Source organism: Streptomyces sp. NPDC017056, assembly GCF_044332485.1.
Taxonomy (GTDB): domain Bacteria; phylum Actinomycetota; class Actinomycetes; order Streptomycetales; family Streptomycetaceae; genus Streptomyces.
The window spans coordinates 55036-112534 of the sequence record NZ_JBIRPD010000014.1 but is presented as its reverse complement, the minus strand read 5'-3'; the positions used below and the strand labels follow the sequence as shown (position 1 = coordinate 112534).

At 72.9% G+C, this 57499-nt stretch carries 50 protein-coding genes (2 of these 50 running past the window's edge); 28 read left to right on the top strand and 22 right to left on the bottom strand.

Features of this window, described 5'->3' with window-relative positions; genetic code table 11:
• The 3 genes from bioD to bioB all read right to left on the bottom strand — a co-directional run.
• A protein-coding gene (gene bioD, locus ACH4OW_RS25420) for a dethiobiotin synthase (protein WP_398030159.1) crosses the window boundary here: on the bottom strand, positions 1–285 show its beginning. The gene continues 402 nt to the left of window position 1, outside the view; the window shows 285 of its 687 coding nt (coding positions 1–285); the start codon lies at positions 283–285; its stop codon lies beyond the left edge, outside the window.
• 169 nt (positions 286–454) lie between these two features.
• On the bottom strand, positions 455–1765 hold the full coding sequence (locus ACH4OW_RS25415; protein ID WP_398030158.1) for an adenosylmethionine--8-amino-7-oxononanoate transaminase: 1311 nt from the start codon (positions 1763–1765) through the stop codon (positions 455–457).
• Positions 1758–2930, bottom strand: coding sequence for a biotin synthase BioB (bioB, locus tag ACH4OW_RS25410; RefSeq protein WP_398030157.1), 1173 nt, complete (start codon positions 2928–2930; stop codon positions 1758–1760). Before bioB ends, ACH4OW_RS25415 begins: the two co-directional genes overlap by 8 nt.
• 146 nt (positions 2931–3076) lie before the next feature.
• On the opposite strand from bioB, the gene ACH4OW_RS25405 reads away from it, so the two are divergent.
• Entirely contained in the window at positions 3077–4330 is a 1254-nt protein-coding gene (locus tag ACH4OW_RS25405) for an 8-amino-7-oxononanoate synthase (RefSeq protein WP_398030156.1), read from the top strand.
• Positions 4331–4357: 27 nt separating this feature from the next.
• On the opposite strand, the gene ACH4OW_RS25400 is transcribed toward ACH4OW_RS25405, so the two are convergent.
• Both ACH4OW_RS25400 and ACH4OW_RS25395 read right to left on the bottom strand, forming a co-directional pair.
• Entirely contained in the window at positions 4358–4594 is a 237-nt protein-coding gene (locus tag ACH4OW_RS25400; protein ID WP_360129021.1) for a DUF397 domain-containing protein, read from the bottom strand.
• A gap of 9 nt (positions 4595–4603) precedes the next feature.
• Positions 4604–5494 carry a helix-turn-helix transcriptional regulator gene (locus ACH4OW_RS25395; protein ID WP_360129024.1) on the bottom strand — a complete coding sequence of 297 codons (891 nt, stop codon included), beginning with the start codon at positions 5492–5494 and terminating at the stop codon, positions 4604–4606.
• 304 nt (positions 5495–5798) lie between these two features.
• Between ACH4OW_RS25395 and ACH4OW_RS25390 the strand changes: the two genes are divergently transcribed.
• A complete protein-coding gene (locus tag ACH4OW_RS25390; RefSeq protein ID WP_398030155.1) occupies positions 5799–6227 on the top strand; it encodes an ATP-binding protein in 429 nt (142 codons plus the stop codon).
• 49 nt (positions 6228–6276) lie between these two features.
• Here ACH4OW_RS25390 and ACH4OW_RS25385 read toward each other — a convergent pair whose 3' ends face one another.
• From ACH4OW_RS25385 to ACH4OW_RS25365, 5 genes are all read right to left on the bottom strand, one after another.
• Positions 6277–6927, bottom strand: coding sequence for a hypothetical protein (locus ACH4OW_RS25385; RefSeq protein ID WP_398030154.1), 651 nt, complete (start codon positions 6925–6927; stop codon positions 6277–6279).
• A gap of 150 nt (positions 6928–7077) precedes the next feature.
• Positions 7078–7650, bottom strand: a complete 573-nt coding sequence (locus ACH4OW_RS25380; protein ID WP_398030153.1) for a DUF6328 family protein — start codon at positions 7648–7650, stop codon at positions 7078–7080.
• A 97-nt stretch (positions 7651–7747) separates the two neighbouring features.
• The gene (locus ACH4OW_RS25375) at positions 7748–8221 is read right to left on the bottom strand and encodes an NlpC/P60 family protein (RefSeq protein ID WP_360129036.1); all 474 of its coding nucleotides are present in this window, start codon (positions 8219–8221) and stop codon (positions 7748–7750) included.
• A 568-nt stretch (positions 8222–8789) separates the two neighbouring features.
• Positions 8790–9095 carry a hypothetical protein gene (locus ACH4OW_RS25370; protein WP_398030152.1) on the bottom strand — a complete coding sequence of 102 codons (306 nt, stop codon included), beginning with the start codon at positions 9093–9095 and terminating at the stop codon, positions 8790–8792.
• Between the two features lie 6 nt (positions 9096–9101).
• The gene (locus ACH4OW_RS25365; protein ID WP_398030151.1) at positions 9102–9737 is read right to left on the bottom strand and encodes an ATP-dependent Clp protease proteolytic subunit; all 636 of its coding nucleotides are present in this window, start codon (positions 9735–9737) and stop codon (positions 9102–9104) included.
• 391 nt (positions 9738–10128) lie between these two features.
• Here ACH4OW_RS25365 and ACH4OW_RS25360 point away from each other — a divergent pair, with 391 nt between their 5' ends.
• The 7 genes from ACH4OW_RS25360 to ACH4OW_RS25330 all read left to right on the top strand — a co-directional run bounded on the left by ACH4OW_RS25360 (position 10129) and on the right by ACH4OW_RS25330 (position 14627).
• Positions 10129–10776, top strand: a complete 648-nt coding sequence (locus ACH4OW_RS25360; RefSeq protein WP_398030150.1) for a hypothetical protein — start codon at positions 10129–10131, stop codon at positions 10774–10776.
• Between the two features lie 139 nt (positions 10777–10915).
• Positions 10916–11572 (top strand): GntR family transcriptional regulator, encoded by a 657-nt coding sequence (locus ACH4OW_RS25355; protein ID WP_398030149.1) that lies wholly within the window; start codon positions 10916–10918, stop codon positions 11570–11572.
• Between the two features lie 63 nt (positions 11573–11635).
• Positions 11636–12013 (top strand): STAS domain-containing protein, encoded by a 378-nt coding sequence (locus ACH4OW_RS25350; protein ID WP_398030148.1) that lies wholly within the window; start codon positions 11636–11638, stop codon positions 12011–12013.
• Between the two features lie 282 nt (positions 12014–12295).
• A complete protein-coding gene (locus ACH4OW_RS25345) occupies positions 12296–12598 on the top strand; it encodes a hypothetical protein (protein ID WP_398030147.1) in 303 nt (100 codons plus the stop codon).
• 125 nt (positions 12599–12723) lie between these two features.
• The gene (locus ACH4OW_RS25340; protein ID WP_398030146.1) at positions 12724–13464 is read left to right on the top strand and encodes a GAF domain-containing protein; all 741 of its coding nucleotides are present in this window, start codon (positions 12724–12726) and stop codon (positions 13462–13464) included.
• Positions 13465–13469: 5 nt separating this feature from the next.
• Positions 13470–14237, top strand: coding sequence for an ANTAR domain-containing protein (locus ACH4OW_RS25335; RefSeq protein ID WP_398030145.1), 768 nt, complete (start codon positions 13470–13472; stop codon positions 14235–14237).
• A 54-nt stretch (positions 14238–14291) separates the two neighbouring features.
• Entirely contained in the window at positions 14292–14627 is a 336-nt protein-coding gene (locus tag ACH4OW_RS25330; RefSeq protein ID WP_360129063.1) for a type II toxin-antitoxin system Phd/YefM family antitoxin, read from the top strand.
• Between the two features lie 60 nt (positions 14628–14687).
• On the opposite strand, the gene ACH4OW_RS25325 is transcribed toward ACH4OW_RS25330, so the two are convergent.
• Entirely contained in the window at positions 14688–15677 is a 990-nt protein-coding gene (locus ACH4OW_RS25325; protein ID WP_398030144.1) for a M28 family metallopeptidase, read from the bottom strand.
• A 567-nt stretch (positions 15678–16244) separates the two neighbouring features.
• On the opposite strand from ACH4OW_RS25325, the gene ACH4OW_RS25320 reads away from it, so the two are divergent.
• The 6 genes from ACH4OW_RS25320 to ACH4OW_RS25295 are packed head-to-tail and all read left to right on the top strand — an operon-like array spanning position 16245 to position 20892.
• Positions 16245–16547 carry an urease subunit gamma gene (locus tag ACH4OW_RS25320; RefSeq protein ID WP_360129066.1) on the top strand — a complete coding sequence of 101 codons (303 nt, stop codon included), beginning with the start codon at positions 16245–16247 and terminating at the stop codon, positions 16545–16547.
• A 16-nt stretch (positions 16548–16563) separates the two neighbouring features.
• Positions 16564–16875 (top strand): urease subunit beta, encoded by a 312-nt coding sequence (locus tag ACH4OW_RS25315; RefSeq protein WP_360129069.1) that lies wholly within the window; start codon positions 16564–16566, stop codon positions 16873–16875.
• Positions 16868–18589 (top strand): urease subunit alpha, encoded by a 1722-nt coding sequence (locus ACH4OW_RS25310; protein WP_398030143.1) that lies wholly within the window; start codon positions 16868–16870, stop codon positions 18587–18589. The genes ACH4OW_RS25315 and ACH4OW_RS25310 overlap by 8 nt, the downstream gene beginning before the upstream one ends.
• A 43-nt stretch (positions 18590–18632) precedes the next feature.
• On the top strand, positions 18633–19307 hold the full coding sequence (locus ACH4OW_RS25305; protein ID WP_398030142.1) for an urease accessory protein UreF: 675 nt from the start codon (positions 18633–18635) through the stop codon (positions 19305–19307).
• 47 nt (positions 19308–19354) lie between these two features.
• Positions 19355–20056 carry an urease accessory protein UreG gene (gene ureG / locus ACH4OW_RS25300; RefSeq protein ID WP_360129078.1) on the top strand — a complete coding sequence of 234 codons (702 nt, stop codon included), beginning with the start codon at positions 19355–19357 and terminating at the stop codon, positions 20054–20056.
• Entirely contained in the window at positions 20053–20892 is an 840-nt protein-coding gene (locus tag ACH4OW_RS25295; RefSeq protein ID WP_398030141.1) for an urease accessory protein UreD, read from the top strand. The genes ureG and ACH4OW_RS25295 overlap by 4 nt, the downstream gene beginning before the upstream one ends.
• A gap of 112 nt (positions 20893–21004) precedes the next feature.
• Here the strand turns inward: ACH4OW_RS25295 and ACH4OW_RS25290 are convergent, their stop codons facing one another.
• From ACH4OW_RS25290 to ACH4OW_RS25255, 8 genes are all read right to left on the bottom strand, one after another.
• Positions 21005–23959, bottom strand: coding sequence for a condensation domain-containing protein (locus ACH4OW_RS25290; protein ID WP_398030140.1), 2955 nt, complete (start codon positions 23957–23959; stop codon positions 21005–21007).
• The gene (locus ACH4OW_RS25285; protein ID WP_398030139.1) at positions 23956–25803 is read right to left on the bottom strand and encodes an amino acid adenylation domain-containing protein; all 1848 of its coding nucleotides are present in this window, start codon (positions 25801–25803) and stop codon (positions 23956–23958) included. Before ACH4OW_RS25285 ends, ACH4OW_RS25290 begins: the two co-directional genes overlap by 4 nt.
• Position 25804: 1 nt before the next feature.
• Positions 25805–27700, bottom strand: coding sequence for an AMP-binding protein (locus tag ACH4OW_RS25280; RefSeq protein WP_398030138.1), 1896 nt, complete (start codon positions 27698–27700; stop codon positions 25805–25807).
• An 81-nt stretch (positions 27701–27781) separates the two neighbouring features.
• Positions 27782–28942, bottom strand: coding sequence for an acyl-CoA dehydrogenase family protein (locus ACH4OW_RS25275; protein ID WP_398030137.1), 1161 nt, complete (start codon positions 28940–28942; stop codon positions 27782–27784).
• Positions 28939–32121 carry an amino acid adenylation domain-containing protein gene (locus ACH4OW_RS25270; protein ID WP_398030136.1) on the bottom strand — a complete coding sequence of 1061 codons (3183 nt, stop codon included), beginning with the start codon at positions 32119–32121 and terminating at the stop codon, positions 28939–28941. The genes ACH4OW_RS25275 and ACH4OW_RS25270 overlap by 4 nt, the downstream gene beginning before the upstream one ends.
• Before the next feature lie 116 nt (positions 32122–32237).
• Complete coding sequence (locus ACH4OW_RS25265; RefSeq protein WP_398030135.1) at positions 32238–33728, bottom strand: non-ribosomal peptide synthetase; 1491 nt, start codon at positions 33726–33728, stop codon at positions 32238–32240.
• A 191-nt stretch (positions 33729–33919) separates the two neighbouring features.
• Entirely contained in the window at positions 33920–35236 is a 1317-nt protein-coding gene (locus tag ACH4OW_RS25260; RefSeq protein ID WP_360129101.1) for an MFS transporter, read from the bottom strand.
• A 206-nt stretch (positions 35237–35442) separates the two neighbouring features.
• Positions 35443–36081, bottom strand: a complete 639-nt coding sequence (locus ACH4OW_RS25255; protein WP_398030134.1) for a histone deacetylase — start codon at positions 36079–36081, stop codon at positions 35443–35445.
• 261 nt (positions 36082–36342) lie between these two features.
• On the opposite strand from ACH4OW_RS25255, the gene ACH4OW_RS25250 reads away from it, so the two are divergent.
• On the top strand, positions 36343–37932 hold the full coding sequence (locus ACH4OW_RS25250; protein ID WP_360129107.1) for an alpha/beta hydrolase: 1590 nt from the start codon (positions 36343–36345) through the stop codon (positions 37930–37932).
• A 97-nt stretch (positions 37933–38029) separates the two neighbouring features.
• Here ACH4OW_RS25250 and ACH4OW_RS25245 read toward each other — a convergent pair whose 3' ends face one another.
• Positions 38030–38872, bottom strand: a complete 843-nt coding sequence (locus ACH4OW_RS25245) for an alpha/beta fold hydrolase (RefSeq protein WP_360129110.1) — start codon at positions 38870–38872, stop codon at positions 38030–38032.
• A 126-nt stretch (positions 38873–38998) separates the two neighbouring features.
• On the opposite strand from ACH4OW_RS25245, the gene ACH4OW_RS25240 reads away from it, so the two are divergent.
• The 4 genes from ACH4OW_RS25240 (at position 38999) to ACH4OW_RS25225 (ending at position 43577) form a co-directional block, all read left to right on the top strand.
• The gene (locus tag ACH4OW_RS25240; RefSeq protein WP_398030133.1) at positions 38999–39889 is read left to right on the top strand and encodes a LysR substrate-binding domain-containing protein; all 891 of its coding nucleotides are present in this window, start codon (positions 38999–39001) and stop codon (positions 39887–39889) included.
• Positions 39890–40066: 177 nt separating this feature from the next.
• Positions 40067–41515: a rifampin monooxygenase gene (gene rox / locus ACH4OW_RS25235; protein WP_398030233.1), complete on the top strand. Its 1449-nt coding sequence runs from the start codon at positions 40067–40069 to the stop codon at positions 41513–41515.
• Between the two features lie 258 nt (positions 41516–41773).
• Complete coding sequence (locus ACH4OW_RS25230; protein WP_398030132.1) at positions 41774–43087, top strand: peptidase; 1314 nt, start codon at positions 41774–41776, stop codon at positions 43085–43087.
• A gap of 232 nt (positions 43088–43319) precedes the next feature.
• Positions 43320–43577 (top strand): hypothetical protein, encoded by a 258-nt coding sequence (locus ACH4OW_RS25225; RefSeq protein WP_398030131.1) that lies wholly within the window; start codon positions 43320–43322, stop codon positions 43575–43577.
• A 57-nt stretch (positions 43578–43634) separates the two neighbouring features.
• On the opposite strand, the gene ACH4OW_RS25220 is transcribed toward ACH4OW_RS25225, so the two are convergent.
• Positions 43635–44342 carry a lysophospholipid acyltransferase family protein gene (locus tag ACH4OW_RS25220; protein ID WP_360129122.1) on the bottom strand — a complete coding sequence of 236 codons (708 nt, stop codon included), beginning with the start codon at positions 44340–44342 and terminating at the stop codon, positions 43635–43637.
• A gap of 284 nt (positions 44343–44626) precedes the next feature.
• Here ACH4OW_RS25220 and ACH4OW_RS25215 point away from each other — a divergent pair, with 284 nt between their 5' ends.
• The 5 genes from ACH4OW_RS25215 (at position 44627) to ACH4OW_RS25195 (ending at position 52853) form a co-directional block, all read left to right on the top strand.
• Positions 44627–48397: a nitrate reductase subunit alpha gene (locus ACH4OW_RS25215; protein ID WP_398030130.1), complete on the top strand. Its 3771-nt coding sequence runs from the start codon at positions 44627–44629 to the stop codon at positions 48395–48397.
• A gap of 3 nt (positions 48398–48400) precedes the next feature.
• Positions 48401–49921, top strand: coding sequence for a nitrate reductase subunit beta (gene narH, locus ACH4OW_RS25210; protein WP_398030129.1), 1521 nt, complete (start codon positions 48401–48403; stop codon positions 49919–49921).
• Positions 49918–50601 (top strand): nitrate reductase molybdenum cofactor assembly chaperone, encoded by a 684-nt coding sequence (gene narJ / locus ACH4OW_RS25205; RefSeq protein ID WP_398030128.1) that lies wholly within the window; start codon positions 49918–49920, stop codon positions 50599–50601. The genes narH and narJ overlap by 4 nt, the downstream gene beginning before the upstream one ends.
• Before the next feature lie 13 nt (positions 50602–50614).
• Positions 50615–51313 (top strand): respiratory nitrate reductase subunit gamma, encoded by a 699-nt coding sequence (narI, locus tag ACH4OW_RS25200; protein WP_398030127.1) that lies wholly within the window; start codon positions 50615–50617, stop codon positions 51311–51313.
• Between the two features lie 103 nt (positions 51314–51416).
• Complete coding sequence (locus ACH4OW_RS25195) at positions 51417–52853, top strand: MFS transporter (protein WP_398030126.1); 1437 nt, start codon at positions 51417–51419, stop codon at positions 52851–52853.
• Here the strand turns inward: ACH4OW_RS25195 and ACH4OW_RS25190 are convergent.
• The gene (locus ACH4OW_RS25190) at positions 52820–53593 is read right to left on the bottom strand and encodes a sirohydrochlorin chelatase (protein ID WP_398030125.1); all 774 of its coding nucleotides are present in this window, start codon (positions 53591–53593) and stop codon (positions 52820–52822) included. The two genes, ACH4OW_RS25195 and ACH4OW_RS25190, sit on opposite strands and share 34 nt — an antisense overlap.
• Before the next feature lie 220 nt (positions 53594–53813).
• Between ACH4OW_RS25190 and nirB the strand changes: the two genes are divergently transcribed.
• The 3 genes from nirB to ACH4OW_RS25175 form a co-directional block, all read left to right on the top strand.
• A complete protein-coding gene (nirB, locus tag ACH4OW_RS25185) occupies positions 53814–56690 on the top strand; it encodes a nitrite reductase large subunit NirB (RefSeq protein WP_398030124.1) in 2877 nt (958 codons plus the stop codon).
• A gap of 153 nt (positions 56691–56843) precedes the next feature.
• Positions 56844–57272 carry a nuclear transport factor 2 family protein gene (locus ACH4OW_RS25180; protein WP_398030123.1) on the top strand — a complete coding sequence of 143 codons (429 nt, stop codon included), beginning with the start codon at positions 56844–56846 and terminating at the stop codon, positions 57270–57272.
• Between the two features lie 27 nt (positions 57273–57299).
• On the top strand, positions 57300–57499 hold the 5' portion of the coding sequence (locus ACH4OW_RS25175) for a DUF4345 domain-containing protein (protein WP_398030122.1). It continues 184 nt past the right edge of the window; 200 of the gene's 384 nt are visible here — the first part of the coding sequence; its start codon is at positions 57300–57302; its stop codon lies beyond the right edge, outside the window.

Here is a 57499-nt window from a genome sequence, read left to right as displayed (position 1 = left end):
CTCGGCGATCTCCTCGGGGCGCACCGGCGGCAGGCCGTCGCGGCGCGCGGCGGTGGCGGGCGCCAGCGGCTCGGGATAGCGGGCGAGTTCGGCGGTGCCGACCTGCGGCCCGGCGAGCCGTACGACCTCGGCCGTGTCGCCCGGTTCACCGGGGGCGACGCCGGTCTGGGCGGGCTTGAGCACCGCGACGGAGCGGCCTCGGGCGAGCGCCGTCGCGGCCAGGGCCGCCGTGGTGACGGTCTTTCCGATCTCTGTGCCCGTTCCGGTCACGAACAGCACCGACACGATGGGTTTCTCCTGACTTCGAGCGTGATGGGGCCGGGTTGTCTTCGAGCGTGATGGGGTTTGGTCGTCCCGGAGCGGGGCGGGGCCTGGTCGTCCCGGAGCGGGACGGGGCCTGGTTGCCGCCGCATTGGAGGTTTCGGGCCCCGGCTCCACCGCCGGGGCCCGGCCCTCACCCCGCGGCCGCCACCGCGCGCACCGCCGCGCAGATCCGGGCCACGTCCTCGTCCCCGGTGACGTACGGGGGCATCGTGTAGACGAGGTCGCGGAACGGGCGCAGCCACACGCCCTCCCGGGCCGCGGCCCGCGTGGCGGCCGCCATGTCCACCTCGTGGTCGAACTGGACGACACCGATGGCGCCCAGGACGCGGACGTCCCGTACGCCCTCGACGGCGCTGGCCCCGGCGAGCCCGTCCCGCAGCCCGGCCTCGATCCGCTTGACCTCGCGCGCCCAGTCCTGCGAGAGGAGCAGGTCGATCGAGGCGTTGGCGACCGCGGTGGCCAGCGGGTTGCCCATGAAGGTCGGCCCGTGCGCGAGCACCGGCACCTCGCCCCTGGAGATCCCGTCCGCCACGGCGGCCGTGCACAACGTCGCGGCCAGCGTGAGGTATCCGCCGGTCAGCGCCTTGCCGAGGCACATCACGTCCGGTGTGACCCCGGCGTGTCCGGCGGCGAAGAGGGAGCCCGTACGGCCGAAGCCGGTGGCGATCTCGTCGAAGACGAGCAGGACGCCGTGCTCGTCACACGCCTCGCGGAGCACCCGCAGGTACCCGGGGGAGTGGAAGGACATCCCGCCCGCCCCCTGGACCACCGGCTCCACGATGACCGCCGCCAGTTCGTCGGCGTGCCGCGCCACCAGGTCGCGCAGCTGCGCCGCGTACGCCGGGTCCGGCGGTGCGTCGAAGCCGGGTGGCGGCGCGTCGGCGAAGAGCTGGCGGGGCAGGGCGCCCTGCCACAGGTCGTGCATGCCGCCGTCCGGGTCGCACACCGACATCGGCTGCCAGGTGTCGCCGTGGTAGCCGCCGCGCCAGGTCATCAGCCGCTGTTTGCGCGGCCGGCCGACCGAGCGCCAGTACTGGAGGCACATCTTCACGGCGACCTCGACGGACACCGATCCGGAGTCGGCGAGGAAGACGTGTTCCAGGCCGTCCGGGGTGATCTCCACCAGCCGGGCGGCGAGGCGTACGGCGGGCTCGTGGGTGAGTCCGCCGAACATCACGTGACTCATCCGGTCCAGCTGGCAGCGGGCGGCGTCGTCGAGCACGGGGTGGCGGTAACCGTGCACCGCCGACCACCAGGAGGACATGCCGTCCACCAATTCGGTCCGGCCCTCGACCGGTTCGGCCAGCCTCAGCCGTACACCGGACGCCGACGCGACGACCAGCGGATCGACGCGGTTGGGCATCGGGCCGTACGGGTGCCAGACGTGCTGCCGGTCCAGCGCCAGCAGTTCGGCGGCGGTGAGCCGGGTGGCCTCAGGCATTCGGCGGCAGCTCCGTACCCGCGCCCCGGCGGCGTACCGCGACCAGGCCCGTACGGGACTCGCCGGCCGGTTCCGCCGCCGCCTCGGCTTCGCCGTCCCCGCACGGCCCGCAGCCGCCGCCCGCGCCGCCGTGGCCGCCGCAGCCGCCCGCGAGCGCGTCGGCGCGGTGCTCCGGCAGCGTGGTGGTCGCGGTGCCCTCCACCTCGAAGCCCGCATCGGCGATCATCGCCAGGTCGTCCTTGCCGGCCTGGCCCTCGCTGGTCAGGTAGTCGCCGAGGAAGATGGAGTTGGCCAGGTGCAGGGCCAGCGGCTGCATCGAGCGCAGGTGCACCTCGCGCCCGCCGGCCAGCCGTACCTCCACGTCGGGGCAGACGAAACGGACCATCGCCAGGATGCGCAGCGCGCGCTGGGGGGTGAGGTTCCACTCCTTGGCGAGCGGCGTCCCCTCGAAGGGGATGAGGAAGTTGACCGGAACCGAGTCGGGGTCCAGCTCGCGCAGCGCGAAGACCACGTCCACCAGGTCCGCGTCGCTCTCGCCCATGCCCGCGATCAGCCCGGAACAGGCGGACAGGCCCGCCGCCTGCGCCTGTTGGACCGTTTCGACCCGGTCCGCGTAGGTGTGCGTGGTGGTGATGTCCCCGTAGGTGGCCTCGGACGTATTGAGGTTGTGGTTGTAGGCGTCCGCGCCCGCCTCCCGCAGCCTGGCCGCCTGGCCGTCCGAGAGCAGACCGAGGCAGGCACACACCTCGACGCCCTCGTTCTGCTCCTTGATGGCGGCGATGGTCTGCGACACCCGGTCCACGTCCCGGTCCGTCGGCCCGCGGCCGCTGGCCACGATGCAGACCCGCTTGGCGCCGCCGGCCACCCCGGCCGCGGCCGCCTTGGAGGCGTCCTCCGGCTTGAGCCAGGTGTACTTGAGGATCTCGGCCTTGGAGCCGAGCCGCTGCGAGCAGTACGAGCAGTCCTCGGGGCACAGCCCGGACTTGAGGTTGACCAGGTAGTTGAGCTTCACCCGCCGCCCGAACCAACGGCGGCGCACCTTTCCGGCCGCGGCCACCACGTCGAGCAGGTCGTCGTCGGGCGTCGCCAGTACGGCGAGTGCCTCTTCGCGGGTCGGCAGTTCGCGCCGCAGCCCCTTGTCCACCAGCGTTGTCAGCAGATCCATGGCGACGATCCTGGCGTACGTCCGCCACGCGGGACCATGGAGGAACCCAACAAGGGCGCCAATCGGGGGTGTGTGCATTGCCACACCGTAGGAGCGAGTAACGACCGCTAACGTCTATCGACAGCCCACAAACGAGAAGGAAGCCGATGCATCAGGACGACCCAGCCCCGCCGCGGCCCCACGACGTGCCGGCCCTGCCTCGCGACGTGCCGGCGGCGCCGGGCGCCGACCGCGGGCCCGCCGGGCCCGGCGCCGGCGCGGGGGACGCCGCTTTCGGCTGGATCGATGCGGCCGGCGAACAGCGCCGCCGGGCCGGCCTCGTACGCACCCTGCGGCCGCGGCCGGTCGAGTCGCCGCTGCTGGACCTGGCCAGCAACGACTACCTCGGCCTGGCCCGGCACCCCGAGGTGACCCGCGGCGCGGCGCAGGCCGCGCACCGCTGGGGCGCCGGCGCCACCGGGTCGAGGCTGGTCTCCGGCAGCACCGAGCTGCACACCAGGCTGGAGGCCGAACTCGCCGAGTTCTGCGGCTTCGAGGCCGCCCTCGTGCTGTCCTCCGGTTACGCGGCCAACCTCGCCGCCGTCACCGCGCTCAGCGGCCACGGCGGCCTGATCGTCTCGGACGCGGGCAACCACGCCTCGCTCATCGACGGTTGCCGGCTCTCCCGCGCCCGCACCGACGTGGTGCCGCACGCCGACCCGGACGCGGTCGGCAAGGCGCTGGACGGGCACGGTGGCAGGGCGCTCGCGCTCACCGACTCCGTCTTCTCCGTGGACGGCGACGCCGCGCCGCTGCGCGCCCTCGCGGGCGCCTGCCGGACGCACGGCGCGGCCCTGCTCGTCGACGACGCACACGGGCTGGGCGTGCTCGGCGACGGGGGGCGCGGCGCGTTGCACGCGGCCGGGCTGGCCGGGGACGCGGACGTGGTCGCCACCGTCACCCTGTCGAAGTCGCTCGGCAGCCAGGGAGGCGCGGTCCTCGGCCCGGCCCGGGTCGTCGAGCACCTGGTCAACACCGCCCGTACGTTCATCTTCGACACCGGGCTGGCCCCCGCCGCGGTCGGCGGGGCACGCAAGGCGCTCCAGGTGCTGCGCCGCGAACCGGAGCGGGCGGCCCGGGTCCGCGAGGTGGCCGGCGAACTGCACCAGCGGCTGGGCGACGCCGGGCTGGCGGTCGTCCGCCCGGACGCCGCGGTGGTGTCGGTCCGGGCCCCCTCGCCGGAACTGGCCGTCCGGTGGGCCGCCGACTGCCGCACCGCCGGCCTGGCGGTCGGCTGCTTCCGGCCGCCGTCCGTGCCGGACGGCGTCTCCCGGCTCCGCCTCACCGCCCGCGCCGACCTGTCTCCCCGGCAGGTGCGGGAAGCGGTCCGCACGATCGTACGGACCGCGCCGCCGGGCTGAGGGTGGCGGGCGGCCGGGCGCGCCGGTTCAGCCCACCTTGGCGAAGCGGGCGTCGGTCAGCCCGTGGACGAAGGACGTCCAGGCGGTGGCGGTGAACAGCAGGGCCGGGCCCGCGGTGTTCTTGGAGTCGCGTACGGCGAGCAGGCCGCGGCTGATGCGGGCCGTCTCGACGCAGTTGTTCATGCCGGTGCTGTGACTGCTGCGCCGCCACCGCGTGTCATGGACCGCGGGGCCGCAGGGATCGTGCCGGAGCGGGACGGACATGGTGCCTCCTCAGGCGCCGGTGCCGGCCGGTCGGGCAGCGGCGATCCGGGCGATGAATTCCGATGACTTCTCGCATGAGAGGGCGTGCCCCCGCAGCATGTCGAACGCATCGCTGTACGCCCTGAGGTCTTCTTGCTGTTCGAGGTAGAGGCTACTCGTCAAATGGTCGAGAACAACCACATCTAGGTCAGCAATGAGCGGAAAGGAGAAGATAACGAAAGGACCCGTGATGCCAATGTGCACACCGGACGCAAAAGGCAGCACCTGTAGTCGCACGTGGGGCAATCGCCCCACGTCCAGAATGTGCCGCAGCTGCGCGGCCATCACCCCGGGCGGGCCCACCTCCCGCCGCAGCACCGCCTCGTCCAGCACCGCCCACAGCTCCAGCGGCCGCTCCCCGTGCAGCACCTTCTGGCGGGCGATGCGCACGTCCACCAACTTGTCGACCTGCTCCGCCGGCAGGCCCGACAGCGCCGCGCGGGTCACCGCTCGCGCGTAGTCCGGCGTCTGGAGCAGCCCGGGCACCACCGTCGTCTCCAGCGTGCGCGCCCGGCACGCCTCGTACTCCAGACTGATGAAGTCCCGGTACTCCGGCGGCAGCAGGTCGCGGTACGCCTGCCACCAGCCCTGCCGGCCGGCGCCGCCGCCCTGCCCTGAGCCGTCCCCGCACAGCGCCGCGAGCAGCGCGCGCGGTTCCGCTTCCCGGACGCCGTACGCGTCCAGCAGCCGTTCGACGTCGGCGGGCCTGACCCCGCTGCGCCCGGTCTCGATCCGGCTGATCTTGGACTGGTGCCACCCGAGCAGGCGGGCCGCCCCGCCACTGGTGAGTCCGGCCAGCATGCGCTGCCGCCGCAACTCGGCGCCCAGTTTGCGGCGGCGCACCGCGGGCCCGTACCGCATGCCGTGTCCTCCGTCCTGTGCGGCGAAGAACGCGCCGCGGGCGCGCCCTTCGGCCGATGGCCGATTCCGATCCGACAGTGTGCCGAGCAAATCCGGTCTCGCGTCGCAGAGTTCACTGCTTCGGGCGACAGATATATGCACACCTTGGTGGATGGCCCGTCACAGTTGCAGCATGAGTGGCACTCTGGCGCACAGAAGCAGTCCGAGGCCGGAGCCGAGGGGACCGAAAAGGCCGGACCGCGATGGCGGCTCCCTTCGGCGGAGGGCAGGATTCGAGCCTCGGTGGGAAAGGGACGGCATCGCGATGGCAGACCACCAGGAATCCTCACTCACCCTGTCCAGCGCACCGGCGTCGGTCGCCGAGGCCCGCAGGCACGTCATGGGCGTACTGGCCGAATGGGGCCTGCCGGACGGGACGGATACGGCCGACACCGTACGCCTGATCGTTTCCGAGCTCGCCACCAACGCCGTGCAGCACACCTTCGGACAGTCGCCGGCCTTCACCGTCGACGTCCGGCTCGACCGGCACGAGCGGCTGCGGATCGGCGTCACCGACGACCATCCGCGCTGGCCGAAGCGGCTGCCGGCCGCCGTCCAGCAGGACAACGGACGCGGCATGGTCATCGTCCGCTTCCTGACCGCCGAGTCCGGCGGCCGGCTGACGGTCGAGCCCACCGAGGCCGGGGGCAAGACCGTCTGGGTCGTCCTGCCCTGGAGGCTGTTCGTCCCGTAGCGGCCCTGCGGGCCCGCAGGGCGGCGCCCCGGGGGGACCCGGCGGCGCCTCAGGGCCTGGTGAGGAAACGTGACTTCCGACGCCGGCTCGCACCGCACGCGCAGTTCGCGCCCTCGTCCCGCACCTGCCGGTACGTGGGGCTGGACTCCCGGCCGCAGGAGGAACAGCGGCACGGCCAGGGCTCGTAGGCGCCGGGGCAGGGGACCAGCGGCGTGAGCCCGGCCGCGTACATGACCCGCTCGGCAACGGTGGCAGGGCCGGGGGCGACCGGCCCCGGCGGCGGCGGAATCCTCGGCGGCTCGGACGGTACGGCCGGAATGGGGACGACCGCGGCGGGCGCGGGGGCAGGGACGGCCGGGGCGGCGGGTGGCATGGGACCGGCCGGAGGCATCGGACCGGCCGGGACCGGCGGGACCGCAGGGACGACCGGTGCTACGGGAGCGGCCGGTGCTACGGGAGTGGCGGGGTTCGGGATACCGGCCGGTGTTACGGGAGCGGCGGGGCTCGGGATGCCGGCCGGTGCCGCGGGCGCGCCGGGAGCGAGGTCGCCGGGGTGCCACTGGTGCAGGCAGGAGGCGCACCACCACAGCAGTTCTCCGGCACCGTAGACGCCCTCGTCCTCCCACAGCACGTCCGTGCTGCCGCAGGCCGGGCAGGGGGTGGCGGGCGAGCGGCGGCGCAGCAGTCCGCGCAGGTTCACGAGTCGTTCCCGGTGGGCGTGGGCTGGGGCTTGAGCGTGTGCATGGGTCTCCTCACGTGCTAAGGAGACTTCATCGGTTCGCCGTCGCCAAAGCAAGGACGACCAGGTCACAAAACCGGGGCGCACAGGAGAACGAGCAGGTGGACCGGGTCAGGAGGAGGGGCCGCGCCCCACCGGCTTGACGTGGCCGTTGCGGTAACCCAGCACCCGCGGCAGCAGCGCCCACAGTCCGGCGCACGTCACCAGTGTCACCGAACCCGCCGTCACGCCCGCGCCCCGCCCCAGCACGACGTCGACGACGAGCAGTACGGCCCCGGCCAGCGCCAGTGCCAGCACCGCCATGCCGGCCGCCGTCAGCCGTGCCGAGACCTCCACGATCAGCGCCTTCGCGCGCCGCCTGAACAGCACCCGGTGCACCGCGGCGGGCGCCGTGAGCAGCAGGGTCGCCAGCACGGCGAGCAGCAAGGTGCCGACGTAGAAACCGCGTTGCGTGGCGTCCAGGGCGACGAAGCGCGGGGTGAAGGCCAGCGTCAGCAGGAACGCGAAGAGGATCTGCACACCGGTCTGCAGGACGCGGAGTTCCTGGAGCAGTTCGCCGAAGTTGCGGTCGTATCGCTCAAGAGGCGTCTCGTTGCGGTCCGCGCAGGTGGCGTACCGGGCAGACTTGGACGGCCGGGGCACTTCGGATGGTTCGGTGCGATCGTGGTCGGTGAAGGGGGCCATTGCGTACGGGTATCCGCCGACGCGCTGATCACTCCCCGTACGCGCGGGGCGGTACGCGAACCCGCACGCGTACCGCCCCGCGGACTCGCCCTACGGGTCAGCCGACCCGGCCGTAGGAGACGCCGCGTGACCAGATGCGCTCCAGGCGCACGACGGCCCCGGGCTTGGGCGCGTGCCAGATCCGGCCGTTCCCCGCGTAGATGCCCACGTGGTAGATGCCTCTGCGCGAGTGGAAAAAGACCAGGTCACCGAGGCGGCGCGAGGAGGCGGGGAGGTGCCGGGTGCGGTTGTACTGTGCCGATGCGGTGCGCGGCAGGCGCTTGCCGGCCCGCTTGAACGAGTACAGGGTCAGTCCCGAGCAGTCGAAACGGTAGGGACCGCTGGCTCCGTACTTGTAGGGCGCTCCCTTCTTGGAAGCGGCGATCCGCAGTGCTGCTGCCGAGGTCGTCGCGGCTTCGGCATCCGCGGCGGCTCCCGGTACGACCAGTGTCCCGCCGATCGTGGCGAGGGCGAGGAAGGAGGTGACTCCGGCTCGCGCCAGCATGGGGGAGATGGTGGTACGCGCAGTCATGCGCAACCCTTCGTCTGCCGCCTGCGAAGGAGTGCCTGTCGGGTTCGGGCAGGCGAAGATGCCCGGTCGCGGTCACGACTTCACCCCAAGGGCCCGTGCGGCCGTGGCGGCCGGCGGTCCCGTCGTGCTCGGGTCCTCCGCTCCTGCCGTCCAGGCGCATCGACCAGACGTCCGGAGCGGCGGCAGGATTGGGCGTCCGTCCGGACCGCCCCACCGCTGTGGCGGGGGCTTGTCGTCGAGGCGATCGTTACGCACCCGACGCCCGGATTCCGAGCGGAAACGGCATATGTGAGGTTGGTCACGTCTGCTCCGTTCGGGTGGACAGCGGCCGTTTCCCGAGAGGCGCGCGACGGGTGAGGACCCCCGCACCAGGCCCGGAACGCTGGGTTCCGGGTGGCACGTACACCCTTCGCGCAAGCCGTGTGGTGTGGTGCGTCGCGCGTGAATACGCCAATCGGGCGAGCCCGATCGGGCTTCGTGTCGGCACGCCGGGGCGCTGTGACAGGTGTGCCGGGCTTGAGGGGAGGGCGCCCGACCCCCGTACGGGCGCCCTCCGGCCGACGTGCCGTCAACCTCGTGGCGGCGGCACGGAAATGAGGCCGGCGCGGCGCTCGCCGTCCAGTACCCGCAGGGCCTGCGCCAGCGCCCCCGCGTGCAGTTCGCTCTCGCCCCGGTCGTGCATCAAGGCCAACGCGTCCCGCAGCGCGCGGGACTTGCCGACCAGTGCCTGCGCGGCGCGCAGGGCGCCGTAGGTGTCCGTACCGCGGGCCGGGTTGATCCGGCCCAGCAGGTCCAGCACCGCCAGGTAGCTGTCGACGACCTCACCCTCGGCGCGCGTCAGCGCGGGCAGCGGCGGCAGTTCGGGCGGAAACACCCCGGCTCACCTCGCACCGAGCGCCGTGGGGCGCTGCTTGCGGCTGCAGGTGAGCCCGTCGACGAGGCCGTACTCGACGGCTGCCTCGGCGCTGAACACCTTGTCGCGTTCGAGGTCCTGGGTGATCCGCTCGGGGGGCTGCCCTGTGTGCCGTACGAGCAGCTCCTCCAGCAGGGCGCGGGTGCGCAGCAGTTCGTCCGCCTGGATGCGGAGGTCGTCGGCCTGGCCCTGGACGGGTTCGCCGAACGCGGGCTGGTGGACGAGGATCCGGGCGCCGGGCAGGGCGAGGCGCTTGCCGGGCGCGCCGGCCGCGAGCAGCACCGCGGCGGCGGAGGCGGCCTGCCCCAGGCAGACGGTCTCGATGTCGCAGCCCACGAACTGCATCGTGTCGTAGATCGCGGACATCGCGGTGAAGGAGCCGCCCGGGGAGTTGATGTAGAGCGAGATGTCCCGGTCGGGAGCGTCGTGGTCCAGGTGCATGAGCTGCGCGATGACGTCGTTGGCGGTGGTGTCGTCGACCGGCGTGCCGAGGAAGACGATCCGCTCGCTGAGCAGCTTGGAGTACGGGTCCATGGTGCGGGCCCCGTAGGTGGTGCGTTCGGTGAACTCCGGGAGGACGTAGCGGGCCGCGGGGCGGTTCATGGAGGACTCCTCTTCCCTGTCCATCTGTAAAAAACGTACAGAACGTACGTAGAGCTAGATGGGAGCACGTTCTGCCGGTCGAAGCAATGTCCTGAACGGGAAAGGGGGCGGGTGATCGCTGAGGGCGAAATGCGCACGAGGCGTCAGGAGGTGGCGTATGGCGACGACTTGATGGGCCGTGAAGACTTGCCGACCTGGCGTGACGTCAGGTTGCGGAGGCGGGTGCGCCGGGCGCGCCAAGTCCTCCTGGCCGCCTCACGGATGCGACCGACTGCCACGAGTTACCGAGCGCATCCCCTGCGTCACGCAAATGCCCGATATGCCGTGCGCTGCGACCGTTCATCGGCTGCTCTGGAAGTACTTCGAACACCTCAGCAGGGAGAACCGCACCATGCGCATACGCGTCTTTCTGGGGGCCGCTGCCCTCACCGCGACCACGGTCCTCGGTGCCGCCGGCACCTCCGCCGCCGTGCCCGCCCCTCCGCCGGCCGGGCCGGCCGTCACCCACGAGGGCACCGAGCGGTACGACCACCAGGACCGGGCCGACGCCCTGTGGCGCCTCACGTACAGCCGGGCCACACACAAGGTGCGCGCCGTCTACCCCGGGGCACGGCTGGTGACGGCCTACGGGCACGCGCCGACGGGGCCCACCACGAACATGGCGAAGGTGACCCGCTGGCGGTTCATCTACGAGGTACCGCCGCGCGGGAACGGCCGGGCCAAGCCCGTGCTCGGCGCGTACGTCGACGCCGTGCTCGGCGGTGCCGTCGGCAGGCCGCAGCCGGGCCGGGGCGCCTGGCTGGACAACGCGCCGATCAGGGGGCCGCGACTGGCGCCGGCGCGTGCGTACGAGCACGTGAAGAACGTCGGGCACCGCGGCCACGGCTTCCAGTTCGTCGAGCTCGGCAACCCGCTGCACCCGCAGCTCAAGCAGCGTTGGATCTTCAGTAACCGGCGCGGTGTGTGCGACTCGTACTCCGTGAACGACGCCGACGGCAGGGTTCACAACCTGTGCAAGCGCGGCATGTCCGGCAGCTGAAACGTTTCGAGCGGGCCCCGGCTGCCGACGGCGGCCGGGGCCCGTCCGGCCGTCGGGCTCCGGCCTCTTGATCGGCTCGTTCGCCCGGCGTGCACAATGGCTGCCGTACGCCTGTGACGACCCGCAGAGGACGCCCCCGATGCCCGACCTGCCCCACCTCGCCCCCCTGCCGTCGGGGGCCGCCACCGACGACCGTCACGCACTGCGGGAGCGCATTCACGACGCGCTCGTCGGAGCACTCGTCAACGGCACCCTGGCGCCCGGCCAGGAGCACGGGGAGCCGTGGCTCGCCCAGCAGCTCGACGTCCCTCTGGCCCCGCTGCGCGAAGCACTGCTCCTCCTGGCCTCCCAGCGGCTTGTCGAGTACGCCGGGCCGGAGAACGTGCGGGTGACCTCGCCCGACGCCGCCTCCTGCCGGCACACTGCCGACGTTCTGCACGGCCTGTACCGCACCGCGCTCCTCGGCGCGCCGTGGCCGCTCACCGAAGACGACCTCGATGCCCTGCGCAACTGCGCGACCGCGTACGTCCGTGCCGCCGCACGCCGGAACGCCGTCGAAGCGGCCGCCGGCGAGCGTGCCCTGTGGAGCGTCTTCGTCCACGCCTGCCGCAACCCGCCCCTGTACGACGCCGTCACGCGCCTCGCCCCCGTGTGGCAGCGGGCCCAGCACCTCCGACTCGCCCTTCCCGCCGACTTCGAGAACGTCTGGGACGCCCTTCTGGACGCCTGCGCGGCAGGCGACCGGCAGCGGGCCCTGCGCTTCGTGGACGAGCACTGGCAGAGCCGGCTGCCCTGATTGCGCCGGCCCCTTCGCGGTCATATACCCGTGTGGTGAGAGCGGGGCGGAGGGAGCGGGCGAGTGGGCGACGAGCAGAGCATCCCGCTGCGGGTGGTCGTCACCCGGGTCGTCGCCACCGGTGCCGTGATCGTCGTCGCCGGCCAGCTCATCGACGATTCGCAGGTCGTGCTGCGCATGAAGGCCAAGGGACAGATCGCGCTGCGCCGCGACCATCTGATACTCGACCTCGCGGGACTGGAACGCTGCGACGTGGGCGGGCTGGGTGCCTTGATCTACGTACGCCGGCAGGCTCTCGCCCAAGGCGGCAGTGTCCGGCTGGTGGGCCTGAGCGGGTCGCCGCTGCGCAACTTCCTCCGGGCCGGTCTGTCCGTGATCTTCCCGCTCTACACGGAACTGAGCACGGCCAGCGCCAACTGGCCGCCGCAACCGGCGTCCTGACGGCGACGCCGGCGGAGCGCCGTGGTGCAGCGTTCCGGCCGAAGTCGCCCGCGCGCCCCGGCGCCTCCCCGGTGTGCGGCGTACCGGACTTCCTCCGGGGCCACACCGAGCCCGCACGGGAACCCGCAGGGCTGCACGAGGCGACTCCTGCCGCGCGGGCCCCTGGCCGGAGCGCGCCTTGTGGAACCTTCCCGTACGGATTCTGCCGTTCCGGCCGGGAGAGCCCGGGTACCCACCCGGCGGACCCGAGCCATCGGGCCGAGTCGAGTCCAGGAGGACGCGATGGCTACCGCTTCGTCAGCCGGATACCCGGAATCCGGCCGGTCCCAGGCCGCCCGTACCGAGCGGCGCATGAGCGCGGAGACCAAGCCCGCATTCAAGAGCACCGAGTTCTTCGTCTACCTCGCCGCCGTGGTGGCGGTCCTCGTCGCATCCGCCGTCGTCGGCAACGACTTCCGCGACGTGGACCGCTTCCCCGCCGACCAAGCGTGGCTCTACGTCACGCTGCTGACCGTGGGCTACATGCTCAGCCGCGGCCTGGCCAAGTGCGGCAGCCGCGAACCGACCGACCGCACCGGCGCCTGACCGCGGCCGGCGCGGGCGGCCCGGCATCCGCTGCCGGGCCGCCCGCACACGGCCGCTCCGCTAGGGTGACGGCGGGACCACCGTCAAGCGGTGCGGACGTCGGTCGCGGGAAGCCGGTGAGGGCGGTGAACGGCAGTGTGGACATGGCCACCGTCCTGGAGAGCCTTCGTCCCGTCAGTGGCAGCGGAGGGCTGGTCGGAGCCGACCCCGTGTTGTGCGCCCACGTGCTGGGAGTCGACGGCGTCGCTGTGTCCCTGACGGTCAACGGCGGGCTCGGCGAGCTCCTTTGGTGCACTCCGGACAGCGCGAGCGCGCGCCTGGAAGACCTGCAGTTCACCATGGGACAGGGCCCCGGCCCCGAGGCCGCGGCCTCGGGCCGCGTGGTGCTGGCGGCCGACCTGGCGCAGATCCCCGGCGACCGGTGGCCGGCCCTGCTACCCGAGGCCGAGGCGCTCGGCGTCCGCGCCGTCTTCTGCTTTCCGCTGCACGTCGGCGGGGCCTGCCTGGGGAGTCTGACGCTGCAACGCGCGGCGGCCGGCCTGCTGCCCGAGGCGGCCTTGGGCGACGCGCTGGTCCTGGCGACGGCGCTGACCGCGGTCGTCCTGGAGGGCGGGGAACCACGAGAGGCGTTCGCCGCGGCCGAGGACCACTCGGTGTTCTACCGGGCGGCGGTCCACCAGGCCACCGGCATGATCAGCGTGCAGGCCGGGGTGCCGCTCCCGCAGGCGCTGCTCCGCCTGCGGTCGCACGCCTACCGCTGCGGACGCTCCGTGGTGGAGGTCGCCGAGGACGTGGTGGCCCGGCGTGTGCACTTCCGAAACGACGGGGAAGAGCCGCCGGACGTGTCCGGACGGCGAAGGGGGTGAAGGCCGTGACCCGCGAGCAGCGGCTCCTGGAGGCCGTGGTGGAAGCCGTCGACACCCTGGTCGACGACTTCGACCTGATCGAATTCCTGCACCGGCTGTGCGACCGCTGTGTGAGGCTGCTCGACGTGTCGGCCGTCGGCGTCATGCTCGCCGACCCGGGCGGCGCGCTCCAGGTGATCGCCGCCTCCGACGAACACACCCGGCTTCTGGAACTGTTCGCCTTGCAGTACGAGCAAGGCCCGTGCGTCGAGTGCCACCGCGTCGGCGCCGCCCGGCTGAACGTCCGGCTGGACCTCCCCGAGCAGACGGCCGCCTTCCCGGTCTTCGCCACGCGGGCCAGGGAGGCGGGCTTCACCACCACCCACGCACTGCCGATGCGGCTGCGCCGGCAGGCCGTCGGGGCACTCAACCTCTTCCACCGCGACGCGCAGGACATCAGCGACGCCGAGGCGCGGGTGGCGCAGGCACTGGCGGACGTGGCCACCATCGCCATCCTGCAGCAGCGCGGCATCGAGCACGGAAACCTGGAACGGGCCCAGCTCCAGGCAGCCCTGTCCAGCCGCATCGTCATCGAGCAGGCCAAGGGCATCCTCGCCGAGCGCTGGCAGTGCGATCTCGACCACGCCTTCGACGCGCTGCGCCGGCACGCCCGTACGCACCGCGTCCGGCTGTCCGACGTGTGCCGTCAGCTGATCGACGGCGAACTGGAAGACCTGCCCCACCGGCCGGCCGATCCGGCGCCCGGCCCGTCCGGCACCGGCGAGCCGCCGTAGGAGCTCCGTGGACGACGGCGCCGGGGAGTGGACACGGGCTCTTAAGCTGGGTCCATGGCTTATGAGATTCCGGTGACCCAGGCCCGGGCAGAGTTGGCGGATCTGATCAACCGCGTCGTCTACGCCGGCGAGCGGGTGGTCGTCACGCGCCACGGCAAGCCTCTGGTAGGGCTGGTCTCCGCCGCCGACCTGGAGCGCCTGGAGGCGTACCGGGCGGCGGAGGAGGCAGCGGCGGAGGAACAGGTGATCAGTACGGTCTCCACGGTGCGGCCGTTCGCGGCACCGCCGGGTGAATGGCGCCGCTTCGGCATCGCGGCCGAGCACCGCGGTACGGCGGGCGACCGCGGTGCGACGGGCGAGCACGGCGGCCCGGGCGCGGGGGAGCGCTGACCGGGCCGCACGGCACGCGCGGTGGCCGCCGCCGGGTGGCGGGCCCGGCCGGGGCCGGTGTCAGGAGCCGAGCTGCCAGACCGCGTCGGCGATCGCGGCGGTGTTGTTGGCCAGCGCCGTGTCGTCGATGTTCTTCGTGGTGTCGCAGGACGCGTGGTAGCAGGCGTCGAACGCCTTGCCCGCCGTGCCGCCCCACTTCTTCGCCTGCTCCGCGGTCTTGATGTAGTCGGCGCCGGAGAACAGTCCGCCCACCGGGATGCCGGCGTCCTTGAACGGGGCATGGTCGGAGCGCCCGTCGCCCTCCGTCTCGATCTCGGTGGCGATGTTCTCGGCGGCGAAGTGGTCCTTGAAGACCTTCTCCAGACGCGGGTCGTCGTCGTAGACGAAGTAGCCCGGGTTCGGCGAGCCGATCATGTCGAAGTTCAGATACGCGTCGATCTTCGCGCGGTCGCCGGCGGCCAGCGTGTCCACGTAGTGGCGGGAGCCGGCCAAGCCGTACTCCTCGGCCCCCCACCAGGCGAACCGCAGGTGCTTGGCGGGCTTGAAGTGCGTGCGGGAGACGGCGAGCGCGACTTCCAGGATGCCCGCCGAGGCGGAACCGTTGTCGTTGATGCCGGGGCCTTCGGTCACCGAGTCCAGGTGGGCGCCGGCCATCACGGTCTGCTCCGCGCTGCCGCCCGGCCAGTCGGCGAGGAGGTTGTATCCCTTGGTGCCGTTACGGGTGAACTCCTGGACGGTGGTGGTGAATCCGGCCGCGTCCAGCTTGGCCTTGAGGTAGTCGACGGAGGCCCGGTAGCCGGCCGTGCCGTGGGCGCGGTTGCCGCCGTTGGTGTCCGCGATCGACTGCAGCCGGTCGAGGTGGGCCTTGACGCCGGCGACCGGGATCTCGGGGGCGGCGGCGGGTGCGGCCTCCGCCCCGGCCACCGGCCCCAGCAGCGCTGCGCCGAGGGCGGCGCACGCGCCCGCGGCGAGCGCGGTACGACGTATTCGCGCGGAACGCGCGGAACGAGGGGCGTGGGGGAGGGAAGAAGGCTGAGGCGTGGGGTGCACGCGGGTCACGGTGTGGCTCCGATGCTGGTGTGGGGGGAACGGCGCTGTGGGGGTGTTGTGGGGCATGCGCCGAGAGTTTTGATGTGGCCATGAGGATCGTGTCCGATCCGCGCCGAGTCAAGAGCGGATAACGGACTGCGGTGTTCGCGAAGAGGATGCGCGGGACGAAGGGGGCGTAAGCCGCCGACGCGCAGGGGGCACGCCCACAACGGTTCGCGGGACGTGTTCCGGACCGGCTCCGGCCGCACGTCGACCGCGTCGGCGAGCTTGCGCGACGGCTGGGCGAAGAGCCTGAGGAGGGCGGTGGCGCGGTGCCGGACGTCGACGAGTACGACATGTCGTTCGAGTGCGGCATGACGGGCTGACGCGCGTTCCGCGGTCGACCCGCCGATGTAACGCCGGTGAAATCGCGTCGAACTAGCCTGCGGACGGCGGGGCGTTGATGGAGCGGAGCTGGCGAGCAGTTTGCTCCGCCTTTAATCAGTGTGTGATACATCTGCTTTTGCGGGTGTATCCCACCCGTGACCTGGGCATTTGCGCCCAGCGTGAAGACGGTGAGGTGAAGGCATGCAACTGACCCCGCATGAGCAGGAACGCCTGATGATCCATGTGGCGGCGGACGTGGCCGAGAAGCGGCGGTCCCGCGGGGTACGGCTGAACCACCCGGAAGCCGTCGCACTCCTGACGGTCCACATCCTCGAAGGCGCGCGGGACGGCCGTACGGTCGCCGAGCTGATGTCGACCGGGCGCAAGGTCCTCACCCGTGACGAGGTCATGGAGGGCGTCCCGGAGATGATCCACGACGTACAGGTCGAGGCGACCTTCCCCGACGGCACCAAGCTGGTCACCGTCCACGAGCCGATCAACTGAAGCCGGGAGACCACCGATGATCCCGGGACAGATCCTCCACGCCGACGAGCCGGTGCACCTGAACCAGGGGCTCCCCGTCACCCGTATGACCGTGCTGAACGCCGCCGACCGCCCCGTGCAGGTCGGCTCCCACTACCACTTCGCCGAGGCCAACCCGGGCCTCGACTTCGACCGTGCGGCCGCGCACGGCAAGCGCCTCAACGTCCCCGCCGGCTCCGCCGTGCGCTTCGAGCCCGGCATTCCCACCGAGGTCGAACTCGTCCCCGTCGCGGGCAAGCGGATCGTCGCGGGCCTGCGCGGTGAGACCGGAGGCCCCCTCGATGGCTGACCTGACCCGTGCCGCCTACGCCGACCTGTACGGCCCGACCGCGGGCGACCGCGTGCGGCTGGCCGACACCGACCTGTTCGTCGAGATCACCGAGGACCGCTCGGGCGGTCCCGGCCACGCCGGTGACGAGGCGGTCTTCGGTGGCGGCAAGGTGATCCGCGAATCGATGGGCCAGTCCCGCGCCACCCGCGCCGAGGGCGCGCCCGACACCGTCATCACCGGCGCGATCGTGCTGGACCACTGGGGCGTCGTGAAGGCGGACGTCGGCATACGGGACGGGCGGATCGCCGCGCTCGGCAAGGCGGGCAACCCCGACACCATGGACGGGGTGCACCCCGACCTGGTGATCGGCCCGGAGACCGAGGTCATCGCGGGCAACGGCAAGATCCTCACCGCCGGGGCCATCGACACCCACGTGCACTTCATCTGCCCCCAGCAGGTCGACGAGGCCCTGGCCTCCGGTGTCACCACCCTGGTCGGCGGCGGTACGGGCCCGGCCGAGGGGAGCAAGGCCACCACCATCACGCCCGGTGCCTGGCACGTCGCCCGGATGTTCGAGTCGATGGACGGGCTGCCGGTCAACGTCGGGCTGCTGGGCAAGGGCAACACCATGTCCGCCGCCTCGATGCGCGACCAGTTGCGCGCGGGCGTGCTCGGCTTCAAGATCCACGAGGACTGGGGCGCCACCCCCGCCGTGCTCGACGCGTGTCTGCGCGTGTGCGAGGAGAGCGGCGCCCAGCTCGCCATCCACACGGACACCCTGAACGAGGCGGGCTTCCTCCAGGACACCCTGGCCGCCATCGCGGGGCGCGGCATCCACGCGTACCACGTCGAGGGGGCCGGCGGCGGCCACGCGCCCGACATGATCGCCATGGTCTCCGAGCCGAACGTGCTGCCCGCCTCCACCAACCCGACGCGCCCGCACACCGTCAACACTGTCGAGGAACACCTCGACATGCTGATGGTCTGCCACCACCTCAACTCCGCCGTGCCGGAGGACCTGGCCTTCGCCGAGTCCCGTATCCGGCCCTCCACCATCGCGGCCGAGGACATCCTGCACGACCTCGGCGCCATCTCGATCATGTCGTCCGACGCGCAGGCCATGGGGCGCATCGGCGAGGTCGTGCTGCGTACGTGGCAGACCGCGCACGTGATGAAGAAGCGGCGCGGCGCGCTGCCCGGCGACCTGCTCGCGGACAACGCCCGCGCCCGCCGTTACGTCGCCAAGTACACCATCAACCCGGCCGTCGCCCAGGGCATCGACCACGAGGTCGGCTCCGTCGAGGACGGCAAGCTGGCCGACCTGGTGCTGTGGGACCCGGCGTTCTTCGGCGTCAAGCCGCAGCTCGTCATCAAGGGCGGCCAGATCGCGTACGCGCAGATGGGCGACGCCAACGCCTCCATCCCCACCCCGCAGCCGGTGCTGCCCCGGCCGATGTTCGGCGCGTTCGGCAAGGCGCCGGGCGCCAACTCCGTCAACTTCGTCTCCGAGCAGGCCGTGGCGGACGGGCTGCCGGACCGGCTCGGGTTGGCCAAGTCCTTCCAGGCCATCCGCAGCACCCGCGGCGTGACCAAGGCGGACATGCGCAACAACGACGCGCTGCCGAGCGTCCACGTCGACCCGGACACCTTCACGGTGACCATCGACGGGGACGTGGTCGAGCCCGCGCCGGCCGCCGAACTGCCCATGGCCCAGCGTTACTTCCTCTTCTGAGCGGCCCGGACATGTACGAGAGGCCGAAGAAGGGGGTGCGGCGGTGAGCCGGGCGGCGCTGCTCGTCCTGGCGGACGGCCGGTTTCCGGCGGGCGGGCACGCGCACTCCGGAGGCGCCGAGGCGGCCGTGAAGGCGGGGCGGATCCGGGACGCGGCGAGTCTGGAGGCGTTTTGCCGGGGGCGGCTGCACACCGCCGGGCTGGTCGCCGCCGCCCTGGCCGCCGCGGCGGCCGCGGGGTGTGATCCGCTGGAGCTGGACGAGGCCGCCGACGCCCGTACGCCGGTGCCCGCGCTGCGGCTGACGGCGCGCAGGCTGGGGCGGCAGATGATGCGCGCGGCCCGCGCCACCTGGCCCTCGGCCGAGCTGGACGCGCTGGCCGCGGCCCGGCCGCGCGGCGCGCACCAGCCCGTCGTGCTGGGCCTGGCCGCCCGGTCGGCGGAGCTGGAGCCGCTGGACGCGGCCTACGCCGCCGCGTACGAGAACATCAGCGGCCCGGCCACCGCCGCCGTGCGTCTGCTGAGCCTGGACCCCTTCGACGCGACCGCGGTCCTCGCCCGCCTGGCCGCGCCGCTCGACCAGATCGCCGAGCAGGCCGTCGACGCGGCGCGACGCGTCCCGCTGGAAGGCACCGGCGCGCTGCCCGCCGCCTCCGCGCCGCTGCTCGACATCACCGCCGAGCAGCACGCCGCCTGGCCGGTACGGCTCTTCGCGTCGTAAGCCGTACCGCCCCCCGTACCCGCACCCGACACGATCACGGAGCCGTCATGCATCTCGATCACGACCTCGACGAGCGCTTCCCCCACCGCCACACCTACAGCGCCGCCGACCCGAAGCGCCCGGACGGCACCCGGCGCGCGCTGCGCATCGGACTCGGGGGCCCGGTCGGTACCGGCAAGACCGCCACCGTCGCCGCGCTGTGCCGCGCCCTGCGCGACGAGCTGTCCCTGGCGGTGGTCACCAACGACATCTACACCCGCGAGGACGCCGAGTTCCTGCTGCGCGAGGCGGTCCTGCCCGCCGAGCGCATCACCGCCGTCGAGACCGGCGCCTGCCCGCACACCGCCATCCGCGACGACATCTCCGCCAACCTCGAAGCCGTAGAGGACCTGGAGGACGCCGTCGGCCCCCTCGACCTGATCCTGGTCGAGTCCGGCGGCGACAACCTCACCGCCACCTTCTCCAAGGGCCTGGTGGATGCCCAGATCTTCGTCATCGACGTGGCCGGCGGCGACGACATCCCCCGCAAGGGCGGCCCCGGCGTCACCACCGCCGACCTCCTCGTCATCAACAAGACCGACCTGGCCCCCTACGTCGGCGTCGACCTGGAGGGCATGGCCCGCGACGCCAAGGCCCAGCGCGGCGACCTGCCCGTCGTCTTCACCTCCCTGAAGGCGGAGAACGGCGTACGGCCGGTCTCGGACTGGGTCCGCGAACGCCTCGCCGACTGGAGCGCAGGCCCCGCATGACCCTGGCGCCTCCCGAACGGACCCGGCCCGAGGACCCGGGTCCTGTACGGCTCCCGGACCACGTGCCGGTGCCGCACGGCCTGCGTGCCACGGCCCGCGTCACCGCACGGGCCGGCGCCGGCGGCGTCACCGGCCTGCCCGTCCTGGACGGCGAGGGCCCGCTCGCGCTGCGCCGTGTCCGTTCGCACGGGGCGCAGGCCCGGGTGTGTGTCGTCGGCGCCATGAGCGCCCCGCTCGGCGGCGACCGGCTGCGCGTCGAAGCCACCGTCGAGGACGGCGCCGACCTGTGCGTCACGGCGGCCGCCGCAACCGTCGCGCTGCCGGGTCACACCGCCGAACTCGCCACGTACGACGTGGAGTTGCACGTCGGCGACGGGGCCAGGCTGGCCTGGCTGCCGGAACCGCTCATCTCCGCCGAGGGCAGCGATCTGCGGATGGCGACGACCGTCCACCTCGCGCCCACCGCGCGCCTGGTCCTGCGCGAGGAACAGGTGCTGGGGCGCAGCGGCGAGCGGCCAGGGCGGCTGCGCAGCCGCCTGACGGTGCGCCGCGCGGGGCGGGTCCTGCTCGACCAGGAGACGGGGTACGGGCCCGGCGTTCCCGGTTGGGACACCGCCGCGGTCCTCGGCGGCAACCGCGCCACCGGCCAGCTCCTCGTGGTGGACCCGGCGTTCGACGACGACCCGCCCGGGGTGCGGATCCTGGGCACGGGGCCGGAGGAAGGGCAGGGGGTGCGCGGCCCGCTCGCCGGGCCCGCCGCGCTGGCCACCGCCGTCGCCCCGGACGGGCTACGGCTGCGCCGCCTCCTGGACGCGGCGGTTCCGGTTTCAGAGTGAGCGCGACGCCGCTCCGGGGGGAGGGAACGGCGCCGCGACCTACAAGACGGCGAACGCACGGGATCGGTGCCGCCGGGGCGAGGAAAAGCGGTAAAAAAACCGGGGAAGGCCGTCAGTGCTCCAGCATCGCGGCGAGCACCGACCGCCAGTCCTCGCCCGGCCGCCCGGCCAGTTCGGCGGCGAGCGCCCGCGAGGGGCGGTAGCGGCGGCGGTGGTGCAGGAGGAAGTCCGGTCCCGCGGGCCCGGTCTCCGCCGCCGGGCCCGCGCCCGCGTGCGTGGCGTGCACCTCGCCGGTGCCGCCGAGCAGGCGGATCAGCTCGGTGGCGAAGTCGCGCCAGTCGACATGGCCGCCGACCGCGTTCACCACGCCGCCGGAAGGCCGTTCGGCACAGCTGACCAGCGCACGGGCCAGCGCCCCTGCGTGCACCCAGGGCGCGCCGTACCAGCCGCGCTCCCGCGCGGGCAGCTCGATCGGTTCGCCACTCCGCGCGGCCTGGAAGAACTGGCCGGTGGCGCCCCAGCGCAGCTGGTCGCGCAGCCTGGCGTGCGGCCCCCACACGATCGGCACCCGCACCACGGCGGCCCCGCCGCGCCCCTCGGTCCCGGCGGCCGCCAGCAGCATCCGCTCGCAGTCCAGCTTGGCCCGCCCGTACGCGGTGAACGGCCCGGCCGGCGGCGTCTCCTCGGTCACGTCGGTGACCGGCGGCTGCCCGTAGGCGTCCACGCTGCTGACGAAGACGAAGGAGCCCTGCCGCCAGCCGTCCAGCACGGCCCGCATCGCCGCGAGGTCCACCTCGGGCGAGGTGAAGGTGCAGGCGGCGTGGATCACCGCGTCCGCGCCGGCGGCCGCCGCGCGCAGGCTGTCCGGGTCGCCGAGGTCGCCCTCGGCCACCTCGATGCCGTCCGCCGCGAGCAGGTGCGCCGACTCGGGGCGCACCAGCGCCCTTACCGGGCGGCCGCGGGCCGCCAGCTCGCGCAGTACGAAGGCGCCCACGCCCCCGGTGGCACCGGTGACCAGCACCGTTCCGGTGCGTGCCGGGGCGGGGCGGCCGCCGCGCGGGGCCGCGGCCCGCACCGCTGCCAGGGCCGTCGCGCGTTCCCGGTCACGGGCGTCGAGCAGGGCCGCGATCGCCCGCGGGCTGCGGTGCTCCATCACGTCCAGGCCCGTCAGCGGCAGCCCCAGCCGTTCGCGCAGCCGGTCGGCCAGCTGCACCGCCAGCAGCGAATGCCCGCCGAGCAGGAAGAAGTCGGCGTCCGGGGCGGGCCGCCGGCCCAGCAGTTCGGCGAACGCCGTCAGTACGGCGTGCTCGCGCGGACCGGCGGCCCCGGCCGGCGCGGCAGCCGCCGGGGCGCCCGGCAGCCGGGTCGGGTCCACGGCGCCGCCGGCCGTACGCGGCATCGCGTCCAGGACCGTCACCGCTGCCGGGACCAGCTCCGGCGCCAGTTGCGAGCGCAACGCGGCCCGCAGGCGCATCGGTTCGAGGGCGCCGGCGCCGCTCGGCACGACGTAGGCGAGCGGCTGCCCGCCGTCGGCCTCCACCAGCACGGCATCGGCCACTTCAGGCCGCGCCTTGAGGAACGACTCGGCCGGGTGGGCGGTTCCCTCCGGACGCCCGGTTCCCTCCGGGTGCCCGGTCCCGTGCGGCCGGTTCAGCGGGTGGCCGGGGTCGGCGGCCACCGCCGCCAGCAGGTCCGCGAACCCGCGCAGCAGCCGCCGGGCCGTCCGCTCGTCGAGCCGCGCCCGGTCGTACTGCACCAGGCAGCGTGGCGGCCCGTCGCCGCCCCGGCCCTCCTCCACATAGAAGCCGAGTCCGAACTTGGCGGTTCCCAGATCGACATCGACCGCTTCGCACGCCAGGCCGGGCAGGTCCAGGGCGGTGGGCGCGCGGAGCACGTCGGCCGTGACGTCCACCAGCGGCTGCCCGTCGGTGCCGCGCGCCGCCGCTCCCAGCCGCTCGACGATCAGGTCGAAGGGCACATCGCGATGCTGCTGCGCCTCCAGCAGCGCGTCCCTGGCCCGGTCCAGCAGGCTCCCGAAGTCCTCGGCGCCGCTCGCGTCCACCCGTACGGGAAGGGTGTTGACGCAGAGGCCGACCAGGTCGCGGACCTCCGCGCGGTCGCGGTGGCTGCTGGCGCAGCCGAGCACCAGGTCGGCATGGCCGGTCGCCTCCAGCAGTGTGGCGTACGCGGCGGCCAGCACCACGGTGAACAGCGTGCTCCGGTGCTCCCGGCCCACCGCCCGCAGCCCGTCGAGGACGGCGGCCGGCAGCGGTTCGGCGAGCAGTGCCGCCTCCCCGCGCCGGGCCGGTGCGCCGGAGCCGGCGGCCGGGGCGGGCAGCGGCACCGGCCGGGCGCCCGCCAGACGCCCGAGCCAGAACTCCAGCCCGTTTTCCAGGGCGTCCGCTGCGGCGTGCTCCCGGCGGGCGAAATCCGCGTACTGCGGAGCCGGGCCGGACAACGCTCCGGGCAGCTCGCCGGTCAGCGTGTCGGCACCGTCGAGTGCCGCCCCGTACAGCACGCCCAGTTCACGCGCCACGACGGCCAGCGAACCGCCGTCGATCGCGATGTGATGGAGCGTCAGCAAGACGGTGTGGTCCTCGGCGCCGTGCCGTACGACGAACGCGCGCAGCACCGGCCCGCCGGCCAGGTCGAAGGGGCGCGCCGCGGCCTGCCGCAGCATCCCGGTGAGGTCACCGTCCGCCGCCACCACCTCCACCGGCACCGGCGCGGCGGCCGCCACCTCCTGGTACGGCTCGCCGTCGCGCTGCCCGTACCGCGTGCGCAGCACCTCGTGACGGCGTACGAGCCCGGTCAGCGCCCGGCCGAGAGCCCGCGCGTCGAAGGGGCCGCGCACCCGGGTGGCGAACGGCACGTGGTACGCGGCGCCGCTGCCGCCGAGGCGGTCCATCAGCCACATCCGGCGCTGCGCGGCGGACAGGGGGGCCGGCCCGCCGGGTCCGGCCGCCGCCGTGGCCGTACGGCGCGCGCCCCCGCGGTTCGCGGCCTGCCGCTGCCGGGCGGTCCGGAGCAGCGCCGCCTGGCGGGCGGTGTCCGAAGCGGTGGTCATCGTCGGTCCTCCAAAGCGGCCGGAGCCGCCGGTTGGTCGTGGGGGGTCCCCGGGTCCTCGTGAATGTGCAGCAGTGCCTGTTCGACCAGGGCCGCCTGCGCGGCGACCGTGGGCGCGGCGAAGAAGTCGGCGAGCGAGATCTCCACGCCGAGGTCCTCGCGCAGGTCCTCCACGACGCACAGCGCCAGCAGCGAGTGCCCGCCGAGCGCGATGAAGTCCGCCCCGGCGTCGTCCACGGGCTGGTCGAGCGCCTGGCTCCACAGGTCGGCCACGACCTGCTGGAGGGGGGAGAGCGCGCCGGGCGCGGTGTCCTCGCCGGTCGCCGGCAGACCGCTGCCCTGCACCGGCCGCCCCGCCAGCGCCCGCCGGTCGACCTTGCCGACGCCGGTCAGCGGCAGCGCGTCCGTGAACGCCCACGCGTTGGGGACGAGGTGGGCCGGCAGGCGGCCCTCCAGGTGGGCGCGGAGCGCACCGGCTCCGGGCGCCGTGCCGCCGGCCGGCACGACGAAGGCCACCAGCCGGGCGTCGTCGGGCGCCGGCCGCTGCACGACGACGGCCGCGTCGGCGACCCCGGGGTGCTCGCGCAGCGCGTGCTCGATCTCGCCGGGCTCGATCCGGAAACCCCGGACCTTGACCTGGTCGTCGGTCCGGCCGTGGAAGTCCAGCGTGCCGTCGGGGCGCGCCGAGACCACGTCGCCGGTGCGGTACAGCCGCCCGGCCTCCGGATGGTCGACGAAGCGCTCTGCCGTCAGCGCGGGCTGCCCGACGTACCCGAGAGCGAGCCGCGGGCCGCCGAGCCACAGCTCGCCGCGGGTGCCGGAGGGCACCGGCGTGCCGTGCTCGTCCATGACGTGCGCGGTGGTCCCGGCGATCGGCAGGCCGATGGGCGGCGGCCCCTCGCAGTCGGCGTCCACGATCCGGTACGTGGTGGCGAAGGTGGTGGCCTCGGTGGGCCCGTAGCCGTTGACCAGCTCCAGCCAGGGGTGGGCGCGCAGCACGGTCCGCGCGTGCTGCGCCGACAGGGCCTCGCCGCCCACCAGTACGCCGCGCAGCACCCCGAAGACCGGGGACCGCCGGGCGGCCAGGTGGTGGAAGAGCGCGGTGGTCAGCACGGCCACGGTCGCGCCCAGGCGCTCCGCGTCCCGGGCCAGGCCCGCGGGCGAGAGCCGGTCGGCGGTGGACACCGCGACCGCGGCGCCGTTCGCCAGGGCGGCCCACACCTCGAAGGCGGAGGCGTCGAAGGTGACGGGGGAGTGGAACAGGACGCGGTCGCGCGGTGTGAGAGTCACGTACTGCGGCTGGTGCACGAGGCGCGCGATGCCCTGGTGGGTGACGGCCACGCCCTTGGGCCGCCCGGTCGAGCCGGAGGTGAACATGACGTAGGCGACGGCGTCCGGGGCGGGTTCGCAGTCGTCCTCCCGGCCGGGCACGCCGTCCCCGGCGTACTCCGCCCCGCCGGCGGGCGGCGGCAGGGCCCGGTCCCCGGGGATGCCCGCCGTCTCCAGCAGGTCCTTGCCGCCCACCGTCAGGCCGGCGCCGGCCGTGTCCAGCATGGCCGCGATGCGCGGCGCGGGGTGCTCGGGGTCGAGCGGTACGTAGTGCGCGCCCGCCCACCAGACGGCCAGCTGCGTGACCACGGTGGGCACCGAGTGCGGCAGCAGCACGCCGACCGCGTCACCGGGACGTACGCCCCGCTCCCGCAGGACCCCGGCGAAACCGCGGGCCGCTGCCGCCAGTTGCGCGTAGGTCAGGGAGGTTTCCCCGTCGGTGACGGCGAGGGCGTCGGGAGTGGTGCGGGCGAAGCGGGAGACGAGTCCGGGGACGCCGGTCGCGGTCGCGGTCATCTCACACCCCCGCCAGGTCGGCGGCGGCACGCCGCGTGTCCACCAGGGCCGCCACCGCCCGCAGGTCGGGCTGCCGCAGTACCTCGGGCGCCCGCAGGCGTATGCCGCAGTGCTCCTCGATCCCGGTGAGCAGCCGGGCGGTCGACAGCGAGTTGCCGCCGGAGGCGGCGAAGTTGTCGGCCGTGCCGAGCGCCGGAGTGCCGAGCAGGTCGCGGCACAGGCGCAGCACCAGTTCCTCGGTGGGCGTCCGGGGCGCGGCGCCGTCCGGGGCCTCGGCGGTCGCCGCCTCCTCGGCGGCCAGGAGGGCAGCGCGGTCGACCTTCCCGTTGGCGTCCAGCGGGAAGCTGCCGGGGAACCGTACGACGGCCGGGACCGCCTGTTCGGGCAGCCAGCCGCGGGCCTCGCCGATCAGCTCGTCCGCGGTCGGCACCGGCGCGCCGGGCACCGGCAGGACGAAGGCGACGAGCTGGTTGACGCCGCCCGCCGCCGAGCGGACCGCGACGGCGGCCCGCCGGACGCCGGGGTGGTGCTCGAAGGCGGCCTCCACCTCGGCGGGTTCGATGCGTACGCCGCTCACCTTGACCTGGTCGTCCAGGCGCCCGAGGAAGTCCAGCACCCCGTCGGCCCGCATCCGCACCCGGTCGCCGGTGCGGTAGACGCAGTCGGTGCCGGTGACGCCGGGCGGCGGCGGCACGAAGCGGGCCGCCGTCAGCTCCGCGTCCAGGTATCCCAGCGCCAGCACGCTGCCGCCGATGCGGAGTTCGCCGGGCTCGCCGCGCCGTACGACCCGGCCCGCCTCGTCGGTGACGCAGACGACGGCCCCGGTGATCGGCGCGCCGATCGGCGGGGGAGCGGCGGTGTCCGACGCGTGCGGGCCGAGGTGGTGCGCCGTGGTCGTCACGGTGGCCTCGGCGGGCCCGTACAGGTTGTGGACCCGGGCCGTGACCTCGGGGGCGGGCCGGCGGCGCAGCCGGTCGCCGCCCACCATGAGGTGGCGCAGCGCGGGGAGTTCGGGCCAGGGGCGTTCGAGGACCGCTTCGGCGAGCGGCGTCGGCAGGACGGCTACGGACACTCCGGCACGCCGCCACCAGCCGGTGAGGGCCTCGGGGTCCCAGCGGACCTCCTCGGGCGGCACGCTCAGCACGCCACCGGAGGTGAGGGCCGCCCACAGCTCCTTGACGTGCGGGTCGAAGGCGACGCCGACCAGGAGGCTGTGCCGGTCGCCCGGCACCGATCCGGTGTACGCGTGGTACCAGTCCAGCAGCGAGCCGAGCGACGCGCCGCCCACCGCGACGGCCTTCGGGGTGCCGGTGGACCCGGAGGTCAGCACGGCGTAGAAGGTGTCCGCCGGGGCGCTGTGCGGGGTGGTGCCGGACTCGGCGCGGAACGCGGCCACGACGCTCCCGGCCGCGTTGGCGCCCTCGGCGGGCAGTTGCAGCGATACCGCGTCCCCCGCCCGGTACGCCGCGGGCAGCAGCGCGGGGTCGCCGACGAGGCAGGGCACGCCCAGCCGCTCGGTGACCGTGGCCAGCCGGCGTTCGCCGGGGCGCGGCCCCAGCGGCAGGTAGACGGCGCCGAGCCGGGCCAGCCCGACCGCCACCGCGACCAGCGCCGCGGAGCGGTCCAGGCATACGCCGACCAGGTCGCCGGGGGAGACCCGGCCGCGCAGCGACTCCGTGACGACGTGCGACAGAGCGTCCAGCTCGGCGTAGGTCCACGCCAGCTCGCCGTCTTCGACGGCCGGCGCTTCGGGGGTGCTGCGCACCCAGTGTTCGTACCGGGCGAGGACGTCCGCCGGGCGGTCGGTGCGCGGTGTGCGCGGGTCGGTGCCGTACGCGATGCTGAGCTGCGCGTCCTGCGGGCTGTCGCCGGGACGCTCGTGCGCTGAAGTACTCATGATTCCTCTGCGGTTCGCAAGTTCACGCGTGCGTGGGGGCGGGGCCGGGGGAGTGGTCCGCCGGCCCCGGGGAGGGCAGCTCTAACCGAGCCCCATGGACCGGGCGACGATCACCTTCTGGATCTCCGAGGTCCCCTCGATGATCGTCATCATCCGGACATAGCGGTACAGGAACTCCAGCGGATGCCCGCGCACCCACCCCGTGGCGCCGTGCACCCGAAGGGCCCGGTCCACCACCCGCACCGCGGTCTCCGACGAGGTCAGCTTGGCCAGCGCGGCGTTCTCCGGCGCCTCCGTGCCGCCGTCCACCAGCCGCGCGCAGGCCAGCGTCAGCAGCTTGGCCGCCTCGATCTCCGCGCGGCTGCTCACCAGGTGCTCCTGCACGTGCTGGTACGCGCCGATGCGCTCGCCGAAGGCCCGCCGCTCACGGGCGTACGCGACGCCCTGCTCCAACGCGTACTCCGCGATGCCGTCGCACATCGCGGCGACGACCAGGCGGCCGCGCGACAGGCTGTCGATGCCGTTGCCGAGCGCCGAACCGACGCCGGCCGGGCCGCCGATCACCGCGTCGTCCGGCACCCGCGCGTCCTCCAGGAGCAGTTCGTACAGCGGCTCGCCCGACATGCCGTCGTAGCGCTGCCCGATCCGCAGGCCCGGGTTGCCCGCCTCGACGACGAAGGCGGTCGGCTCCCCCTCGGCGGCGGCGACGACGAGCGTGAAGTCCGCCCGGTCGGCGTTGCTGACGAAGGTCTTGCGGCCCTTGAGGACCCACTCGCCCGTCGCCTCGTCGCGCACGGCCGTGGTGGTGAGCTGGAACGCGTCCGACCCGGCGTGCGGCTCGGTCAGCGCCAGGCAGCGCACCGCCTCGCCGCGCACCAGCGGCTTGAGGTAGCGCTCGATCTGCTCCTCGGTGCCGTGCCGCAGCAGCGGGCTCGGGCCGTCCGAACCGGCGAGCGCGTACGGGGCGAGCGGGCAGCCGCTGCGGCCCGCCGCGTGGTGCAGCAGCACCACGGCCGTGAACGGCATGCCGGAGCCGCCCAGCTCCTCGGGGTAGTCGCCCGCGTAGAAGCCGAGGGCCGCCGAGCGGCGCCGTACGTAGTCGCGCAGGTCGGCCGGCGGCAGGTCGGCGTCCTCCGGCAGGTCGGCCGCCAGCGGGACCAGTTCCTTGCGGACGAACGACTCGAACGACGAGACCAGTTCGCGGTGGTCGGCCTCCAGGACCGACGAGGGGTAGGTGCTCACGCCGCGGCCTCCCCCACCGCACGGGCCTGGTCGGCCAGGACCGGGTTCTGGAAGAACAGCCGCAGCGGCGGCCGGGAGCCGAGCCGGGGCTCCAGCCACGCGGCCAGTTGCGCGGCCATCAGGGAGTGCCCGCCGACCTGGAAGAAGTGCGACGCCGGGGTGAAGTCGGCATGGCCCAGGACCTCGCGCCAGCCTTCGGCGAGCAGCGCCACCTGCGGATCGTCCGGCTCGCCTGCCGTCTCCGCGGCGCCGCTCGCGTCCGCGGCCTCCGGCAGCCCGGCCACCAGGCGGACCAGCGCCCCGCGGTCCGGCTTGCCGCCCGGCAGTGCCGGCATGGCGTCCAGGCGTATCCAGCGGGCCGGTACGAGCGCGGTGGGCAGCCGCAGGGAGAGCGCGGCGTGCAGCGCCTGCTCGTCGGGGCCTTCGCCGTCCTCCGCGCGGGCCTCCAGGAAACCGATCAGCCGCGGGCCCGCGGGGCCGCCGGGGTCGAGCACGACGGCACACGACCGCCCGCCCAGCTCGGCCGAGGCCGCGGCCTCCACCTCCTCCAGCTCGATGCGGTACCCGCGCAGCTTGACCTGGTTGTCGCGGCGGCCCAGGAAGCACAGCCGCCCCGCCCGGTCGCGGTAGCCGAGGTCGCCGGTGCGGTAGACCCGCTCGCCGCCCAGGGCGTCCGGCGCCACGAAGCGCTCGGCGGTGGCCTGCGCGTTGCCGAGGTAGCCGTCGGCCAGCCCGGCGCCCGCGACGGCCAGTTCGCCGACGGCGCCGGCGGGCAGCGGCCGCAGCCCGGTGTCGAGCACGTGCATCCGGGTGCCCGGCAGCTCCGTGCCGAGCGGCACCTCGGCGCCGTCCCGCAGGTCCTCGCGGGTCACCTCGTGGACGGTGCTGGTGATCGCGGCCTCGGTCACGCCGTAGGCGTTCAGCACGGTGACGGGGGAGGACCCCGTGGCGTCCGCGGCGTCGAACAGCTCGCGCAGCGCGCCGACGGGCAGCCGCTCACCGCCCAGGACGACCAGCCGCGGCGCCCAGCGCCCGTCCCGCAGGGCCTCGCCCAGCTCCTCGCGTACGGCCAGGAAGTAGCTGGTCGGCAGGTTGGCGACGGTGACGCGGCGGGCCGCCAGCACCGCGGTCAGCTCGTCGGGGGTGGGCACCTCGCGCTGCGGCAGCACCAGGCAGGCCCCGGCCAGCAGCGACGGCAGCACCTCCTCCAGCGCCACGTCGAACGAGGGCTGGGCGAAGAGCAGCACCCGGTCCTGCTCCGTCAGGCCGTACCGCTCCGCCGTCGCGCGGGCGTGCTGCGCCAGCGCCGCGCGGCTCACCACGACCGGCTTGGGCAGGCCCGTGGAGCCGGAGGTGTGGATCACGTATGCCGCGTCCTTGAGGGCGTCGTGGCCCGTCTCCTGGCCGAGCGGTGCCGCGGCGGGGAAGGCGGGCCCGTCCAGCAGCCCGACCGGCAGCCCTTCGGCGGGGAGGGACAGCGCGCTCTCCCGGGTGGCCAGGACCAGGGCGGGGTCCAGGCGGTCCAGCAGCGTCTTCAGGCGTGCGGCCGGGTCGTTGGGGGAGAGCGGGCAGTAGACGGCGCCGGTCCGCAGACAGGCGAGCAGCGTGACGACGGAGTCCGTGCCGCGCGGGAGCACGGCGGCCACCGCCCGGCCCTCCGTCACACCGGCCGCGCGCAGCCGGCGCGCCAGGTCGTCCACGAGGGCGCCGAGCTGACCGTACGTCAGGCGTTGCGTGCCGCTGACGAGGGCGGCGCGCGCCGGGTCCTGGCGTACGGCCGGGTCGAGCACCTCGTCCGTCGCGGGGACCGGGGCGGCGTCCGCCTCGTCCTGGCCGGTGTGCGCGGTGTCGGCGCCCGGGGAGCCCAGGGAGGCGAGCGGCGCGTCCGGCGTCTCCAGGTACGCGCGCAGCACACCGAGGAAACGTTCCGCCAGCAGCTGGACCACGTCCTCGGCGAACAGGTCACGGTCGTAGTCCCACACCAGCGTCATCCCGGCGGCGCCCTGCCGCGGGCCGACCACCCGCCGGTCGTCCGGCATCAGCACCAGGTCCAGGTCGAACCGCGTGGTGCCGGTGTTGAACCCCTCGTACAGCGACACCTCCAGCTCCGGGACCCCGATCTCCGGCAGCGGCGCGTCGTGCGCGCTGAACATCACGCTGAACAGCGGGTTGTCCGCGCCGGTGGTGTGCCGCCCGAGCGCCCGCGTCAGCTCCTGGACCGGCACCTCCTGGTGCGGCAGCGCCCGGATCAGCGTGTCGGTGACCTCGTCCACCGTCTCCACGGCGCCGGCCGCCGGGTCGAGCCGCAGCCGCAGCGGGATGGTGTTGACGAACATGCCCACGGTCTCCTCGAACCCCGCGGGACGGTTGCCCACCGCGGTGCCGACAACGATGTCGGCCCGGCCGCTGTGGCGTCGCAGCAGCTCCGCGAACAGGCTCAGCAGCGTGGAGAAGGGCGTGTGCCCCTGAGTGCGGCTGCACTCCCGCAGCCGCTCGGCGAGATCGGCGCCGATGGCCTGGCGGAACTGGCCGCCCGCGTGCCGGCGCTGCGCGCCCGCCCGCGCCAGACCGGGCAGCGGCAGGTCGAAGGCGGCATCGGACAGCTCGGCCGACCAGTACTCCAGGCTCGCCTGCCGGTCGGCGCCCGCCGCGGCCCGCGCGTGCTCCTCGTACGAGCGCGCCGGGGACAGCTCCACGGCCTCGCCCAGCACCTGCGCGCGGTAGGCGCCGAACACGTCACGCAGCAGGATCGCGAACGAGTGCCCGTCGTGGATCAGGTGGTGCTCGACGTGCACGACACGGTGGTGCCGCTCGCCCAGCCGGGCCAGGCACCAGCGCAGCAGCGGCGCGTCGGAGGTGTCGAGCGGGGTCTCGGCCTCGGTCCGCAGCAGCTCCTGGAAGGCGGCTTCCGGATCGGCCTCCTGCGAGAGGTCCACCGTCCGCATCCGCGGGCTACATCGCTCGCGCACCCGCTGCTTGGGTACGCCGCCCGGCTGCTCGACGAGTTCGAGGCGCAGGCCGGGGTGCCGGCCGAGGGACGCGGCCAGCCCGGCGCGCAGCGCTTCCTCGTCGAGCGGGCCCCAAAGGTCGATGGCGGCCGTGAAGTTGTAGGCGCGGCTGCCCGGCAGCATCTGCTCGTGCAGCCAGACGACGTCCTGGGACGGCGACAGTCCGAACATGGTCCATCCTTCTGGTGGTGGATGTGAGGTGGTGCTCGGCCCGGCGCCCGCAGTCGGTCGGACGCGGGGGCCGGGAGGGAGTGGTGCGTGGGGCCGGTGCCGGCCCGGGGTGTGGGTCAGGCCACCGGCGTGGCGGCGCCGGTACGGGCGTGCCCGTCGCCGGCGGTGGTTCCGGCGGGTTCGCCGGCCAGTTCGGCGGTGAGCGCGGCGAAGGCGTCGCGGGCGAGGCCGTCGGGGAACGCGTCCCGGTCCCACGCCATCCGCACGAGAAGATCGTTCCCGTACGAGACGGAGACCGCGAACGGCGCCTGGAGCGGCCGCCCGTCGACGTGCACCTCGCGTCCCGCGACGCCGCCCAGCCGCAGCGGCGGCCGGCGGTGCAGGTCCTCGAAGGTCAGCAGGCCGTCCAGGTTCCCGGTCCAGGGGGCGGCGGCCGACCGGGCCGCGCGGACCACCTCGTCGAACGGGGTGTCGGCGTGGTCGAGGTCGTCCCACCAGGTGGTGGTCAGATCGTCGGTGCCGCACGCGGTGGCCGGGTGGACGACGGTGTTGAGGAAGCAGCCGAGGACCGGCGCGGCCGCCGCGGGCCGGCCGCCCCAGGGGTAGCCGAGCAGCGGCGCACGGCCCGCGAGGCGGGTTCCGCCCAGGGTGCGTGCGAGGTTGCCGCAGGCGCCGAGCAGGACGGGGAAGGCGGTGGCCCGCCCGTCGTCGGTACGGATCGGCAGGCGCCGTTGCAGGGCGCCGGTGGGGCGCGGCGGCCGGGCCGGGTGCGCGGCCTGCCCGGCGGGCGCCTGCGCGCCGCCGACCGGCCGTTCCGGCGCCAGCCGGCGCGCCCAGTAGGCGAGCGATTCCGGCTTGGACGCACGCTGCTCGGCGGCGAGTTGCAGGCGTACGGCCTCGTGGTACCCGGCCGCCTGCGCCGCTGCGTGGTCCGGCGGCACGTCGCCGGGGCCGAGCCCCCGCTCGTACGCGTCGCCGAGATCCGCCGAGATCAGGCCGAGGGACTGCTCGTCGCACACGGCGTGGTCCAGGGCGAGCGCGAGGATCTCCGCGGGGCCCCCGGCACCGGCGACGCCGGCGTCCGTGCCGTCGCCCGCCGGGGCGTCGGCGAGGAACAGCCGCAGCGGCGGGCCCTCGGCCGACCAGTCCAGCAATGCCCGGCGCAGGGCCGCCGCCGCGTCCTCACCGGGGCGTGCCACCACGCGGCTCACCTGGGCGGCAGGGGCGCCCAACCGCTGTACGGGCGCGCCGCGCAGCACGTCGGGCCGGGTGCGGAGCGCGGGGTGCGCGGCAGCCAGGTAACCTGCCGCCGCGCGCAGCCGGTCCACGTCGACCGTGCCGCGCGGGAAGGCGAAGAACAGCGGCACGACGTCGGGCCGGCCGCCGGGCGCCAGCCGCCGGGCGAGCAGGAACCGCCGCTGCGCACCGGTGACGGGCAGCAGCCCGGCCGGGTCGGCCGCACCGGCGGCCGCCTTCTCGTAGCGGGCGAGGTACTGCTGCGTGATGCTGACGCCGGTGCCGGCCCGGACACCGGTGCCGAAGCGGGTACGGATGCCGGTGCCGGCCGGTGTGCCGGTGCTGATGCCGAGCGTGGTGCTGGGGTCCACGATGACCTCCCTTGTGCCGCCGCGGACGGGGCGTTGCCAATGAGACGTTCGAACGGTGGTGCTGCGTACGGTGGAGCGCGCTTACGGACACGGACCCGGCTCACCGATTACGGGACGACCTGCCGGAGGGCAGGGGGCAGCGCTTACGGCCGCGAAGTGCGAGGGCGCGCGGATCCGGGCGGGGGCCTGGATCAGCCGGCCGCGCCGGGCGCATCAACTGCCTCGGAAGCGGGCCCGGCGCCCGCCTCGGCTCCGGTGGCAGGCAGGTCGCGCAGCTTCCGCAGCGGCGACAGCAGCAACGGAACCGGCACGAGCAGGAACCCGGCCGCGCAGACCCACACGGCCGCCCGCGCGCCGGCCGCCCCCGCGATGGTGCCGCCGGCCAGCGCGCCGAGCGGCATGGTCCCCCAGACCATGAACCGCAAGGTGGCGTTCATCCGGCCCAACAGGGCGTCGGGGCACAGTAGTTGGCGGAAGCTGACCTGCGCCACGTTGTAGACGACGGCGCCGAAGAAGACGGCGCCCGAGCCCAGCGCGAACCACGCCGCGGCCGCCCCGTGCCCGGCCAGCGGCCACAGCAGGGCGAACGGCCCGGTGGCCACCGGAGCGAGCCAGATGATGCGGGCCTGCCCCAGCCTTCGCGCGACCGGCCCGGCGCACAGCGCCCCGGCCAGTCCGCCGACGGCGGCGGCGGACAGCATCAGGCCGAGCACTCCCGGCGGCAACTCCAGCTCCCGCGTCAGGAAGACGGTCTGTACGGCGACGAGCATCGCCGAGAAGAAGTTCGCCACCCCGGTCGTCAGGGCGATCACGCGCAGGACGGGGTGCCGCAGCACGAAGGCCAGGCCCTCCTTGACCTGTGCGCGCAGCGAGACGCCCGGCGTCACCTCGGGTTCCGGTTCGCGGACGCGAATCGCGCGCAGGAACAGCGCCGAGGCGAGGTATCCGGCGGCGTTGGCCAGGACGGCCACCGGCGGCCCCAGGAGCTGGACGATGCCGCCGCCCAGTCCGGGCCCGGCCACCTGCGCGGCCGAACGCGCCGTCTCCAGCGCCCCGTTGCCCGCGACCAGTTGCGCGCCGGGCAGCACCCGCGGCAGATAGCTCTGGTGGGCGACGTCGAAGAACACGGTCGCGACTCCGGTGACGAAGGCCACCACGTACAGCTGCGCCATCGTCAGGGCGTGGCACACCGCGGCGAGCGGCACGCTGCCCATGGCCACCGCGCGCACCACGTCCGTCCGGATCAGCAGCGGCAGCCGCTTGACCCGGTCCACCCAGGCCCCCGCCGGCAGGCCGATGAGCAGGAAGGCCGCGGTCTCGGCCGCCGTGAGCAGGCCCACTTCGAAGGCCGAGGCGTGCAGCCCGACGACGGCCACCAAGGGCAGGGCCACGAGGGCGACTTGAGTGCCTGCCTGGCTGGCCGCGGCCCCGGCGAGCAGCAGCCGGAAGTCGCGATGGCGGAGGAGCCCGTCGCCGGCGCGGCGGCCGGGGGCTCGTGTGGTGGTCACATGGCTGACATTTGGTGATGAAGAGGGGGCGGGTCAAAACGACCGGAGGTTTTCCGGACAGTCTGATCCGCATACCGGACGCCGGATGAATGTTTTGTCGTAAACCGTCCGTTCGATCCGGTCCATCCGCTCCTGGGGTGACCTGCTACGCACTCACCAAACGTTCACCATGCGACGGTATTTTCGGCCGTCGAGTGAATGTCTGATTAGTGCGGTTCTTTGCGTTCGGAATTCACATGCGTCACGTAGGGTGCCCGGCTCGCTCCGGTGCGCACCGGCACTCCGAGCCGGCACTTCTCCAGGTACCCCGCGATCTGCTCGTCGTCCCACCCGCCCGCCTCGCGCAGCCCCGACGCCAGGTGCGCCAGATAGGTGTCGGTCGGCCGGTTGTGCGCGACCTCGTCCGCGCTCCACGGCGCCGTGAACGTGAGCAGCGGCAGCCCGTCCAGGGTGCCGGGGTGCACCAGCGTCTCGTAGCGCCCGGGGCCGAGCTGCACCCGGCCCCGGGCCAGCACCTCCGCCAGGTCCAGATCCGCCACCGGCGCCCGGTACATCTCCTGCGCCGCGATGTCGGAGAACTGGCCGCCCGTCACCAGATGGGCGCGCCCCCACACCTCGCCGGGCCCGTCCGGGTCGTAGAACGCCACACCCCCTGTCCAGTTCCGCGACTCCAGCGCGAAGTACATGCTCCCCGGCAGTACGACGGGTACGGAGCGGGCCGGCGGCCGGGGATCACGGCACCCCGGACAAGTGCGCGCGCCGCCCGGCGGCCGCCCGCCCGCCAGGTAGTGGCGCAGCCGCGCGGCATGCATGTTGGAGCCGTACGACACGTACCAGACGTACACCGCTTCATCCCCTCTTCCGCGTGTGCGGGACAAGCGGCGCAACCTTCCTGATCCGCATGCAAAGCCGCACGTCAGGCAAAATGCCGACCCGTACGCCATGGTGCCCCCGCCGATACCGCAAAACGTTCATCGAATCCTGCGGTTTGGTAAAGAAAAGGCAGTGAGCCCTGTTCAGAGTGGGGTGGCAGAAGACAGGATCCCCCGTACAGCTCTGTGATCACCGCCGCCGCGCGCGGCGCATTATGCAGGGGGAACCACCTCGTGAGACGAACAGCAGCGCTCGGCGCTGCCGGCACCCTGGTGACCGGCACGCTCATAGCCGGAGCAATAGCCGCCACGCCCGCCACCGCGGGCCAGCAGCACCAGCGCGGACCGGCCGAGGCCCGCGGCGTGCAGGTCGCCGCCGCCCGTGCCGCCAAAACGGGTATCGACTGGCAGGACTGCCCTGCCGACTGGGGCCTGAAGGCCCCCATCCAGTGCGGCTACGTGACCGTCCCGGTCGACTACGCCAAGCCCGACGGCCGCACCATCAAGATCGCCGTGGACCGTATCGGCAACACCGGCGGCAAGAAGGAGCGACAGGGCTCGCTCCTCTACAACCCCGGCGGCCCCGGCGGCTCGGGCATGAAGTTCCCGAACCGCGTCACCGGCAAGAACGCCGTGTGGGCCAAGACCGCCAAGGCGTACGACTTCGTGGGCTTCGACCCGCGCGGCGTCGGCCACTCCGCGCCGATCTCCTGCGCCGACCCGCAGGAGTTCGTCAAGGCGCCCAAGGCCGACCCGGTGCCGGGCAGCGAGGCGGACAAGCGCGCCCAGCGCAAGCTGGCCAAGGAGTACGCGCAGGGCTGCAAGGAGCGCAGCGGCGCCCTGCTCCCGCACATGACGACGCCGAACACGGCCCGTGACCTGGACGTGATCCGCGCCGCCCTGGGCGAGAAGAAGCTCAACTACCTCGGCGTCTCCTACGGCACCTACCTCGGCGCCGTGTACGCGACGCTCTTCCCCGACCACGTCCGCCGGATGCTCGTCGACTCCGTCGTCGACCCGTCGCGCGAGAAGGTCTGGTACCAGGCCAACCTCGACCAGGACCTCGCGTTCGAGACGCGCTGGGGCGACTGGAAGAAGTGGGTCGCCAAGCACGACGCCGTGTACCACATCGGCAACACCGAGGCCAAGGTCCAGGCGAAGTGGGAGCAGCTGCGGGCCACCGCCAAGAAGAACCCGATCGGCGGCGTCGTCGGCCCGGCCGAGCTCACCAGCTTCTTCCAGAACGCGCCCTACTACGACTCCGCGTGGGCCTCGACCGCCCAGGTGTGGAGCGCGTACCTGGCCGGTGACGAGAAGCAGCTGATCCAGAACGCGGGCCCGGACATGAAGGACACCGCGGGCAACATCGCCTCCGAGAACAGCAACGCGGTCTACACGGCCGTCGAGTGCAACGACGCCAAGTGGCCCACCAGCTGGCGCAAGTGGGACCGGGACAACACCCGTGTCCACCAGAAGGCACCGTTCATGACCTGGGCCAACGCCTGGATGAACCTGCCCTGCGCCACCTGGCCGGAGAAGCAGCAGACCCCGGTGGACGTCACGTCCGGCAAGGGCCTGCCCAGCGTGCTGATCGTCCAGAGCACCCGTGACGCGGCCACCCCGTACGGCGGCGCCGTCGAGCTGCACAAGCGGCTCAAGGGCTCGCGCCTGATCACCGAGCAGGGCGCCGGCTCGCACGGCGTGACCAGCCTGGTCAACCCCTGCATCAACGACCGGGTCGACACCTACTTCCTGACCGGGAAGACCGACTCCAAGGACGTGACGTGCGCCCCGCACGCCACCCCGGAGCCGAGCAAGGCGTAGTCCGCAGCCACGGCGCCGAGCCCCGTGCTCCTGGGAAGTCCTGCCAGGAGCACGGGGCTCGTCGCTGTCCGTACGTGAGCGGCCCCGCGACCGGCGGTCACCCGGCCGCTGCCGGGGCGGCCCGGCCGGCGGTCCGCTGCTCGTCGAGGAACCCGGCGAGCACGGACACGAACCCGGCCGGGTCCTCGGCCGGCGCCCCGTGCCCCGCGTCGAGCTCCGCGTACCGGGCGCCTGCGACACCGGAGAGCAGGGCCTGTTGCTGGTGCGCGCCCATGACGCGGTCGTGGGCGCTGGCCAGCACCAGCGTCGGCGCGGTGATCAGGCCGAGCACCGGCCGCAGGTCCACGCCGAGGTTGACCTCCGTCTGGCGGACGGCACCGGGCGTGATCATCCCGGCGAGGGCGCCGACCAGCTCGTCGTTGGCCTCGGACGTGACGCTCTCCCAGTACCGGGGCCCGTGCGCCATCAGCGGCAGCATCCGCGCGAACAGCGACGTACCGTGCTCGGCGTCGGCCCGCAGCAGCTCCAGCCAGTACCGGAACTCGGCGGCCAACCGCACGTCGGTGTACGCCCAGCCGGCGTGCAGCGCGAGCGAGCGGACCCGGCCGGGGCGGGTGGCGGCGAGCTGCGCCGCCACCGCGGCGCCGAGCGAGTGCCCCACCAGGTGGAAGGTGCCGAGGCCGGCGTCCTCGGCCGCCGCCAGCACCTCGTCGGCCAGATCGGCCAGGGTGAGCGGCCCCCCGTGATCGGTGGTGGCGCCCGACCCGGAGCAGTCGGGCGCCACCACGGTGAACCGGTCGGCGACCGCCTCGGTCAGCGGCCGCCACTGCTCGCGGGTGGCCGCCGTACCGTGCACGAGCACCAGGCCGGGCCCGCTCCCCGTGACGTCGTACTCGACGTCGGCCTCGCCACCGCTGATCCGCAGCGTCGTCCTGGGCATGTCTTCTCCTTCGTCCCGCGCCGGTCCGTTGCGGCACCAGCCAACCGCGGCCAAGGGCGCCGGCCAACGGCCGAAGCGCGCTTACACTGATCACCGAAGGTGATCAATGGGAGCCGTTCGGACGGGGTGAGGACGACGGAGATCAGGCAACTGCGCTACTTCCTGACGGTGGCGGAGGAACTGCACTTCGGACGCGCGGCCGAGCGGCTGCACATCGTGCAGTCGGCCGTCAGCCAGCAACTGCGCCGCCTGGAACGCGAACTGGCCGTCACCCTCTTCGAGCGCACCACGCGCACCGTCCGGCTGACCGAGGCGGGCCGCCGTCTCCTGCCGCACGCCAGGGAAGTGCTCGCCGCGGAATCCCGCGCCCGGGCGGCCGTCGCCGACCTGCGCGCCGGACAGGACACCACCCTGCGGCTCGGTACCAGCGACGGGCTGGGGGCGCGGCTCGAAACCGTCCTCGCCGCCTTCACGCGCACCGCCCCAGCGGGGGCCCAGATCGAACTGGTCACCGGCAGCACCACCGACCGGCTCCACCGCGTACGCTCCGGCGAACTGGACGCGACGCTGCTGCGCGGCGACCGCAGCGAACCCGGCCTCGAACTGCTGCCGCTGTGGCAGGACGAGCTGCGGGCGGCCCTCCCCGCCGGCCACGAACTCGCCGTACGCGAGGTGATCGACATGGCGGACCTCGCCCCGCTGCCGCTCCGCCTGGCCTCCCGCGCCCGCAACTCCGCGCTCCACGACCTGGTGATCCGCTCCTGCCGCGAAGCGGGCTTCGAGCCGGTCCTGGGCGCGGAGTTCACCACCGCCCAGGACACCCTGGCCGCCGTCGGATACGGCAGGCCCTCCTGGACGGTCTTCTACGAGCCGCACGCCCTGCAACTGCCCGTACCGGGCGTCGTGTTCCGCCCGCTGCGCAACCCGGCCCCCACGATGCGGGCCTACCTCGCGGTACGCCCCGACCCGCCACGTCCCGCACTGCGCGCGCTCATCGAGGCGTGCCACGTCGCGTAGCGGTAGCGCCGCGCCCCCAAGCGCGTCACGGCCGGCCGGACAGCACAAAGGCAAGGAGTCCGCATACATACTCCTTGCCACTCTTAACTTATAGCGCACAGGGGGGCTTGCGGCAAGGCCCCGGTCGTCCCGCACAATCGGCGCCTGAAGCCAGGACCTGCGGAAATGGATGTAGTGATGATCGACGTGATCGTGGTCGGCGGCGGACCGACCGGCCTGATGCTGGCCGCCGAATTGCGGCTGGCCGGAGTGGACGTGGTCGTACTGGAGAAGCTGGCCGAGCCGACCGAGCAGTCCCGCGGGCAGGGCCTGCACGCACGCAGCATCGAGATCATGGACCAGCGCGGCCTGCTGGACCGGTTCCTCGCGGTCGGCAAGAAGTTCCAGATCGGCGGCTTCTTCGGCGGCATACACAAGCCGTGGCCCGACCGGATGGACACGGCCCACCCGTACAGCCTCGCCGTCCCCCAGCCGGTCACCGAGCGGCTGCTCAACGAGCGCGCCCTCGAACTCGGCGCCGACATCCGGCGCGGCTGCGAGGTGGTCGGGCTGAGCCAGGACGAGGGCGGGGTGACCGTCGAGCTGTCCCCCGCGGCAGGGGGAGAAACGCGCCTGCGCGCACGCTACCTCGTCGGGTGTGACGGTGGCCGCAGCATGGTGCGCAAGTGGGCCGGCATCGGTTTCCCTGGCGAGCCCGCCACGGTCGAGACGCTGCTCGGCGAGATGGAGGCGACCGAGGACCCGGCGACGATCACCGCCGTCGTCGAGGAGGTACGCAAGACCGAGCTGAGGTTCGGCCTCCACCCCGTCGGAGAGGGGGACGGCAGGAGGTACCGCGTCATCGTGCCGGCCGACGGCGTGGCCGAGGACCGGGCGACCGCGCCGACCCTGGAGGAGTTCAAGCAGCGGCTGCGCGCGTTCGCGGGCACCGACTTCGGCGTGCACTCGCCGCGCTGGCTGTCCCGGTTCGGCGACGCCACCCGGCAGGCCGAGCGCTACCGGGCCGGCCGGGTGCTGCTGGCCGGCGACGCGGCGCACATCCACCCGCCGACCGGCGGGCAGGGCCTCAACCTCGGCGTACAGGACGCGTTCAACCTCGGCTGGAAGCTGGCCGCCACGGTCGGCGGCTGGGCACCGGAAGGACTGCTGGACAGCTACCACGCGGAACGGCACCCGGTGGGGGCCGCCGTGCTGGACAACACCCGCGCGCAGATCACGCTGCTGGGGTCGGGCCCTGGGCCGACCGCGCTGCGGGGACTGTTCTCGAAGCTGATGGACTTCGAGGAGGTGAACCGGTACGTCACCGAGATGATCTTCGCGGTCGGGGTCCGCTACGACTTCGGCGAGGGGCACGAACTGCTCGGCCTGCGGATGCGGGACGTACAGCTGAAGCAGGGCCGCCTCTACGAGCTGATGCACGGCGGCCGCGGACTGCTGCTCGACCAGACCGGCCGGCTCTCGGTGGAGGGCTGGGCGGACCGGGTCGACCACGTCGTCGACGTCAGCGAGGAACTGGACGTGCCCGCGGTGCTGCTGCGGCCGGACGGCCACGTGGCATGGGCCGGCGAAGACCGGCAGGAACTGCTCGCCCGGCTGCCGCAGTGGTTCGGCGCCCCCGTCGGCTGAGCGAGCCCCACGGCCGGGGTCCTGACACGCCGCTGGGAACAGCCGCCCGCCGCCGGGCGGCTGTTCGGCTGTCAGCCGCCACCGCCGAGCCTGCCACGTGAGCCCGGCCGGTCCGCCGCCGACCCGGAATGATCGAACGTAGGTTCCTTTACTGCTATATGCTCCCGCTGACACCTCCCGACCGTTTTCGTCCCGCCGTGACACAGCACGGCGCCGGGCTGCGAAGCGCGTCGGCCACGCTCACGAACTGGGGGGCCAGTGAAGAGATCCACGACGACCGCTTTCGGGCTCGGTACGGCCGGTCTTGTCCTGCTCGCGGTGACGGCGCCCGGCGCCCAGGCCGCGCCGGCGCCCGCGCGTTACACCGAGGCGCAGATAGCGGCCATGGGCCCGGAGGAGCAGGGCAAGCTGCTCACGCCCCTGCGCAACATAGCCAACGCGGTCGACCGCGTCGGCTCGGGCGCTCAGGCGGGCATCTACGCGGGAGTGCGCATCGACGCTCCCCGCGGGACCGTATACGTCTACCTGACGGACACCTCCCGCGCGGCGGCATTCGTCAAGGCCGTCTCGGCGGCCGACCGCGGCATCGACACCCGCAAAATCACCACGGTGAAGGCCGCGCACACGCGGCGGGCCATGCACGACGCCCGCGACCGGCTGTTCGCGCAGGAAGCCGCGCGCAAACTGCCCTACGCGATTCATTCGGTGTCGATCGCCGCCGACGCGTCGGCCCTGGAAGTAGCCGTGGACAAGCCCGGCGTGGCCGCCAAGGCGGCCGGGGCGCACCGTCAGCCCAGCGCGCGGAGCCTCAGCCCGGCGCAGGACGTCCCCCTCGTCTTCAAGCAGGGGCAGCGTGTCTCCTCCGCCAGGTCCTGGGCGGACGTGCGGTGGAAGGACGGCACGCCGTTCATAGCCGGCGACGTCCTCACCGACGGCTCGGAATACTGCACGGCCGGACTGCCCGCCGTGCGCAAGAGCGACAACAAGCCGGTCATGGTGACGGCGGCGCACTGTTTCGCCAACGGCGCGAAGATATACACCGGGTCGGGCACCACGCCCGCCTTCGGCAAGTTCTACGACGGACTGAACGGCCTGACCGGCAATTACGTCGGTACGGTGAACGGCGTCTCCACGGCCTGGGACGCGGAACAGCTCATCGGCGCCGACAACAACGCCGACGTGAGCGAGACGGCCGGCTACAAGCCCGTCACCAGCGTCGCGTACTCGCACAACGGCGACTTCGTGTGCCAGAACGGCGCCGCGTCCTTCTTCATGAACCAGGGCACCGTCTGCGGCATCAAGGTGACCAACGAAGACATCACCTACAGGCTCGACACGGGCTGGAAGGTCCGCGGCGTCGAGGGAACGCGGCTGCCGAACAACCCGTGGACCGTCGCGCACGGCGACAGCGGCGCCATGGTGTACACGGCGAACGGTTCGGCACGCCAGGCGCGCGGACTCGTCTCGGCGCTGTCGGGTACGTACCAGACCAACGCCGGCAACTACATGTACTGGACCGAGGCGACGGACATCTTCAACCACTTCGGTCTGAAGCTCAATCCCAAGACCTGAGAAACGGCGTCCCTTCGGGTTCCGTGACCACCGAATGCGGCAATCACCGGAACCCGAAGGGCCCCGCATACGTCCCATCCACATGAAACACCCCAAGAGCCGCACTCTCGCAGCCGCCGCCGTCACTCTTTCCGCCGGGTTTCTGCTCACCGCGTGCGGCCAGGAATCCCCGGGAGACGGAAAACCCGGCCCGTCCGCCCCGCCCGCGAATTCCCGTCCCCTCAGCAGGCCGGTGACCGCCGACGCGGACGGCCGGAAGCTCACCACGGTGGTGCCGGTCGGCGGCTGCCAGCACGCCGACTTCACCGCGTCCGAAACGGAGCAGGCCGTGACCCTCACCCTGACCCTGACGCGGCGCCAGCAAAAGGGAGAGGTGTGCACCGCGAACGTGAAACTGGAACACGTGCACACGGATCTCCGCACGCCGCTGGGACAGCGCAAAGCCATCGACGCGGCAACGGGTAAACCCGTCGCGGTGACAAAGGGCTGAACGAAGACACCGCTTCGCGGGGCCCGGTCGAACCCGCGCCGACCGCCCTTTGCCGCACTACCGGAAGCGCCGGGCAATACCTCGCTGCGACTGCTGCCGCGCCTTCGCCTCGTTCGCGTACATGTCCACGTATTCCTGCCCGGAGAGCCGCAGGATCTCGTACATGATTTCGTCGGTGACGGCGCGCAGCGCGGCGTGCTCGCCGTCCAGCCCCGCGAACCGCTCGAATTCCAGGGGCTTGCCGAAGCGGATCGTGATCCGCATGGCACGCGGCAGCCGCCGCCCGGTGGGCTGCGCCTCGAACGTCCCGATCATGGCGCACGGCACCACCGGCACCTGCGCCTTGATCGCCATTGCCGCCACGCCCGTACGCCCCTTGTAGAGGCGCCCGTCGTGCGACCGCGTCCCCTCCGGGTAGATCCCCAGGACCCGTCCCTTGCGCAACACCGCCAGCCCGGACCGCAACGCGGCCTGCGCCGCCTTGCCGCCGGACCGGTCCACCGGAATCTGCCCGATGCCCCGGAAGAACGCCGCGGTCAGCCGCCCGCGCAGCCCGGGCCCTGTGAAGTACTCGGCCTTCGCCAGAAACGTCACCCGTCTCGGCACGATCACCGGCATCACGAAGTGATCCGAGAACGACAGATGATTGCCCGCGATGATCGCCGCCCCCTCCGGCGGTACATGCTCCAGGCCCTCCACCCGAGGCCGGAAGACCAGTCTCAGCAGCGGCCCCAGGATGACGTACTTGAGCACTTGGTAGAACACAGCGGTTCTCCTCACTCTCCGGAACCGGCTCAACGGCGGTGTTTTCGCAGGTCATATGAGGTGTAGAGGGGAAACAGTGTAGGTGCAGGCGCCGTCTTGCGTCATCACTCGCGGGAGGGCCGGTGCCGGGCGGTCTCTCCGTCCGGGAGCATCCGGCCGGTGGCCGGTGAACGGCCCGCCCCGTGGTCCCTCCAGCACAGGACTTTGGGCCTGGTCAATCGGGCCGTTCGCCGCCGGTTTCCGTGAGATCAAGAAATAGGGTTTCGAAGTGACGGCCGAAGCCAATGGGATGTCGCGGGACTTCATGCATTCCCCTGTCGTCGCGAGAGCTTCGGGTTGCTCGAAGCGCAGGAGGTACGCTGGTGCGGGGCGAACATGGCAGTACCACGGCGGGGGATTTGCTGTTGCGCGCCGGACGGTATTTCACTCCCGGTGAGGTGTCCCCGGATTTGCACAGCGTGGAGCGGACCGGCGGCCGGGAGGCCGATGTTTTCTACCGGAAACGCTGGGCGCACGACAAGGTGGTGCGCTCCACACACGGCGTGAACTGCACCGGTTCCTGTTCCTGGTGGGTGTATGTCAAGGACGGCATCATCACCTGGGAGACGCAGGCCACCGACTACCCCTCCACGGGACCCGACCGGCCCGAGTACGAACCCCGCGGCTGTCCGCGCGGCGCCGCGTTCTCCTGGTACACCTATTCGCCGACCCGGGTGCGTTACCCGTATGTCCGCGGCGCGTTGCTGGAGCTGTACCGGGAGGCGAAGCGCCGCCTGGGCGACCCCGTCGAGGCGTGGGCCGACATCCAGCACGACCCCGAGCGCCGCCGACGCTACCAGCGGCAACGCGGCAAGGGCGGCCTGGTGCGGGCGGACTGGGACGAGGCCCTGGAGATCGCGGCGGCCGCCCATGTGCACACCATCGCCACCCGGGGGCCCGACCGGATCGCGGGCTTCTCGCCGATTCCCGCGATGTCGATGGCCTCGCACGCGGCGGGCGCGCGTTTCCACTCGCTGATCGGGGCGCCGATGCTGTCGTTCTACGACTGGTACGCGGACCTTCCGGTCGCCTCGCCGCAGGTGTTCGGCGACCAGACCGACGTGCCCGAATCGGGCGACTGGTGGGACGCGGCGTATCTCATCATGTGGGGCTCGAACGTTCCGGTGACCCGGACCCCGGACGCGCACTGGCTGGCCGAGGCCCGCTATCGCGGCCAGAAGGTCGTCGCGGTCTCCCCGGATTTCGCCGACAACACCAAGCTCGCCGACGAATGGCTGCACCCCCACCCGGGTACCGATGCGGCGCTCGCGATATCCATGGGGCAGGTGATTCTCAAAGAATTCTTCGTCGACCGGCAGGTCCCGTTCTTCGAGGATTACGTACGCCGCTACACCGACCTGCCCTTTCTCGTCACCCTGAAAGAGCGCGACGGCGCGTACGTTCCGGGGAAATTCGTCACCGCCGCCGACCTCGGCCACGAGACGGAGAACGCCGCGTTCAAGACCGTCCTCATCGACGACACCACCGACGCGCCGTTCGTTCCCCGCGGTACGCTCGGCCACCGCTGGGGCACCGGCGAGGGTGACTGGAACCTCGACCTCGGCGACGTGGTGCCGCGCCTGTCGCTGTACGGGTCCGGGACCGGCGCCGAAGTGCTCCTGCCCCGCTTCGACCTCGACGGCGGCAACGGTACCGGCACCGTGGCACGCGGCGTCCCGGTGCGGCGCCTGGCCGACGACGGCCCGCTGGTCACCACGGTCTTCGACCTCGTGCTCGCGCAGTACGGGGTCGCCCGGGAGGGGCTGCCGGGCGTGTGGCCGGACTCGTACGGGGACGCCGCGGCACCGGGCACCCCCGCCTGGCAGGAGTCCCACACCGGCGTCCCCGCGGCGCAGGCGGCCCGCGTGGCACGGGAGTTCGCGCGGACGGCGGAGCAGTCGCAGGGACGCTGCATGATCCTCATGGGGGCCGGCACCAATCACTGGTTCCACTCGGAGACGATCTACCGGGCGTTCCTGGCGCTGCTCACGCTGACCGGCTGCCAGGGGCGCAACGGCGGCGGCTGGGCCCACTACGTAGGGCAGGAAAAGTGCCGCCCGACCACGGGATGGGCCACACTCGCCGCCGCCTCCGACTGGTCCCGCCCGCCCCGGCAGATGATCGGCACCGCGTGGTTCTACCTGAACACCGGCCAGTGGCGGTACGACACCCTGCCCGCCGAGGCACTGTCCTCACCGCTGGCCGACGGGGCGTTCGAAGGGCTGCACGGTGCCGACACGCTCGCCGCGTCGGCACGGATGGGCTGGATGCCGTCGTACCCGACGTTCGACCGGAACCCCCTCGACCTCGCCGACGAGGCGGCCGGGAAAGGGCAGGACCCCGTCGCGTACGCGGTGGGGCAATTGAAGGAGGGGCGGCTCGGGTACGCCGCAGAGGACCCCGACGCCGAGGCCAACTGGCCGCGGGTGATGACCGTGTGGCGTGCCAACCTCTTCGGTTCTTCCTCCAAGGGCAACGAGTACTTCCTCAAGTACCTGCTGGGCACCCATGCCAACCTGCCCGAGGAGGGCGAGAACTCGCTGTGCCCGCCGGGCCGCCGCCCGCGTGACGTGCGCTGGGCCGAGGAAGCACCCGAGGGCAAGCTCGACCTGCTCCTCTCGCTCGACTTCCGGATGACGTCCACGACGCTGCTGTCCGACATCGTGCTGCCCGCCGCCACCTGGTACGAGAAGCACGACCTGGCCTCCACCGACATGCACCCGTACCTGCACGCCTTCACCCCGGCGGTGGACCCGCCCTGGCAGGCCCGTACGGACTTCGACATCTTCCACGGCCTGGCCCGGCGGTTCAGCGAGCTGGCCGAGCGCCACCTGGGCGTGCGCCGCGACCTGGTGGCCACTCCGATCCAGCACGACACCCCGGGCGAGATGGCCCAGCCCGGCGGCGTCGCCCTGGACTGGCGCAAGGGCGAGTGCGAGCCGGTGCCCGGCCGGACCACGCACCAACTGACCGTCGTCGAACGCGACTACACCGCCGTCGGCGAGAAGATGGCGGCGCTCGGCCCGCTGGTCGACACCCTGGGCGTCACCACCAAGGCCATCACCTACGACGTGGGGGAGGAGGTCGAACGGCTGCGGGCGGCCAACGGCACCGTACGCGAAGGCCCCGCCGCCGGCCGTCCGCGCCTGGACACCGCGCAGCGCGCCTGTGAGGCGATCCTCGCCCTGTCGGGCACCTCCAACGGGCGCCTGGCCACCCAGGGTTTCCGGACCCTGGAGAAGCGGACCGGGCAGAAGATGGCGCACCTGGCCGCCGAGCACGAGGGCAAGCACATCACCTTCGCCGACACCCAGGCGCGCCCGGTGCCGGTCGTCACCAGCCCGGAATGGTCGGGCTCGGAGTCCGGCGGACGCCGCTACACCGCCTTCACCACCAACACCGAGCACCTCAAGCCGTGGCACACGCTCACCGGACGGCAGCACTTCTTCCTCGACCACGACTGGATCCACGAGGTCGGCGAGGCGCTGCCGGTGTTCAAACCGCCGCTGGACATGTCCCGGCTGTACGGCGAGCCCGCCCTCGGCACCACCGCGCACCAGGGCGTCGCGGTGCGCTATCTCACGCCGCACAACAAGTGGTCCATCCACTCCCAGTACCTGGACAACCTGCACATGCTCGCCCTCGGGCGCGGCGGGCCGACGGTGTGGATGTCCCCGCGGGACGCCGCGTCGATCGGCGCCGCGGACAACGACTGGGTCGAGGCGGTCAACCGCAACGGCGTGGTGGCCGCGCGGGCGGTCGTCTCGCACCGCATGCCGCCCGGGACCGTGTACATGTACCACGCCCAGGAACGCACGGTCGGTGTCCCCAAGACCCGTAAGACCGGCCGGCGCGGCGGCATCCACAACGCGCTGACCAGGGTGATGCTCAAGCCCACCCATCTGATCGGCGGGTACGCCCAGTTGACCTGGGCCTTCAACTACCTCGGCCCCACCGGCACGCAGCGCGACGAACTCACCGTGATCCGCCGCCGCGACCAGAACGTGGAGTACTGAACCGTGCGCGTGATGGCCCAGATCGCGATGGTGATGAACCTCGACAAGTGCATCGGCTGCCACACCTGTTCCGTCACTTGCAAGCAGGTGTGGACCAACCGGGAGGGCGCCGAGTACATGTGGTTCAACAACGTCGAGACCCGGCCCGGACTCGGGTACCCGCGGTCCTGGCAGGACCAGGAACGCTGGCGCGGCGGCTGGGAGCGCACACCCGCGGGGCGCCTCCGGCTCAAGAGCGGAGGCCGGGCGCACAGGCTCGCGCGGATCTTCGCCAATCCCCGGCTGCCCGGGATGCACGACTACTACGAGCCGTGGACCTACGAGTACAAGAACCTCACCGATGCCCCGGCCGGTGAGGACATGCCGGTGGCCCGGCCGGTCTCGCAGCTCACCGGCGAGCCGATGGACACCATCACCTGGGGCCCCAACTGGGACGACAACCTCGGCGGTGCCCCGGAACACGCGCCCGGCGACCCGGTCGTACAGAAGATCCGCGAAGAGGTCGGCGAGAAGGTCCGGTTCGCCTTCGAACAGTCCTTCATGTTCTACCTGCCGCGGATCTGCGAACACTGCCTCAACCCGGCCTGTGTCTCCTCGTGCCCCTCGGGAGCGATGTACAAGCGCAGCGAGGACGGCGTCGTCCTGGTCGACCAGGACCGCTGCCGCGGCTGGCGGATGTGCGTGTCGGGCTGCCCGTACAAGAAGGTGTTCTTCAACCACCGCACCGGCAAGGCCGAGAAGTGCACCCTGTGCTACCCGAGGCTGGAGGCGGGCCGCCCCACGGTCTGCTCCGAGACCTGCGTCGGACGGCTGCGCTACCTCGGCGTCATGCTCTACGACGCCGACCGGGTGCCCGAAGCGGCCGCGGTGACGGACGAGAAGGACCTGTACGCCGCCCAGTTGCGGTGCTTCCTCGACCCGGACGACCCCGAGGTGGCCGCGGCCGCGAGGGCGTCCGGGGTCGGCGAGAGCTGGCTGGCGGCCGCCCGCCGCTCACCGGTGCGCGACCTCATCACCAAGTACCGGGTGGCGCTGCCCTTGCACCCGGAATACCGCACCCTTCCGATGGTCTGGTACGTGCCGCCGCTCTCCCCGGTCGTGGAGGAGGTCGCCGCCTCCGGACACGACGGCGAGGACGCGGGCAACCTCTTCGGCGCCATCGACGCGCTGCGCATCCCCGTCGAGTACCTCGCCGAGCTGTTCACCGCCGGGGACACCGGTGAAGTCGACCGGGTGCTGCGCACGCTGGCCGCGATGCGTGCGCACATGCGCCGCCTCAACCTCGGCGAGCAGCCCGACGAGAGCGCCGCCGGTGCGGTGGGCCTGACCGGGCGGGGCGTCGAAGAGCTGTTCCGGCTGCTGGCCGTCGCCAAGTACGAGGACCGGTTCGTGGTGCCCACCGCCGCCCGCGCCGAGGCCGAAGCACTCGCCGGTTCGCACCCGCTGCCCGACGCGTGCCCGGTCGGCGGCGTACCGGCCGAACAACCCTTGCTCACCATCCAGCGCAGGAAGGAACGGCGATGAAGCCACCGAACGGTCTCTCCGAGCGCACGTGCGCCCTGTTGCGCAAGGCCGCCGCCGAATGCCTGGCCTACCCCGACCCGGACCGGCTGGACGCGCGGCTCGCCCTCCTGCGTCCCGCGCTCGCCGAGGTACGCGGGAAGGCGCCGGGCCCCGTGGCGGACCTGGAGGTCTTCCTCACCTGGGCGACGGACACCCCGCCACTGGACCGGTGCGCCCACTACGTGGAAACCTTCGACACCCGCAACCGCCGCAGCCTCTACCTCACCTGGTGGGCCGACGGAGACACCCGGCGCCGCGGGCTGTCCCTCGTCCGCCTGAAGCAGCTCTACCGCGCGCACGGCATGACCTACGCGCACGAGGAACTGCCCGACTTCCTGCCCGCCGTCCTGGAATTCGCCGCAGTGACGGGCCGGCCCGGAGACCAGCTCCTCCAGGTGCACCGGGTGGGCCTCGAACTGCTGCGCCTCGCCGTCACCGATGTCTCCGCACCGTATGCGGCCGTCCTCGAAGCGGTCTGCACCACCCTGCCCGGCCCCTCGCCCAACACCAAGGAGCAAGCGCGCCGGCTGGCCGCGGCAGGGCCGCCGCAGGAACTGGTCGGCATCGGCGCCCCACCGGACGCCTACGGGCCCGCCGCCCTGCCATGGCCGGAGCCGCTCAGTCCCGAAGCCACCGGCTAGGAGCAACCGCACCATGTCCATCCTCTTGTGGGGGATCTACCCGTACGCCGCGGTCGTCGTCCTGATCGGCGGACTCGTCCTGCGCGCCCGTTACGACCGCTTCGGCTGGACCTCCCATTCGAGCCAGCTGCACGAGTCGAAGCTGCTGCGCGTCGGCAGCCCCCTGTTCCACTTCGGCATGCTCTTCGTCGTCCTCGGCCACGTCGTCGGCCTGCTGATCCCGGAGAGCTGGACCGCGGCCGTCGGCGTCAGCGACCACGTCTACCACCTGACCGCCCTCGCCACCGGCTCCGTCGCGGGCGCCGCCACCCTCGCCGGCCTCGGCATCCTGGTCTACCGCCGCCTGCGGAACCCCGGCGTACGCCGTGCCACGCTGCCCACCGACCCCTTGCTGTACCCGGCTCTCGTCCTGGTCGTCGTCCTGGGGCTGACGGCGACCACGCTCAACGCGAGCGGCTACTTCGGCACCTACGACTACCGCATCGGTATCGCGGAGTGGTTCCGCTCGCTGTTCGCCCTCCAGCCGGAGCACGCGCTGATGGCCGCGGCCCCGCTCGCGCTCCGGATCCACGTCTTCTGCGCGTTCCTGCTGATCGCGGTGGTCCCCTTCACCCGCCTCGTGCACATCTTCAGCTTCCCGCTGCTGTACATCGCCCGCCCGTACGTCGTCTACCGGCGCAACGACCCCGCCGGACGGACGCCCGCCGGCTGACGGGCCCGTCCGCGGCCCGCGGCTGGGAGCAGCCGCGGTGAACGGCGCCCCGGTACGCCCGCCTTCCCCCTCCCCGGTCTTCCCAAGGAACAACACACCCGACATGAGCACCATCGAACAGTCCCCCCGCCCCCTTCCGCCCCACCCCGCGCCTCCCGACAGCTACCGGCCCGGTACGGCCATCACCACCTGGAACCCCGAGGACGCCGCCTTCTGGGAGCGCTCCGGCAAGCGCGTCGCAGCCCGCAACCTGTGGCTGTCGACCCCCACCCTGCTGCTGGCCTTCGTCGTCTGGCAGGTCTGGTCCGTCACGGTCACCGAGCTCAACGACGCGGGCTTCCACCTGTCCACCTCGCAGACGATGTGGCTCACCGCCATACCCGGCCTCACCGGTGGCACCGCCCGCGCGGCCTACACCTTCATGGGGCCGATCGTCGGCAACCGCAGGTTCACGGTCCTGTCCACCGTCGTCCTGGTCCTTCCGCTGACCTGGCTCGGCTTCGCGGTCAGGGACTCCTCGACGCCGTACTGGGAACTGTGCCTGATCGCCGCGGTGAGCGGAATCGCGGGCGGCAACTTCGCGTCCTCGATGGCCAACATCGGCTTCTTCTACCCCAAGGCGAAGAAGGGCTACGCCAACGGCATCAACGCCGGCCTGTCCAACCTGGGGGTCTGCGTCGTCCAGTTGCTGGTCCCGATCGTCACCACCTGGGGATTCCTCGCACCCGTCCTCGGCGGCGGGCAGACCGGACCGGACGGCACGACCATCTGGCTGCAGAACGCCGCCTTCATCTGGATTCCGCTGCTGCTGGCCATGAGCGCCCTGTGCTGGTTCGGCATGAACGACCTCAAGGTCTCCGCCACCCCGTTCGCCCGGCAGAAGATCATCTTCCGGCGGAAGCACAACTGGCTGATGACGCTGCTGTACGTCGGTACCTTCGGCTCCTTCATCGGCTTCGCCGCGGCGTTGCCCAACCTGATCAACAGCACCTGGACCCCGCTGGACCCGGGCCACACCGCCGCCGCGTACGCCTGGACCGGCCCGTTCATCGGCGCCGCCACCCGCCCCTTCGGCGGCTGGATATCCGACCGGCTCGGCGGCGCACGGGTCACCCTGCTGTCCTTCCTGGGCATGGGCACCTCGCTGGTACTCGTCATCACGGCGATGCCCGAAGACGGCGCGGGCGGCAACTGGTGGCAGTTCTACCTGGGGTTCCTGGCGGCGTTCCTCTTCGCGGGCCTGGGGTGCGGCTCGACCTTCCGGCAGATCCCCGTCATCTTCACCAACAAGCATCTGGCCGTCGCCGCGGGACGGGGCGAGGCCGCCCTCGAACGCGCCCGCCGGCAGGCCGCCGTCGAGTCCAGCGCCGTCACCGGTTTCAGCTCGGCCGTCGCCGCCTACGGATTCTTCCTCGTCCCCGCGATGTTCGCCCTGTTCTCGGTGACCGGCGCGCTGTGGGGCTTCATCGGCCTCTACGCGGTCTGCCTGGTCGTGTGCCACCACTTCTACGCCCGCAAGGGAGCGGAAGCACCCAGCTGAGCGGCAGCGGCCTCCCACTGGGCCTCGCCGAAACGGACGAGCACCAGACGTGCCATGGAGGCTTGCGCACCGAGAGGGCCGGCCGTGCACATGCAGCCCGTGCGGCCGGCCTCCTCGGCGAGGTGGTCGAAGAAGCGGCCGGGTGTCATCAGGAAGGGGAGGACCGCGATACGCGTACATCCCGCGCCACGCAGGCCCTGCACCGTACGGGCCAAAGACCGCTCTTCCCCGCGGCCCGCACCGGCGCACAGCAGGACCGGCCGTACCGGTACGGGGCTCCCCCGCACGCCGCGCAGCACGGAAGCCAGGCTCCGGGCGGCGGCGTAACAACTGTCGTTGCCACCGGGCCGGCGGGAGCCCGCAGCGGCCAGGATCACCGCGTCCGCCGGGAGACCGGCCCGCGACTCGGCCTCCTGGAGGCGGTGCATCAGCGCTTGGGTCAGCAGCGGGTGCGGAGCCAGCGGTTTCGCGGCACGGGCAGGCCCGAGCGACGCCGGGAGGCCATGGGTGAAGTGGAAGCCCGCTCCCAGCAACAGTGGCACCACGATCGCGGGCGCGCCGTGCAGGGCGGACACGGCCTCACCGACCCCGGGCCGCTGCACGTCGAAGAACGCGGTCTCCACCCGCAGCGCCGGACGCAGGGTTCGCACGCGTGCCAGCAGCCGGTCCGTCTCCGTTTGCGCCCGGGGTTCGCGACTGCCATGGGCGGCAGCAATCAGTACGGGGGAAAAGGGGGCCATGGGGTCATGGTGAGTTCTTTCCACCGCGCGGGAAAGGCGCTACGGGTCCCGGTCGAACAGGGGCGACAGGCCCTGGTCAAGGGGCCGTTCGGCGCAGAGGGCGGGGGAGGTGCGGGCATACCCTGAAAGCGCTGAGGACCGGGCAAGCGCGGGCCCCGGACCCAGTCATCGCATACGTGAACAGCGTCCCGTCGCCACAGCAAGATGGCAGGAGTGCAACATGCTGTCGTCCACCGACCGGCCCACTCTCGTTCTCGTCGGTCACGGCATGGTCGGCCAGCGGCTGCTGGAAGAACTGGCCGCACGTGACGCGCTCGCCGGCCCGGACGGTACGGACGGCCCGGGCACCGCCGACGGCGTGCCCGAAGGCTGGCGGTGGTGTGTCGTGGTTCTCGCCGAGGAGGAGCGCCGCGCCTACGACCGGGTGCACCTGTCGTCCCTCTTCACCGGGACCACGCCCGAGGAACTGAGCCTCGCCGCACCGGACTTCCTCGAACGCCACGACATCACGCTGCGCCTGGGCGACCCTGTCACCGCCCTCGACACCACCGCCCGCACGGTGACCACGCGCACGGGTGCGACCTGGCACTACGACGCGCTGGTGCTGGCCACCGGTTCGTACGCCTTCGTCCCGCCCGTCCCCGGCCGGGACGCGCCCGGCTGTTTCGTCTACCGCACCGTCGAGGACGTCCGCGCCATCCAGGAAGCGGCCCGCGGCGCCCGTACCGCGGCGGTCATCGGCGGCGGGCTGCTGGGCCTGGAGGCGGTCGGCGCCCTGCGCTCACTCGGCCTGGACACCGGCGTGGTGGAGGCCGCGCCCCGGCTGATGCCCGCCCAGGTGGACGCGGGCGGAGCCGACGCCCTGGCACACACCATCGAGGCCATGGGCGTCCGCGTGTACACGGACACGGTGGTCACCGAGGTGCGGACCGGTACGGACGGACAGGTGCGCGGCCTGTCGCTCTCGGACGGCAGGAGCGTCCCGGCCGACGTCGTCGTCTTCTCCGTCGGCGTACGGCCCCGCGACGAACTCGCCAGGACGGCCGGCCTCGACGTCGCCGACCGCGGCGGCATCGTGATCGACGCCGGATGCCGTACCTCGGTGCCGGGGATCTATGCACTGGGCGAATGCGCCCGCGCCGCCGACGGCGAGGTCTACGGTCTGGTCGCGCCCGGCTACCGGATGGCGGAAGCCCTGGCCGACACTCTGACCGGCGGCGACGGCAGCTTCACCGGCGCGGACACCTCCACCAAGCTCAAGCTGCTGGGCGCGGACGTCGCCTCCTTCGGCGACCCCTTCGCCCCGGACGCCAGGGACTCCGTCATCTGGGCGGACTCCGGCTCCGGCGTCTACAAGAAGCTGGTGCTCGGCCCGGACGGCAGGCTGGTGGGCGGCATCCTCGTCGGGGACGCGGACGTCTACGGCACCCTGCGCCCCCTCGTGGGCACCCCGCTGCCCGGCCCGGCCGCCTCCTTCCTGCTGCCCGGCGAAGGCACCGGCCCGGCGGACACCACCGCGGTGCTCCCCGACGACGCGGTGATCTGCTCGTGCAACGGCGTCACCAAGGGCGCCCTGCGCGACGCCGTCCGTTCCGGCGCCCACGACCTGGCCGCGGTCAAGAAGTGCACCGGCGCCGCGACCCGGTGCGGCGGCTGCTTGGGCGCCGTCACCTCGGTCGTGGAGGCGCAACTGGCGGCCGACGGAATCGAGACGGGCACGGGCGGCCTGTGCCCCGATTTCACCCAGACCCGCCGGGAGCTGTACGAGATCGTCCGGGTGACCGGCATCAGCAGCTTCACCCGCCTGGCCCGGGAGTACGGCGTTCCCGGCCCCGACGGAACGCCGCCGCACGGCTGCGCGGTCTGCCGCCCCACCGTGGCGTCCCTCCTGGCCACCCTCGGGCCGGAACTCGGCCTCCACCACATCCTGGACGGCGAGCAGGCCGCCCTCCAGGACACCAACGACCTGTTCCTCGCCAACCTCCAGAAGGACGGCACCTACTCCGTGGTGCCCCGTCTGCCGGCCGGTGAGATCAGCCCGGAACACCTCGTCCTCCTCGGCGAGATCGCCCGCGACTTCGGCCTCTACGCCAAGCTCACCGGCGGGCAGCGCATCGACCTGTTCGGCGCCACCGTGGACCAGCTCCCGGTCATCTGGCGCAGGCTCGCCGACGCCGGCCTCGAATCGGGCCACGCCTACGGCAAGTCCCTGCGCACCGCCAAGTCCTGCGCCGGCTCCCGCTGGTGCCGCTTCGGGCAGCGCGATTCCATCGGCATGGCCGTGGAGCTGGAACTGCGCTACCGGGGACTGCGCTCGCCGCACAAGCTGAAGCTGGCGGCGTCCGGCTGCGTCCGCGAGTGCGCCGAGGCCCGGAGCAAGGACGTCGGCGTCATCGCCACCGCCAAGGGATGGAACCTCTACGTCGGCGGCAACGGCGGCAGCAAACCCCGGCACGCGGACCTGCTCGCCCAGGACCTGGACGACCGGGAGCTGATCCGGGTCGTCGACCGCTTCCTGATGTTCTACATCCGTACCGCCGACCGGCTGGAACGCACCGCGGCCTGGCTGGAACGGATCGACGGGGGAATCGGCCACGTCCGGGACGTGGTCCTGCACGACTGCCTGGGCCTGTCGGACGAACTGGAATCCCAGATGCAGCGGCATGTGGACGCCTACCGCGACGAGTGGCGGGCCGTGCTGGAGGACCCGGCGAAGCTGCGGCGCTTCACCAGCTCGCTCCCCGCTCCCGAGGGCCCGGCCGCTCCCGGGCACGTCCAGGTCCGCACCCGAGCGGGGGAGTGGACCTCGGTCTGCCTTCTGGAGGACCTGGAGCCGGGGCGTGGCGTACCGGTCCGCGTCGGGGAGGAGAAGGAAGCCGTCGCGCTCTTCCGCTCACCGGACGGCGAGATCTTCGCCGTCTGCGACACCGATCCCGCCTCCCACGCCGATGTCATCTCCCGCGGGATCTACGGGGCGGTCGACGGAATCCCGGTGGTGACCTCGCCCATGTACAAGCAGCGGTTCGACCTGCGGACCGGTGCCTGCCTGGACGACGAGAGCCGGCACCTTACCGTGCACGCGGTCCGGCTGCTGTGAAGAGCGAACTCCGGGCGGTCCGGGCGAAGCCGGCCCGCCCGGACCGCGAAGCGGCTAATCAAGTTTGACTAGACCGCTCCCGTGCCGTACTTTCTCCGCTGTGCAGTCACCTGTGACGACTGCGCCCGTACGCGGATGTGAGGAGCTGTGCGCGTGACCTTCCTGCCCGACACCGGATACGTACCGACCGACGAGGACCGTGCGAGCCTGGACGCCTGGTTCGCCGAGTACGACGCGCAGAGCGCGAAGCGCGACGTCGAGCGCATGGCCGACATGGCGGTGTTCCCCCTCAACCTGGTGAGCGACGACTCGGCGGGCAACGGCCGTTCGGCACAGTGGGACCGCGAACAGTTCGTCGCCACGATGACGCACGTGATGGGCGAGGGAAGCGAGGACATCACCTTCGAGTCCACCCGTACGCCGGTCTTCCTCTCGCCCTCCATGGCCGTCGTCTTCACGGACTCGGCCATGACGACGGACGGTCGGACCCAGCAGCTCCGGTACGCCGACATCCTGGTGCGCCGTAGCGGCAAATGGGCGTTCCAGGCCATGATTCAGGGGGGCTGGGGCGACAACCTGTAGGGCCGGCGGCGTGAAGGGGTGGCGGGCATGGCCGGGCTTCTCAAGTGGCTCGTACTGACCATGGGGGGCGTCTGCGCGGCGATCGGCATCGTCCACCTGGCCCTCGGTATCGATTCGGTGCCGGGGGAGGGCGCGGCCGGCGCCACCGTCGACAGCCGGGAGCGGTTCTACGGGGCGATTTTCCTCGGGTACGGCCTCGCCTGGATCCGGGCCGCCCGGCAGTCGCC

What these genes read in the sequence shown, in the direction of transcription:
- ACH4OW_RS25415 (WP_398030158.1), bottom strand. Translation starts at nt 1,765, where the DNA reads ATGCCTGAGGCCACCCGGCTCACCGCCGCCGAACTGCTGGCGCTGGAC.
- bioB (WP_398030157.1), bottom strand. Translation starts at nt 2,930, where the DNA reads ATGGATCTGCTGACAACGCTGGTGGACAAGGGGCTGCGGCGCGAACTG.
- ACH4OW_RS25405 (WP_398030156.1), top strand. Translation starts at nt 3,077, where the DNA reads ATGCATCAGGACGACCCAGCCCCGCCGCGGCCCCACGACGTGCCGGCC.
- ACH4OW_RS25400 (WP_360129021.1), bottom strand. Translation starts at nt 4,594, where the DNA reads ATGTCCGTCCCGCTCCGGCACGATCCCTGCGGCCCCGCGGTCCATGAC.
- ACH4OW_RS25395 (WP_360129024.1), bottom strand. Translation starts at nt 5,494, where the DNA reads ATGCGGTACGGGCCCGCGGTGCGCCGCCGCAAACTGGGCGCCGAGTTG.
- ACH4OW_RS25390 (WP_398030155.1), top strand. Translation starts at nt 5,799, where the DNA reads ATGGCAGACCACCAGGAATCCTCACTCACCCTGTCCAGCGCACCGGCG.
- ACH4OW_RS25380 (WP_398030153.1), bottom strand. Translation starts at nt 7,650, where the DNA reads ATGGCCCCCTTCACCGACCACGATCGCACCGAACCATCCGAAGTGCCC.
- ACH4OW_RS25375 (WP_360129036.1), bottom strand. Translation starts at nt 8,221, where the DNA reads ATGACTGCGCGTACCACCATCTCCCCCATGCTGGCGCGAGCCGGAGTC.
- ACH4OW_RS25365 (WP_398030151.1), bottom strand. Translation starts at nt 9,737, where the DNA reads ATGAACCGCCCCGCGGCCCGCTACGTCCTCCCGGAGTTCACCGAACGC.
- ACH4OW_RS25360 (WP_398030150.1), top strand. Translation starts at nt 10,129, where the DNA reads ATGCGCATACGCGTCTTTCTGGGGGCCGCTGCCCTCACCGCGACCACG.
- ACH4OW_RS25355 (WP_398030149.1), top strand. Translation starts at nt 10,916, where the DNA reads ATGCCCGACCTGCCCCACCTCGCCCCCCTGCCGTCGGGGGCCGCCACC.
- ACH4OW_RS25345 (WP_398030147.1), top strand. Translation starts at nt 12,296, where the DNA reads ATGGCTACCGCTTCGTCAGCCGGATACCCGGAATCCGGCCGGTCCCAG.
- ACH4OW_RS25330 (WP_360129063.1), top strand. Translation starts at nt 14,292, where the DNA reads ATGGCTTATGAGATTCCGGTGACCCAGGCCCGGGCAGAGTTGGCGGAT.
- ACH4OW_RS25320 (WP_360129066.1), top strand. Translation starts at nt 16,245, where the DNA reads ATGCAACTGACCCCGCATGAGCAGGAACGCCTGATGATCCATGTGGCG.
- ACH4OW_RS25315 (WP_360129069.1), top strand. Translation starts at nt 16,564, where the DNA reads ATGATCCCGGGACAGATCCTCCACGCCGACGAGCCGGTGCACCTGAAC.
- ACH4OW_RS25310 (WP_398030143.1), top strand. Translation starts at nt 16,868, where the DNA reads ATGGCTGACCTGACCCGTGCCGCCTACGCCGACCTGTACGGCCCGACC.
- ureG (WP_360129078.1), top strand. Translation starts at nt 19,355, where the DNA reads ATGCATCTCGATCACGACCTCGACGAGCGCTTCCCCCACCGCCACACC.
- ACH4OW_RS25295 (WP_398030141.1), top strand. Translation starts at nt 20,053, where the DNA reads ATGACCCTGGCGCCTCCCGAACGGACCCGGCCCGAGGACCCGGGTCCT.
- ACH4OW_RS25290 (WP_398030140.1), bottom strand. Translation starts at nt 23,959, where the DNA reads ATGACCACCGCTTCGGACACCGCCCGCCAGGCGGCGCTGCTCCGGACC.
- ACH4OW_RS25285 (WP_398030139.1), bottom strand. Translation starts at nt 25,803, where the DNA reads ATGACCGCGACCGCGACCGGCGTCCCCGGACTCGTCTCCCGCTTCGCC.
- ACH4OW_RS25280 (WP_398030138.1), bottom strand. Translation starts at nt 27,700, where the DNA reads ATGAGTACTTCAGCGCACGAGCGTCCCGGCGACAGCCCGCAGGACGCG.
- ACH4OW_RS25270 (WP_398030136.1), bottom strand. Translation starts at nt 32,121, where the DNA reads ATGTTCGGACTGTCGCCGTCCCAGGACGTCGTCTGGCTGCACGAGCAG.
- ACH4OW_RS25245 (WP_360129110.1), bottom strand. Translation starts at nt 38,872, where the DNA reads ATGCCCAGGACGACGCTGCGGATCAGCGGTGGCGAGGCCGACGTCGAG.
- rox (WP_398030233.1), top strand. Translation starts at nt 40,067, where the DNA reads ATGATCGACGTGATCGTGGTCGGCGGCGGACCGACCGGCCTGATGCTG.
- ACH4OW_RS25215 (WP_398030130.1), top strand. Translation starts at nt 44,627, where the DNA reads ATGGGATGTCGCGGGACTTCATGCATTCCCCTGTCGTCGCGAGAGCTT.
- narJ (WP_398030128.1), top strand. Translation starts at nt 49,918, where the DNA reads ATGAAGCCACCGAACGGTCTCTCCGAGCGCACGTGCGCCCTGTTGCGC.
- narI (WP_398030127.1), top strand. Translation starts at nt 50,615, where the DNA reads ATGTCCATCCTCTTGTGGGGGATCTACCCGTACGCCGCGGTCGTCGTC.
- ACH4OW_RS25195 (WP_398030126.1), top strand. Translation starts at nt 51,417, where the DNA reads ATGAGCACCATCGAACAGTCCCCCCGCCCCCTTCCGCCCCACCCCGCG.
- ACH4OW_RS25190 (WP_398030125.1), bottom strand. Translation starts at nt 53,593, where the DNA reads ATGGCCCCCTTTTCCCCCGTACTGATTGCTGCCGCCCATGGCAGTCGC.
- nirB (WP_398030124.1), top strand. Translation starts at nt 53,814, where the DNA reads ATGCTGTCGTCCACCGACCGGCCCACTCTCGTTCTCGTCGGTCACGGC.